A 57,671-nucleotide genomic window follows, 5' to 3' on the forward strand; every position below is an offset into this window, starting at 1 on the left:
GGCGGGTTCGTTTCGCTGAGCGACCGGCGCCTGCGGGTCGGCGCGCCGAGCCGCAGGGCAAAGCCGGCGCGCCCGGCCCTGGAGCCGGCGGAATGATCCGGCGCCTCCTCGTCGTCCTGGCGGTCGTTTTCTCGACAGCCCCGGCCTTTGCCGTCAATCCGGATGAGGTTCTGGCCGATCCTGGGCTCGAGGCGCGGGCCCGGGCGATCTCCGCGGAGCTGCGCTGCATGGTCTGCCAGAACCAGTCCATCGACGATTCCAATGCCGAGCTCGCAAAGGACTTGCGCTTGCTGGTGCGCGAGCGGCTCACCGATGGCGACACCGATGCGCAGGTGATGAACTACATCGTCTCGCGATACGGCGAGTTCGTCTTGCTGAAGCCGCGCTTTGAAACGAAGACGATCCTTCTGTGGGGCGCGCCGCTCCTGCTGGTTGTTGCAGGCGGCCTGTCGCTGATCGTCTTCGCGCGGAAAAGGGCGGGCCGTCCGACCGGCTCCAAGCTGACCGCCGAAGAACAGGCGCGCTTGAGCGAATTGCTCGACGAGTGACCTACGACCGTCTGCGGAGGCGGCCTCGCACGACGGACGCGACAAGCACCGCAGTGAATGCGAGCACCACGCCACCGGCCGCGATCGGTCCTGCCGATGGCGAATAGACGTCCATCACCGCACCCACCGAGGATGAGCCCACCGCGCTGCCGGCGGCGTAGGCACGGGCGAAGGCCGCACTTCCCGCGACAAGCGTATCGCCGGCGTAGCGTTCCCCGAGGATCGTCAAAGCGCAGGTGTATAGCGAAAAGCTCGCCGCGCCCATGATGCCGAACATCACGAGAATTGCCGCCTGCGACTCAAGAAATGGGATCGCAATGAAGCTCAGTCCGGCAAGGAGGCCGGAGCAGATGGCGACGCCGAAACGCGAGGTCTTGTCAAGAAGCCAGCCGACAACCGGCTGGGCAAGCGCCGTCGGTAGCGCGAGCACTGTAACGCTGATGGCGGTGAACGCTTCGGAGTAACCGAGCCGGACGAAATAGACCGGCATCGCCGAGATGGCGGCAATGTCAGCAAATGCAAATGCGACTACCATGCAGATCAGCATCGGCGCGCTTCTGACAAACTTGAAGAGCGCGCCCGATGCGGCTTGCTCGGGAAGCGTCCGTGCTCGCCGGGTAAGGATGACCGTCAGGAAGGCGACGCAGGCGACGTAGACCGCAAGCAACGCGAAGGCAAAGCCTTGCTCGGTGCCGAAGATCGGAATCACGAGCGGGCCAGCGGCAAAGCCACCGCACATACCAGCCCCATAGAGACCGGAGACGCGTCCGCGCAGGCGATCCGGGCACGCGGTATTGAGCCAGGCTTCGCTCAACATGAAGATCAGGCTGACGAAGAAACCGAGGCAAAAGCGGGCGACGCACCACACCCAGAAAATGTCGAACGTCGCGAAGGTGGAAAGGCTGACCGCGCAGCCGATCAACCCGGCAACGATCAGGCGGTCGCCCCGCACTTTGCGTGATAGCCACGTCACAGCGAATGTCGCGACAGCAAGGCCTGCCGCAAAGCAGCCGGCATTGAAGCCGATAAGACTCGGCGAAATATTGCGATGCTCGAGAACGAGAGAAATTAGCGGGTAGGTCAGTCCCTGCGCAACAGCGAAGGCGGTGACACCGAAGATGACGGCGGCAAGCGCTGCAGTATCAGGCGCAAAATCCTCCCCCGTGACCACATGGGCCATTGTCTCATCCTCCTCCGGCGTGAGGAGGAGGATTATCGACTTCTCGCGCTCTAGTCGAGGAGTTTGCTCCTCAGATTGCAGCGGTCGTATCGCACATTACGAATTTTTCATCGCTCGGACAGTTCGCAGTAAGGTGTGCCGTCCTATATCTTCCTTCATCAACCGATCCGGTCATCCTGATCCTGTAGATGTTGAAGTCAAAGAAGGTGCCACTCATGTTCAAGAATATCAAAGCTCCGTCGCTCACTACCGCGCTGAAGGCTTCGACCGTCGCCGGTCTTGCCGCTGCGGTGCTTTCGACCGGTATTCCCCTCGAAATCACGCGTTCCTATGCTGAAGCCGTAAAGGTTCAGGCGCCCTCCGTTCCGAGCTTCGCGAATGTTGTCGATGCCGTTTCGCCGGCAGTCGTTTCCGTGCGTGTTGAAAATCGCGTCAACCCAGTATCCGACGATGAGGGCAATGGTTTTGCCTTCGACTTCAATGGCCGCGGCTTCGACGATCTTCCGGATGCCCTGAAGCCGTTCTTCCGTCAGTTCGGCGAGCAGGGTCCGCAGGGCCGCCGCGGTCCGCAGGGACATCATGGCCCGCAGGATGGCAAGGGTCGTCTGCGTCCGGTTGCACAGGGCTCTGGCTTCTTCATTTCCGAGGACGGCTACATCGTCACCAACAACCACGTCGTTTCCGATGGCGCAGCATTCGTTGCAGTGATGAACGATGGTACCGAACTCGATGCCAAGCTGATCGGCAAGGATCCGCGTACGGACCTCGCTGTCCTCAAGGTCGATGGCAAGGGCCGCAAGTTCGCCTACGTCAACTGGGCCGATGACAACAATGTTCGCGTCGGCGACTGGGTCGTCGCGGTCGGTAACCCCTTCGGTCTCGGTGGTACGGTGACTGCCGGTATCGTCTCGGCTCGTGGTCGCGACATCGGCTCTGGTCCGTATGACGATTATCTGCAGGTTGATGCTGCGGTGAACCGCGGTAACTCCGGTGGTCCGACCTTCAATCTTAATGGCGAAGTCGTTGGCATCAACACCGCGATCTTCTCTCCGTCCGGTGGCAGTGTAGGTATTGCGTTCGCCATCCCGGCGTCCACTGCCAAGGATGTCGTTGCCGACCTGATGAAGGACGGCCAGGTGTCCCGCGGCTACCTGGGTGTCCAGATCCAGCCGGTTACCAAGGACATTGCTGACTCACTTGGCCTTTCCGAGGCAAGCGGCGCGTTGGTCGTCTCCGCTCAGCCGGGAACGCCCGGTGAGAAGGCCGGTATGAAGGCAGGTGATGTCGTGACTGCGGTCAACGGCGAAACCGTCAAGGATGCCCGCGATCTGAGCCGTCGTATCGGCGCCATGACGCCGGGCAAGAAGGTCGAGCTCTCCGTTTGGCGCTCTGGCAAGGCTCAGTCTCTGACGGTCGAACTCGGAACGCTGCCTGCTGAACAGAAGGATGCTTCCGCTGATGACGGCGATCAGGCACCGGAAAGCCAGGCTCCCGCTTCGGAAAAGGCGCTGGCCGATCTCGGCCTGACGGTTGGTCCGGCTGAGGATGGCAAGGGCCTGCAGATCACGGGTATCGACCCGAACTCCGACGCGGCCGACAAGGGCATCAAGGAAGGCGAGAAGATCACCTCGGTCAACAACCAGGAAGTCTCCAATGCCGACGATGTCGTCAAGGTCCTGAACCAGGCGAAGAAGGATGGGCGCACCCGCGCGCTGTTCCAGATCCAGTCGAAGGACGGCAGCCGCTTCGTCGCCCTTCCGATCAACGGCCAGGGCTAATCATCCCGACCCTGACAGGATGGGAGTCGCGCCTTACCGGCGCGGCTCCTTTTCGCCAATATCCATAGGGTGAATGCAATGACCTCTGTGCAGCAGGAAGAAGGTTTAAGCCTTGCCGAAACGCAACCGGCAAGTAATGTCGGCCGCATGAAGATTCTCATCATCGAAGACGATCTGGAAGCAGCGGTCTACCTCACCAAGGCCTTTCGTGAGGCGGGCATCGTGGCGGATCACGCGAGCGACGGCGAAAGCGGCCTCTTCATGGGCTCGGAAAACACCTACGACGTGATCGTTATCGATCGCATGTTGCCGCGCCGCGATGGTCTGTCCGTTATCAGCGAACTGCGCCGCAAGGGAATTCACACGCCCGTGCTCATTCTCTCCGCGCTCGGTCAGGTGGATGATCGCGTAACCGGCCTCAGGGCAGGCGGCGACGACTACCTCCCGAAGCCTTACGCATTCAGTGAGCTTCTTGCCCGCGTCGAGGTGCTGGGTCGCCGCAAGGGCACGCCGGATCAGGACGTCGTTTATCGCGTCGGCGACCTTGAACTCGACAGGCTTGCGCATGAGGTTCGCCGCGGCGGCAAGGAAATACCGCTGCAACCGCGCGAATTCCGCCTCCTCGAATATTTGATGAAGAACGCCGGTCAGGTCGTGACCCGCACGATGCTTCTCGAGAACGTCTGGGATTACCACTTCGATCCGCAGACCAACGTCATCGACGTTCACGTGTCCCGGCTGCGGTCGAAGATCGAGAAGGACTTCAGCCAGCCGCTTCTCAAGACCATTCGCGGCGCGGGGTATATGATCAAGGACGAGGGATGAACCGTTTCTGGTTTCTCTTCAAGTCCACGGCGGTCCGCCTTTCGGCACTTTATATCCTGCTCTTCGCCATCTGCGCCGCGACTCTGGTCTTCTATGTAACGGCGATGTCCGAGCGGCTTCTGACCAACCAGATCCGCGAGGCTGTGCAGCAGGAAGTGGATCAGGTCCAGCGCGCTTACGATACCGGCGGCATGAACCTCCTCCTGCGGACAATGGAACGCCGCGCGCGCCAGCCGGGCGCCAATCTCTACATCATTGCCGGTCCCTCGGGCGATATTCTCGCCGGCAACGTCGCATCCGTGCAGCCTGGTGTACTCGATGAAGAGGGGTGGACCTCCTTGCCCTTCATGTATCAGCGCTATGCGGAAAGCGGCCTCAGCCGCCGGCATATGGCCGTTGCCAATGTCTTCGTCTTGGACAATGGGTTGCGTCTGCTGATCGGCCGCGACCTCGGTGAGCCCGAAGCCTTCCGCGGACTGGTCCGGCAGGCGCTGATGATCGCTCTGGCAATCATGGGTCTCGGGGCGATCATCATCTGGTTCGGTATCGGTCGAAACGCCCTGAAGCGCATCGACCGCATGTCGGATGCCAGCAAGAAGATCATGGCCGGTGATCTATCACAGCGTCTTCCTGTCGGGGGCTCGGGCGACGAGTTCGATCGCCTTTCGGTGTCGCTCAATACGATGCTCGGTCGGATAGAGAAGCTGAACGAGGGCTTGCGGCAGGTTTCCGACAACATTGCGCATGACCTGAAGACGCCGCTGACCCGGTTGCGCAACAAGGCCGCCGATGCACTGGACACCACGGACGGCGAGGTGCGGCGCAGTGCGCTTGAGGGGATCATCTCCGAGTCCGATCAATTGATACGTACGTTCAACGCCCTGCTGATGATTTCGCGGGTAGAGGCGGGATCGGTCGCTGCCGAGATGTCACTGGTGGACCTCTCGGCTATCGTCGCCGACAGCGTGGAACTCTATGAGCCCGTCGCTGACGAAGCGGGGCTGGCCCTTACGTCGTCGATCGAGCCTGACATCGACGTGCAGGGCAACCGCGAACTGATCGGCCAGGCGATTTTCAATCTCATCGACAATGCAATCAAGTATTCCTCGGATGCGGATGGACACGGCGACATAGCACTCACGTTGCTTCGCCGTCCTGACGGCATTTGCCTTTCCGTTGCCGATCGTGGACCGGGTATCCCGGCCGAGAAGCGGGAAGATGTGCTTAAACGTTTCGTGCGGCTGGATGAAAGCCGATCAAAGCCCGGCACTGGCCTTGGCCTCTCCCTAGTCGAGGCGGTGATGGAATTGCACGGTGGGAAGCTGGAGCTTTCCGATACCGATCCGCAAAACCAGGAGAAGCGAGGTCTTATCGTCAGCATGATCTTTCCGGCGAAATAGCGCCTCGCGAGCACGGTTGCTGCGGATCGAATTCGATGTTGGCCATCGCCGCCGTAGACCCTACCTTAGATCGTAGTTGCCGGAAGCTGCTATGATTCTCCCCGGCGGTTCTCGGTTCTGTTCGCCAGGGAGGGTGCATGCTGACGAGTTCGAGGCATAGCCTTGTGGAAGTAACCGAAGGGTTGCTGAAGCCGCTGAACAAGAGCGAGCTGAAGCTTGCCCAAACGGACCTCCAGAAGATCGGCAAAAGCGAGCCGGCCGTGGCGGAGATGCTCAAGGCGGAAGGCGCACTTCGCGACTTCGTCACCGCCGCGCTGACCCTGTCCCCTTTTCTACGTGACATTGCGAACATCGATGCGGCAATACTCGCAACAGCGATTTCAGAGCCGCTGGAGCCGCGCATAGAGGCCCTTATCGCAGAAGCGCGCGCATGCTGGAAACCGGCAGCAGGTGGCGAGGCGCCGCGGAGTGAAGCCGAAGTCATGAGCCATCTGCGCATCATCAAGCGCAAGGTCGCCTTTCTTGTCGCCCTCGCAGATCTCGCCCGCGTGTTCGACGGCCGCGTGACGACCGCCTGGCTGAGCCGGTTGGCGGAAGCGTCTGTCGGGGCGGCGATCGATCACCTCCTGCTCGCGGCTCACGATGGGCGTAAGGTAACGCTGAAGAACGTGGCAGCTCCGAGCGAGGGCTCAGGGCTGATCGTCCTCGGCATGGGCAAGCTTGGTGCCTCCGAGCTCAACTACTCATCGGATATCGATCTTGTCGTGTTCTTCGATGAGCAGGCCGGGATCGTCGCGGATCCCGACAACGCGATCGAGATCTTCCCGCGGGTGATGCGGCGACTCGTACGGATCATGCAGGAGCGGACGGCGGATGGATACGTCTTCCGCACCGACTTGCGGCTGCGACCCGACCCGGGATCAACTCCGCTTGCGATCCCCGTCGACGCGGCGATGATCTACTATGAGGGTAGGGGGCAAAATTGGGAGCGTGCTGCCTTCATCAAGGCGCGTGCGGTCGCTGGCGATATCCAGGCTGGCGAACAGTTCCTGCGCGGGCTCGTTCCTTTCGTTTTCCGCAAGTATCTCGACTACGCGGCCATCGCCGACATTCATTCCATCAAGCGGCAGATCCATGCTCACAAGGGGCATGGCGCGATCGCAGTGAAAGGTCATAACGTAAAGCTTGGCCGCGGCGGCATCCGTGAGATCGAGTTCTTCGCGCAGACGCAGCAGCTGATCGCCGGCGGCCGGATGCCAGCACTTCGTTGCCGCGGCACCGAAGAGACGCTGGGGGAGTTGACAAAGGCGAAATGGATCGACGAGGAGACCCGCGACGAGCTGACCGAGGCTTATTGGTTTCTTCGTGACGTCGAGCATCGCATTCAAATGGTGCACGATGAGCAAACGCATCTTCTTCCGGAGACAGAAACCGACCTGAAGCGCATCGCTTTCATGATGGGCTTCGACGACACACCGAGTTTTGCCACGCGGCTGGTCGAGGTCTTCAAGACGGTCGAGCGGCGCTATGCCCGCCTGTTCGAACAGGAAACCAAGCTCTCGACGGGAACGGGCAATTTGGTTTTCACCGGTCAGGGGGATGATCCCGATACGTTGAACACGCTGCGTAAGCTCGGCTTCGAGCGGCCCTCCGATATCTCGCGCGTCATCCGCACCTGGCACTACGGTCGCTACAAGGCGACGCAGTCGGTGGAGGCACGCGAGCGCCTGACGGAGTTGACGCCGGAATTGCTGCGCGTGTTCGGTGAGAGCAAGCGCGCCGATGAAGCGATTCTGCGCTTCGATAGCTTTCTCTCGGGCCTGCCTGCCGGCATTCAGTTGTTTTCGCTTCTCGGCAGCAACCCCGCGCTCTTATCGCTCATCGTCAACATCATGTCGTCGGCTCCGAAGCTTGCAGAGGTAATTGCCGCCAAACCGCATGTCTTCGACGGCATGCTCGATCCCGGGCTGATGGCGGAATTGCCGACGCGCGCCTATCTCGCCGAGCGCATCCGCGGCTTTCTGGCGCCTGCGCGGTACTATGAGGAGGTGCTCGATCGACTGCGCATCTTCGCCGACGAACAGCGCTTCCTCATTGGCATCCGGCTGTTAACCGGCGCAATCCGGGGCGCCATGGCCGGCCGCGCTTTCACGCATCTGGCCGATCTCGTCATCGACGCAGCGCTCGATGCCGTCATGAAGGAGATCAGGACGGCACATGGCGATTTTCCGGGTGGCCGCGTGGCTGTCGTTGGCATGGGCAAGCTCGGGAGCTTCGAACTCACCGCCGGCTCCGACATCGATATCATCCTGGTTTACGACTACGACGATGAAGCTGCCGAATCCTCGGGCCCCAAGCCTCTCGACGCGACGCGCTATTTCACCCGCATCACGCAGCGACTGATCTCGGCGCTCTCTGCGCCGATGGCCGAGGGTGTGCTCTATGAGGTCGACATGCGCCTCCGGCCGTCTGGAAACAAGGGGCCGGTCGCTACTCGCATCAAGTCCTTCGAAAAATATCAGCGGGAAGAGGCTTGGACCTGGGAGCACATGGCGCTCACGCGTGCCCGCCTCGTGTGTGGCGACAAAGAACTGATCAGGGAGGCCGAGCGAATAATCGCCGACGTGCTCCTTTCGAAGACCGATGCAGAGAAGATCGCCAAGGACGTGTCGGAGATGCGAGCCTTGATCGAGCAAGAAAAGCCGCCGGCCAGTATCTGGGACCTGAAGCTCATTCCGGGCGGGCAGATCGATATCGAATTCATCGCGCAGTATCTGCGGCTAGTGGCCTCCACGAAAGGCCTGTTCATCGAGGAGGACGATTTCAATACGGCGGGGCAGGTGAAGCTCGTCGGCGTGGAATTGATGGACCGCGATGACATGGAACTCTGCCTTGCGGCGCTGTCGCTCTATACTGACATTTCGCAGCTCATCCGGCTCTGCATCGACGGTCTGTTCGATCCGAAGGAAGCGCCGGCGGGCCTGACCGATCTCGTTTCCCGTGCAGGCGACTGCCCTGACATCAAGACGCTTGAGGGAGAGATCAAACGGCTTTCGAAAGCCGTCAGGCAAATATTCCAGACCGTGGTGAGATCTTAGTGGCCGTTGTTCGGGATGTGGAGTGAAATGACGGTGCCGATCGCCTCGCGTGAGCGGATCTTCATTTTGCCCCCGTGAAGCGTCGTCAGCGACCGCGAGATCGCGAGACCGAGGCCAGAACCTCCCTTGCTTTTCGCATACTGGTTTTGCACCTGCTCGAAGGGTTGGCCGATCTTGCCGAGCGCCGCGCGAGGGATACCGATGCCAGTGTCTGCAATCGTCAGCATGACACCGCTGTTGGTGCGGCGCGTGCGAACAGCGATGCGGCCGCCTTCATTGGTGAACTTTACGGCGTTGGAAAGCAGGTTGAGCAGGATTTGCTTAATGGCGCGGCGGTCGGCGGTCAGCCGCATCCCCTCGCAAATGCGCTGCTCGACGAAGATATTCTTCTGTGCGGCCGGGATCGCGGTGAAGCGAAGGCTTTCCTCGATGAGTGGCGCAAGATCGATCGTCTCGCATTCAAGCTTTATGTGGCCTGCTTCGATCTTGGACATGTCGAGAATGTCGCTGATGACGTTCAAGAGGTGCTTGCCGCTGTCATGGATGTCGCGTGCATATTCATTGTACTTCGACGAGCCGAGCGGGCCGAACATCTGATCCTGCAGAATCTCCGAAAAGCCGAGGATCGCGTTGAGCGGCGTGCGGAGTTCGTGAGACATGTTTGCCAGGAACTCGCTCTTTGCCCGGTTGGCGGCTTCCGCGCGTTCCTTTTCGACTAAATAGTTGGAGTTCGCGACAGAGAGCGCGGACTTCTGACTTTCCAGAGTCTGGCGGGAAGCGGAGAGGTCGCCGATCGTTGCCATGAGCCGGCGTTCAGAATCGCGCAGACGCTCCTGGTTGCGCTTCAGCAAGGTGATATCGGTGCCGACCGAAACCATGCCGCCGTCGCGGGTACGGCGCTCGTTGATCTGCAGCCAGCGTTCGTCGGCAAGCTGTACCTCGGTTGTGCGGGAATAGCCGGAGCCATCTGCGTCGGCGATCCGGCGCTCGATGACAGGGCGTGCCGCCGCGGCGTTGACGACGTTGCGCTCGGTGCCAGGGACCAGCACGCTGTCGGGCAGCCCATATGCCTGCTGAAAGTGCGTGTTGCACATGACAAGACGGTCGTTCTTGTCCCAAAGCACGAAGGCCTCGGACGTGCATTCGATGGCGTCAGCCAGGCGTTGGTCGGCCTCGGCGTAGCGCTGGGCGAGGCGATGCTGTTCGGTCACGTCCATCGCGATACCGATCATATGGACGCGGCCTGAGTTGGTGCGGATCACCTGAGCGCGGGCCCGCATCCAGACATAATGACCGCCTGCATGTCGCATGCGGAAGATCTGGTCGACCTGGCCGGCATCGCCGCGGGCAATCGATCGGGCGATTTCATAGACACCGCCATCCTCCGGATGCATCAGACGTGCCGCATCGCTGAAGCACATCGTCCGGTCTGAACCCGGAAGCCCCAGCATCTCGTACATCGAGCGCGACCAGTAGAATTCGCGCCTGTCGAAATCGAAGTCCCAGAGCCCGCAGCGACCGCGCGACAGCGCGGTCTCGACACGAAGGTTCGACTCCAGGAAGATATCATCGGCGTCACGGGCGCGCTTCACCTGCATGTAATAGGCGTAGAGGATGACGAGCAGGATCGAGGAGACGCCGGCGAAGAGGGTCACGTTCAGCGTGACTTCGTCGCGCCAGAGCTTGCCAATCCGCTCCAGCGATGTCGCTGCGATGACATAGCCGCCAGATTCGCCAATCAGAGTGATTTCGGCGTAGTGTGGGCGGCCGCTGATCGTCGTTTCTATGACGCCGGCGCGATCGCCGAAACGGCGGATCGCCGAGACCTCCGAGAAGAAGTCGCCGACGCTGGAGCCAAGATAGGCCGAGCCGGCTGCCGTTGCTGCGAACACCTTGCCACTCGGCTGCACCAATAGCACAAAGGCGTCATTGTCCAGGCGATCTTGCGGAAGGAAGCGCGCCAGCCGAGCCTGCGCCTGCGTGACATCTGCGGTTTCGAATATCTGGTTGGCATCGGAGAAGGCCGCAGCGGCCGTCGCGGCGGCAAGTGCGGTGGAGTGGCGGGCGGCGGCCTCTGTCCTACCATACTCGGAAACCATTCCGAAAAAGTGCGATGCAGCCACAACCGTAAGGAAGGCCACGATCAGGATCGGAATAATTCGCTTCAGGACGATTTCGACCTGGGAGAGGTTGCGCGAGGACGACAAGGAAGCACGGGAGCGCCTGGCTGAAAAGCTATCACGCCAGGCCAGGAGGCCGTCGAAATCGACACGCAGCCGTCCCTCGGCTGCGGTTGCCCGCCGCACGTTCATCATCTCTTCAGCCTTGATCCCTCGTGTGATTCGCAGCGCCGCTCGCCCGAACCTAACTCAATGAATCATTGGTGATTCGCCTTGTCCAGAGGAAAAGGTAAAAATCTGTTAACCGATTCTAGATGCTGAATTTTCTTTGGCGGTCGGATTGCCGCTGCAAGTGTCGCACCAGCAATCGACGGCAAATCACCCTTTCAGAGTGCGTTCGACAATGTCGCGGACGTCGGTCGAAAGCTCGGTGGCCCGTTCGATTTCCAGCAGGGCGGCGCGCGCATGATCCTGCCGAACCGGCTCGAGGGAGCGCCAGGAACGCATTGACGTCAGAATGCGGGCGGCCAACTGAGGGTTGCGCTGATCAATGTCGAGAATCTCATGCGCGAGGAAGCGGTAGCCCTCGCCGTCGGCACGGCCGAAGCCAGTCGGATTTGCAAAAGCGAAGGTCCCGATCAGCGAACGGACCCGGTTGGGATTGGTCCTCTTGAACAGAGGGTTCTCCATCAGTTCTTGCACCCGATCAAGCGTACCTACGCCCGGTATGGTGGCTTGGACGGAAAACCATTTGTCTACGACAAGCGCGTTCTCTGAGAAGCGATCCTTGAAGGCCGACAATGCCGCGGCAGTTTCGGCGCTGTCCGGGAAGCGATGCGCAAGAACCGTCAATGCATGCAACAAGTCAGTCATGTTGTTGGCGGCATCGAAGGCAGCTCTGGCGCGTGCCGGCGAATTCTCGGCGTAAGCGAGGTAGGTCAGCGCAGCATTGCGCAGCGCGCGGCGGCCGGCACTCGTGGCGTCGGGGCTGAAAGCGCCCGGCGTCGTCATGGAGTCGTAGAGTGCAACGAACGTGTCCCGTCCGGCGTCCGCGACTTGTTTCATCACCGCCTGGCGTCCGGTATGGATCGCGTCCGGATCGTTGTTGCCTCCAAGTTCGCGGGCGATATCAGCTTCACTCGGCAGGGCGAGGGCTTGGGCGCGGAAGGCGGGCTCGAGGCTTTCGTCGGCCGCGGCGGCCAAAAGGGTGTCGACGAATGTTGTTTCAGAGCCGACAGTCTTTCCTTCGCGGGCATCGCGCGCCGCGTTCAGGAGGTTCGGGAGCGCAAGCTCGGTCAGGGCCTGCCAGCGGGCGAAATGGTCCGTCTCGTGGCGTGCAAGCAGCGCCAAGTCGGCGGGCGACTGGTCGAAATGGAGATTGATCGGTGCGGAGAAACTGCGATTGATCGAGACCACAGGCCGCGATGGGATGCCTTGAAATGCGACCGTTTGCGTGCGTTCGGTGAGATGCAAAACGTTGCCGGCATATTCCGCACCGTCGACGGAGGCCGGAGCTATGGTGGCCCCATCTTCCGCGAAGAGCTGCAGACTCAGCGGGATGTGCATCGGCTTCTTCTCCACCTGACCGGGCGTCGCAGGGATCATTTGCTCCAGCGAAAGGCTGAAGGTCTTTGCAGCTGCGTCGTAGGAGCCCGATGCAGTGACCAGCGGTGTGCCCGCCTGATGGTACCAGAGCGAGAACTGTGCGAGGTCGCGCCCGCTCGTGTCCTCGAAGCATTTGACGAAGTCCTCGATCGTCACAGCTTGGCCGTCGTGACGATCGAAGTAGAGGTCCATGCCCTTCTTGAAAGTGTCCTTGCCGAGCAGTGTCGCGATCATACGCGTGACTTCGCTGCCCTTCTCGTAGACGGTCGTCGTGTAGAAGTTATTGATCTCGCGATACTTCGTGGGCCGCACCGGATGCGCGAGCGGACCTGCATCCTCCGGGAACTGTTCGGATTTCAGGTGGCGGACCTCAGCGATGCGCTTCACAGGGCGCGAGCGCTGATCGGCCGAGAACTCGTGATCGCGATAGACGGTCAGTCCTTCCTTCAGGCAGAGCTGGAACCAGTCCCGGCAGGTGATGCGGTTGCCGGTCCAGTTATGGAAGTATTCGTGGGCGATGATCGCTTCGATGTTCGCGTAATCGCTATCCGTGGCCGTTTCAGGATCGGCAAGGACGTACTTGTCGTTGAAGACATTGAGCCCTTTGTTCTCCATGGCGCCCATGTTGAAGTCGGAGACGGCGACGATCATGAAGATGTCGAGATCATATTCGCGTCCGAAGACGTCCTCGTCCCACTTCATCGACCGCTTCAGCGCGTCCATCGCATAGGCGGCGCGGGGCTCTTTGCCATGCTCGACATAGATCTTCAGCGCGACCTCGCGACCGGACATGGTCGTGAACGTATCTTCGATGACGCCGAGATCGCCTGCGACCAGCGCGAAGAGATAGCTCGGCTTCGGGTGCGGGTCGAACCAGGCGGCAAAATGCTTACCTTCGCCATAGCCGGCGCCACCGAGGAAATTGCCGTTCGATAGCAGCAGCGGATTGGCCGCCTTGTCTGCAATGATGTTGACACTATACGGCGCCAGGACGTCGGGGCGGTCCGGGAAATAGGTGATGCGCCGGAAGCCTTCGGCTTCGCACTGCGTGCAGTAGATACCGCCGGTGCGGTAGAGGCCCATCAGCTGCGTGTTGGCTTGGGGGTTGATGATCGTCGTGATCGTCAGTTCGAAAGGTTCGGATGCGGGCAGATCGCGGACCGTCAGGCTTTCAGGCGTCGCCGTGTATTGCTCCGCCGACATCTCCATCTGGTCGAACAACAGTCCAGAAAGCACCAGCTCATCGCCGTCGAGCACCAGCGGAGCCTTGGGATCTGAGCCTTCGCGGCGGTGGAAGATCAGTCGTGCTTCGACCCTCGTTGCTGTGGGATCAAGTTCGAAGGTGAGATCCACGCGTTCCAGAACGAATTCGGTGGGCTGGTAGTCTGCCAGATTGATGACCTGGCCGGTATCTGTACGCATGGTGTTCCCTGAAGACCTTGAGCGGATGACTGCGTCGTAAGCGGAGTGGGCACTCCACAACAAATTTTGACGGCATGATTACATTAAAGTCTGAACCAAAGTTAAAGCGAAATGACGGCCGCGGAAGATTTGGAGGTGCCGGGCGCGGCTATATTTGGGCGGATCCGTGAGCAGGATTTGAACCGGAGTCCTGCTGATCCACGTAGCTTGTTCGATCATCAGGAAACTTTCCAATTTTCCATCTGTTCATTCGGCGCGACGGCTGTCACAGTCAGGGTGCGTCGAGTCTGGCGCGTCCTCCTGCCTCCAAACAGCAATACAAGAGTTCAAGACATGCGGCCGGCTACGGGAAACCCGATGAGGGGCATTGCGCTTAAAGTCAGCTCGGTGGTTGTCTTTCTTGCGATGCAGACCTTCATCAAGCTCGCCGGCAGCGACATTCCGCCAGGGCAGGTGACCTTCTGCCGCTCCTTCTTCGCATTGTTTCCGATCATGGCTTACCTCGGCTATCAGGGCCAGTTGCGATCGGCATTCTACACGACCAATCCGGTCGGTCACCTGAAGAGGGGAACGCTCGGCATCATCTCCATGGGACTGGGCTTCTACGGGCTGCTGCATCTGCCGCTGCCAGAGGCGATTGCGCTCGGTTACGCTATGCCGCTTGTCGCCGTGATTTTTGCCGCACTGTTCCTCGGGGAGACCGTGCGCATCTACCGTTGGAGCGCGGTGTTTTTCGGAATGGTGGGTGTCGCCATCATATCCTGGCCGAAGCTCACGCTTTTTCGCGAGGGCGGCGTTCATGCCGAGCAGGCGATTGGTGCGATCTCCGTGCTGATGGCCTCCGTGCTGGGCGGTATGGCGATGATCCAGGTGCGGCGATTGGTAGAGGAAGAGAAGACGGCGACGATCGTCCTCTATTTTTCGATTACGGCGACGGTTTTTTCATTCGTAACGGTGCCGTTCGGCTGGCAGTTCCTTGATCTGGGGCCGCAGTTGTTTCTCATTGCAGCCGGTTTCTGTGGTGGCGTGGCGCAGATCCTGTTGACGGAGAGCTATCGACACGCGGACGTCTCGACGGTCGCTCCGTTCGAGTACACGTCGATCGTAATCGGCGGCGTCATTGCGTATTTTGTGTTTGGCGATGTGCCTGGGCGCAGCACGCTAGTAGGCACTGCGATTGTCGTGGCTGCCGGGATATTCATCATCTACCGCGAACACCAACTCGACCTGGAGCGGCGCGCCGCGCGCCAAGCAGGATCGTGAAAGCCGCGTCAATCTAGACCTTATGTTCCAAGGGTGAAGGTGGCCCGCCCCGGCGCTAAGCTGATTTCGGGGATTGCTCTGGATAGGCCGGAGCCGAGCCCCACGCTTAAGCGAGGGCGAACCATGAAAGAGAATAGCGTAACATTCATCGGCTTGGATACGTCGAAGCTGAATGTGGCGGACATTGTCCACGCCCGACTTTAGACCGAGGTAGCCCCAGACGAACAAACGGAAATGCGGCACCCAACCCGCGCATAAGAGTATGCCAGCCGTCGTCAAAATGCCCCCTGTCTCCTCCTTTGTCCACCAGCTTCACGCATGTGCTTTCGCCGCCAAAGTCGAAAAGGAAAAATCATGCCCAAAGAGCTTGAAAACGAACATAAGAGCTTTCTGATGTCTTGCCGGATTTCTCGCGCACTACGGGAGAAATCCAACGAATAGTGACGACATCCGAACGGTTGTTGCGCTCTATGAACTTGACGAAGTTTCATTTATTCGCGAATGCGCATGTTGAGGAAACCAGACGTTGTTGTACCGGCTGGTTGCTGCAACGGATGAGTGCGCGTCGGGTGAAAAATGCCTTTTAGTGCCGAAGACTTGGTTGCGAATCCGAAATTCATCCTTGCCATTCGTTTCCACGCGGGGCGAATGCGCAGCATGTTCGATGCTGGCCCGCGACTGGCACGGTTGCTTGCTTCCCAGCAACGCTGGCTGCTGACGCAGACTGCCTATGCCCTCGCTATGGAGCGTAATTCCGCTGATCCGACTTCGGGGTTCACGGCCGTTCGGCTGACGGGCGAGATCACATCCCGCAAGGCGGCCAGCCGCAACACCGTGCTGAGCTTCATCGAGGAACTCCTCACCTACCGCTTCATAGCCTACGAGCCAGGGGCGGAGCGCCGTCGTCCCCGCCACTTCGAGCCGGCAGAGACCAGTCATCACGCGATGTTTGGATGGCTCGTCTCGAACCTGGGAGCTCTTGATTTGGTGGACGGTGGAAACCGGGTTGCCCATGTTGAGGCTCACAAGGAATTAATTCGAATCCTTCAACCGCGTATCGCGCGCAATTGTCTTGAAGATCCGCGGTGGCGGGAACCCACAGATCATGTGGCGCTTTTCCTGTGGAACGACGCCGGCGGTCTGATCGTCGATCACCTGGTATCCCGAATGGATTTACAAGGAGATGACCCCAAGCGTGTTGTGGTCGGTCATGTCGACAGCCGCGCTCTTGCGGCGGACTTCATGATATCGCGCACCCACTTGCAGCGGCTTTTTGCAAAGGCAGCGCAGCAAGGATGCATTGGCTGGGATACGACCGACAAGAAGCCCGTACTCTGGATGTCGCGCTCATTCGTCGAACAATACTGCAAGTGGCAAGCGATCAAGTTCGCGTATGTCGACGAAGCGTTCCACTGGGGGACGCGATAGGCCGATCGGCGGGGGATGGCGATTTGTGATCGGCCAAGCAATGAGACAAGAGGCCAGCAAATGCCAGCCTCGACCTCAGTATTGCTGAAAATCCGCAAAGATCGCGGCGGGGCGCGCGATGCGGCCGCCTGCGCCGGTGCCGCGAGCAACCATTTGTTCGTTCGTGGCGAAGCCGATGCGGCTGTAGCTTTGCGTTGTGCGACCCTGCTCATTGGCAAGGCGAAGGGTTTCAAACCCGCAGTGGATAGGACGAAAACGTGCAGTCATTGCCTTGGTTCCTGTTGATTCCTCCCAAGACACACCACAATATTGCACTGCAACATGAGGTTTTCAATGCGTTAGAATAAGGGGCAGATATGCGTAAATCGCATAGATGTTTTCATAAAGCATTTATAATTGCCCATTTTGAGAGCAGATTACAGTGCTGCCAGTTTGGCCTGAAAAGCCAAAAGATCGTTCCAGGCCAGACGCTTGTTGATGGGGGCCGTCAATAGATCTTGTGGATGCAAGGTCGCGATCGCAGGAACGACGCCGTTCCCGACCGCGATCTCCCGCCATTGCCCACGCAGACCGTGAATCGTATCGTTCTCCCCGAAAAAGACCCGGGCAGCAAAATTGCCGAGCACGAGAATTGCCTTGGGCTCGGCAAGCGCGATCTGCCGCTCGATGAAAGGACGGCAGATATCCATCTCGGCGGTCGACGCAATGCGGTTGCCGGGTGGTCGCCAGGGAATGACCTGCGTCAGCAATATGGTATCGCGCTGCAGACCGATTGCCGCGAGCATCTTGTCGAGCAGTTGCCCAGGTCGCCCGGAAAAGGGTTGACCTTCACGGTCATCGTCAGCGCCCGGCGCTGAACCGATCACCATGATCCCGCTTGCCGCATCTCCGCTGGCGAAGATCGTCGAGCGTGCACTGTGCTTGAGATTGCATCCATTGAATGCCTCGATCGCCGTTTTCAGCTCCGGCAGCGAACGGGCGCTCTCAGCCGCGAAGCGCGCCTGCTGAACGGCCTCGCCATCGGGGATCGACGGTTGCGGTCGTTGAGCCGTGCGCTCGGGGGCAGGGGCATTTCTTTGCGTCGCCTGGGCCGCCGGGCGTGGCGAGGTTTCCCGGGCTTCGGTGGCCTGCGGGGAGGAGCCCGCACTCCGTCGCGCCGCCTTCATTGCCTCGAACTCGGCGAAGCGGTCGACGGCTTCCTCCTCGAGCAACCACTCGACGCCGGCTTCCGCATGGAAATGCAAAAGCGCGGCGAGTTCGCCCGGAGAGAGTTCGTTGACGGAGATCATGACGGCGACTTTAGCGAAGCCGGGACGTCAATGAAAGAGCGCTCTGGCCGCTAGCCGACCTATTGCACTGTCCATTGCGTGATGTCCTCGCGTTCGCCGATCAGTGCCAACCCATGGGCGATGGATAGCAGTTCGCCACCGGTCTCGATACAGTCTGCGTCGAAGCGCTCGGTGAAAATGCGGCGCACAGCCGGCACGAACGACGTGCCGCCGGTGAGGAACACCTTATCGATCATACCGGATGTCGTGTTTGTCTTTTCCAGGACGTCATCAAGGGCGCCTTCGATCCGCGCGAGATCATCTGCAATCCAGCTCTCGAAGTCGGCGCGCCTGATGGTCCGGTGACCTCCGCGGCCGAGAGGGGCGAAGTCGAAGGCAGCCTCATCGGCGGCCGAGAGCGCCATCTTCGTTGCCGAAACAGCTTGATAGAGCGGGTAGCCTTCGTCGTGATCGACAAGGTCGATGAAGGCCTCAAGCTTTTCGGGTTCGAGTGCCGTGCGCACGAGCTTCTTGAGATCCTCGAATTCGCGCGATGTCTTGAAGATCGAGAGCTGGTTCCAGCGACCGAAGCTCGAATAGTAGTTTGTCGGAACTTCAAGGATCTTGTCGAAGCTCTTGAAATGACTCCCCTTGCCGATCTGCGGCGCAACGATGTTGTCGATCATGCGATAGTCGAAGTGGTCGCCGGCGATCCCGACACCCGAATGGCCGATCGGAGTTGCAGTCAGCTTTCCGCCAACTGTTTCGAACCGGATCAGCGAATAGTCGGTCGTACCGCCGCCAAAGTCGGCGACCAGCACGGTGGCATCGGACTTCAGGTTTTGCGCAAAGTAGAACGCAGCGGCCACCGGCTCATAGACGTAGTGAACCTCTGGAAAACCGAAGCGGGAAAGTGCCTCGTTATAGCGCTCGGTCGCCAGCGCAGGATCCGGGTTCGCGCCGGCGAAATGCACCGGACGACCGGTAACGATGCGGATAACATCTGACGGCCAGTTGTCGCCGGCATAGTTGCGCAGGCGACGGATGAAGACCTCCATCAGATCCTCGAAGCTGTGGCGCTTTGCGTAGATCAGGGTGCCCTGAAAGAGCCCGCTTGCCGCAAAGGTCTTGATCGACTGCAGGAACCGGCAATCGCCGGGATTGTCGATGAATTGCCGGATTGCGGCGTGTCCTGCCTCGACCTTCAGCGCGGATGCGCCGAGTTGCGAATCCTTCATGAAAGACAAGGCAGTGCGCATGCTATCGGCGTTGCCGGCGGCACTGGTGAAGGCCATTGAATGGGTTGTCTGCCCGTCTGCCGTGGCCAAAACCGTGTTCGTTGTGCCGAAGTCGAATCCCAGCGCCTGAGCCATGCTCGCACCTCACTCTGCCGATTATGTTTTGAGATCGGAGGTCAGCCTCCGCAAAAGGCGCGGAACGACGCGCCCGAATTCAAGGAGGGCGCGTGATGCCACAGGGGCCGCCTTTATTCAAGGCTTGAAGGCGAAAAATGCTGCGGGCGCCAATGGCGCCCGCTCGTTCTTTACTCGGCCGCTATGGCCTGAGGCATTTCCTCACTGTGCGTGGTTTTCTTCTTGCGCCCGAGGCTGAGGAGCCAATCGCTGAGCTTGCCCATCTCGACGAAAATTACCGGGGTGATGAACAACGTTAGCGCTTGCGATACGACAAGACCGCCGACAACGGCAATGCCGAGTGGTTGGCGAAGTTCCGAGCTTGCACCACTCCCGAGAGCGATCGGAAGTGCGCCGAGGAGGGCGCAGAAGGTCGTCATCATGATCGGGCGGAAACGTCGGACGCAGGCTTCGTGGATCGCTTCCGAGGGCGACATGCCGCTGCCTGAGCGCAGGTTCTCCAATGCCACGTCGATCATCATGATCGCGTTCTTCTTGAAGATGCCGATCAGCATCAGCAGGCCGATGAGAGCGATGATCGAAAGATCAAAGCCCATTATCTTCAGTGCCAGCAAGGCGCCGAGTGCCGCGGCCGGCAGGCCTGAAAGAATCGTCAACGGGTGGATGAAGCTTTCGTAGAGAACGCCCAGCACAACATAGATCGTCAGCACAGCCGCCAAGATCAGCAGCGGGGTGTTGCCCTGAGACTGCTGGAATATCTGCGCGGTGCCGCCGTAGGACGTGAAGACGTCCGCGGGCATGTTGATGTCTTTCTTGATCTGGTCCATCGCAGCCGTTGCGTCGCCGAGCGCTTCACCTGCAGGCAGATTGAACGACACCGTTGTTGAGACAAGCTGGCCGGTCTGGTTGATGGTCACTGGCCCTGTCGTGCGCTGGACCGTCGCAAAGTTCGACAAGGGAACCAGGGCGCCGCCACTGTTGGACGCGACGCGGATTTCCTGAAGCTTCTGATCGTCCCATGGCTTGCTGGTGTCATATTCCACAATCACGTCATAGCTGTCGCCGGTCGACTGGATCTGAGCCGCCGTATATCCGCCAAAGGCTTCCTGCAGCGTCGTACGCAACTGTCCGTCGGTGATGCCGAAGGCGGCCGCCTTTTCGGTGTCAACGACGATATTGGCTTGCAATGCGTTGTTCTGCGCATCGGAAGCCACGTCAGTGAAACGGGGGTCGGCGCGCATCGCCTGCTGGATCTTATTTGCCCAGATGTTCGTCTGATCGGCGCTTAGTGCCTGGACGACCAACTGGTATTGGCTTGCTGTCTGGCGGCCGCCGAAGCGAAGGCTCTGCTGCGGCGTTATGTATGCCTGAAGGCCCGGAATCTTGCTGATGCTCGCTCGCAACTCCCTCAAGGTCTGATCAAGCGGCGGACGCTGATCCTTGTCCTTGAGCTCGACGTACATGGTGCCGTTGTTGAGCGGGCTGCGTGCATTGCCGCCGACAATCGACATCACGTGGTTGACAGCGGGGTTTTGCTTCACGAGTGCCGCGGCCTGGTTCTGCAGTGCCTGCATTGCTGGATAGGAAATGTCCTGACGGGCGCGCGTCGTGATGCTCAACCGGCCGATATCCTCGGTGGGGAAGAAGCTCGAGGGCAGCGTCATGAACAGGTAGATGGTCAACCCGACAGACGCCACGAACAGTGCAAGAACCGTCGGGCGGTGCTTCAGGCACCAGCCGACCGATCTCTCGTAGCCTCTGAGCGTCCGCTCGAAACCGGCGTCGAACCAGCGGATGAGGAACGGCGGCCGCTCGTGGGCGCTGCCGAGGCGCGACGCCAACATCGGCGTCACCGTGAGCGAAACGATTGCAGAGGCGACGATCGCAATGGCAACGACCATACCGAACTCGTTGAAGATACGGCCGACGACGCCGCCCATCAGCAGGATCGGGATGAAAACGGCGATCAGCGAAACCGACATCGAGACGATCGTGTAGCTCACTTCGCCTGCACCCTTGATGGCCGCATCGAGAACCGGCATTCCCTCCTCGACATGCCGGAGAATGTTTTCCAGCATGACAATCGCGTCATCGACCACAAGGCCGACGGCAAGCGTCAGTCCGAGCAATGAGATATTATCGATACTGTAGCCGAGCACGTACATCATGCCGAAGGTGGAGATCAGCGATAGCGGTACGGCGAGCCCAGGAATGATTGTCGCCGTCAGATGGCCGGTGAAGAGATAGATAACCAGGACGACGAGGCCAATCGTCAGAAGGAGCGTGAATTTAACGTCCGCTATCGCGTCCTTGATTGGTTGCGCGGAGTCATTCATGACCTTCGTTGAAACGGAGGCCGGAATCTCTGCATGCAGGCCCGGCAACTTCGCTCTGATCGCGTCGACAACCTCAACGGTGTTCGCATCGGGCTGACGTTGAATGGCAAGAATGATGCCGCGGTTGCCATCGTACCAGCTGCCGGTATTCAGATTTTCGACGCTGTCTTGCACGTCGGCAACATCGCCGAGATGGATCGGCGCGCCGTTTGGATTGGCAATAACGAGCGTGCGGAATTCGTCGGCGTTGGTACGCTGGGTGTTGGCATTGATCGTCATGCTCTGGGTGTCGTTCTGCAGAGAGCCGACGGGAACCTGGCTGTTGGCCGCGACCAGCGCCTGGTTAACCGTGTCGATGCCGATGCCGCGGTTGAGAAGCTTGCTTGGATCAACCTCGACGCGGACCGCATAGGTTTGTGCACCGAATACCGAAACCTCGGCGACGCCCGGAAGGGTCGAAAGGGACGGCGAGATAATGTCCTCGGCAATCTCATCGAGCTTGCTACGCGGCATGGTATCGCTCTGCACGGCAAGCAGCATGACCGGCGCATCGGCGGGGTTCGTTTTCCGGTAGCTTGGCGGCGTCGTCATGTTATCGGGTAACTGCCGCGTCGCGTGCGAGATTGCTGCCTGAACGTCCGCCGCCGCCGCGTCGATGTTGCGGTTGAGGTCGAACTGCAGAACAATGCTCGTATTGCCGAGCGAGTTTGTGGCGCTGATTTCGCTGATGCCGGGAATGGTCTGGAACTGCTTAATCAGCGGCGTCGCAACCGAGGTCGCCATCGTCTGCGGCGAGGCGCCTGTCAGCGCCGCCGAAACGTTGATCGTCGGGAAATCGACCTGCGGCAGGGCTGCCACTGGTACCAGCTGATAGCCTGCAAGACCGGCAAGCACGACGCCGATGGCAAGTAGCGTGGTCGCGACAGGACGTCGAATACAGAAATTCGGTATCATTCTTCCGTGCCCGCTGTGATGGTTTCGGTCTTACCCACGGCCTGGTCCGCGGAGGCGACGTTCAAAGCCTTGTCGTCGAACTGTTCCTTCACCGGCTGCTGATCAACCAGCTGCGCCTGTCCCTCGATGATGACGTGATCACCCTCGGAAAGGCCCTGTGAGATGGCGCTGAAGCCGCCGTTCGCGCGGGCCACAGTGACCGGGGTCACCTGAGCCTTGCCATCGCGCACCACAAGCGCGAAGAAGCCGTCGGCGCCCGGGCTGACGGCAACGGTCGGGACCACGACCTGCTGCTCATTGTTGTTGAAGTGGACAACGATGTTGACCGACTGGCCGGGCCATAGCGCGCCCGTCGCGTTCTCAAACTTTGCCTTCGCGAGGATGGTGCCGGACGCTGGGTCGACGGTGTTGTCGTAGAAGCTGATATGGCCTTGATGTGGCTTGCCCTTGTCGGACTGGGGAACCGTGCTGACATCAACCGGCCCTGCGGCGAGGGCAAGCTTCAATTGCCTCAGGTCCCGTTCCTGAAGGTGGAATTTCACATAGATCGGATCGTACTTTGCGATCGTCACGATCGCCGAGCCGGCGTTCACAAAGGCGCCCGGGCTCACCGAGATATCGCCCAGGCGTCCGTCGAAGGGTGCGCGGATATCGGTATGCTCAAGCAGGACCTGATCGGCGGCGAGCGCTGCCTTATCCGCCTGAACCGTGGCCGCCGCTGTGTCGCGCGCCGCCTTCGCCTGATCGTAGCTTTGCTGTGTGCCGGCCTTCGAGCTTAGCAGGTCATTGGCGCGCGCCAGCGCCGTTTCCGCTTCCGCCAGGGTGGCTTGGTCGCGGACGACCATGGCGCTGTCCTTGTCGACCGTTGCCTGTGCCGTGCGTGCATCAAGCTCGGCGATCAGGTCTCCCTGTTTCATGGTGGCGCCGTCCGATGCGAGGATCTTCGTAACGATCCCCTGTTCCTGGGCCGCGATCGTCGTGTTGTCGTCCGCATCAGCCCAGCCGGAAGCCGTGACGTCTCGGGGCAGGGTAGTCTTCACCGCTGCAACAGTCTTGACCAGTGTTGGTCCGCCGTTGCGGTTGCGACCCTTGCCGCCGCCCTTCTGGTCACCGGACTGCGATGCACTGCCCGCCGTCTGGTGGCCGCTATCGGCGGCATCTGCCTGCTGCTGTGCCTTGGGTAGAAATTGCGAAAGGTAAGGGACGCGTTCCCTGTATTGCCATACGCCAACGGCGGCGGCAGCGACGATGCAGACTGTGACAAATAATTTTTTCATATGCAGGACCGGTTTGGGGCAAGTTGCGCGGAAATCCAGGCTCTATTGAACCACGTTTATTACGGCGCAAAAAAGACACAATTATCGGACCGACCATCACTAAGTGGTTATAATGGCTTAAATTTTTGTAATGAAAGAATATGCTTAAATGATATTTCTTGAGCATCGGCAATGTGGGGTAGCCCACACTTTTGGGAATTTTCCTTTTCAATCAGACGGATCGCGCCGCTCCGCCATCGCAGCGCACAAGACTGCCGGTAATGTAGCTCGCCGGCTGGCTGCAAAGAAAGGCGGCGGTCGCAGCGAACTCCTCGACCGTTCCGTAGCGGCCCATCGGAATCGCGGCTTGCTTTGCGGACCGGATTTCATCGAGGCTCTTACCGGTCCGCTTGGCAGCGGCGCCGTCGAGATCGTCAAGGCGATCCGTCAGGATGCTACCGGGAAGTAGCAGGTTTGAGGTGATTCCAAAGCGCCCGATCTCCGTTGCCAGCGTCTTGCTCCAACCGGCGAGGGCGGGGCGCAGCGTGTTCGAAAGCGCGAGGTTGGCGATCGGTTCGATGACGCCCGACGATGCGACGGTGAGAATGCGCCCCCAGCCTTGTTCCTTCATAGATGGCAGCAGAGCATTGGTGAGCGTAATCACACGCAGGACCATGGAGAAGAAATAGGTTTCCAGCTTCTCGGGCGTCATATCCTGCGTCGTCCCCGGTGTCGGGCCGCCGGTGTTGTTGACGAGGATATCGACGCCGCCAAGCTTGTCGTACGCGGCGGCGGTTACGGTCTCCACGAAGTTCTCATCGGAGAGATTGGCCCAGATCCAATCCGCCTTGCCATGTCCTTCGGCATTGATGGCGCGGCAGTTTGCCTCCAGCGTCTCGCCACTGCGCCCGCAAAGCAGAACATTCGCACCCTCACGCGCCAAAGCTACGGCGATGCCATGCCCCAATCCGCGCGACGATGCCAGAACGAGTGCGCGCTTGCCTTTGATGCCGAGATCCATGCCAAATTCCTCCAGTCGTCGGTCTCTCTATACGGCGCGCCGACCGGAGACGAAAGCGGCGTGCGCCATTTGTTTATTGTTTGACGTTTACGTAAGATGAATATAATTATTTGGCCCTAGGAATGCTGTTGCGCGAATTGGGGGATTCGCTGTCGTTTCCCGGCTCGACAATAGCCCTCTGTTTTGACAAGACATAACCCGATCACGGGGAATATGGCCGCAATGTCGGCCGAGCGGAGATGGATGCATGACCGATACGACTGAACTGCCCGAACGCGAGAGCATGGAATTCGACGTTGTGATCGTCGGTGGCGGTCCTGCGGGATTGTCGGCTGCGATCCGTCTGAAGCAGGTCAATCCGGAACTGTCGGTCGTCGTGCTCGAGAAGGGGGCTGAAGTCGGCGCCCATATCCTGTCGGGTGCCGTCGTCGATCCTGTTGGTATCGACCGTCTGCTGCCTGGCTGGCGCGAAGAGGCCGATCATCCGTTCAAGACCGAGGTGACCGACGACCACTTCCTGGTGCTCGGCCCGGCCGGCTCGGTCCGTCTGCCGAATGCCCTGATGCCGCCGCTGATGAGCAACCACGGCAACTATATCGTGTCGCTTGGTAACGTCTGTCGGTGGCTGGCCACCAAGGCGGAAGAACTCGGCGTCGAGATCTATCCGGGCTTTGCCGCGACCGAAGTGCTCTACAACGACGAAGGGGCGGTCATCGGTGTCGCCACCGGCGACATGGGCATCGAGAAGAGCGGCGAGCCCGGCCCGAACTACACGCGCGGCATGGCGCTAACAGGCAAATATGTGCTGATCGGCGAGGGTGTCCGCGGCTCGCTCGCCAAGCAGCTGATCGCCAAGTTCGATCTCTCCAGGGATCGCGAGCCGCAGAAATTCGGTATCGGTATCAAGGAGCTCTGGCAGGTCAAGCCAGAGCACCACCGCCGAGGCCTCGTGCAGCACTCCTTCGGCTGGCCGCTTGGCATGAAGACCGGCGGTGGCTCCTTCCTCTATCACCTCGAGGACAACCTCGTGGCCGTCGGCTTCGTCGTCCACCTGAACTACAAGAACCCGTATCTCTATCCCTTCGAGGAGTTTCAGCGCTTCAAGACGCATCCGGCCATTCGCACCACCTTCGAGGGCGGCAAGCGGCTGTCTTACGGTGCGCGTGCGATCACCGAGGGCGGCTGGCAGTCGGTGCCGAAGCTCTCCTTCCCGGGCGGGGCGCTGATCGGCTGCTCGGCCGGCTTCGTCAACGTGCCGCGCATCAAGGGCAGCCACAATGCCGTGCTGTCGGGGATGATGGCGGCAGACCGCATCGCGGCTGCGATCGCCGCCGGCCGCGCTAACGATGAAGTGGTCGAGATCGAGAACGACTGGCGTTCGAGCGACATCGGCAAGGATCTGAAGAAGGTGCGCAACGTCAAGCCGCTGTGGTCGAAGTTTGGCACGGCGATCGGCGTGGCGCTTGGCGGTCTCGACATGTGGACGAACCAGCTCTTCGGCCTTTCGCTCTTCGGTACGCTGAAGCACGGCAAGACCGATGCCGCCTCGCTGGAACCGGCTTCGAAGCACAAGCCGATCGCCTATCCGAAGCCCGACGGGGTTCTCACCTTCGACCGTCTCTCCTCGGTGTTTTTGTCGAACACCAATCACGAGGAAGACCAGCCGGTGCACCTCAAGGTGAAGGACTTAGGCCTGCAGCTATCGTCGGAGCACGACATCTATGCCGGTCCCTCGACCCGCTACTGTCCGGCCGGCGTTTATGAATGGGTGGAGAAGGATGGCAAGGAGACCTATGTCATCAACGCCCAGAACTGCGTCCACTGCAAGACCTGCGACATCAAGGATCCCAACCAGAACATCAACTGGGTGCCGCCGCAGGGCGGCGAGGGGCCGGTCTATCCGAATATGTAAGAGGCAGGCATGAGTAGTGCCTGCATCATACGGCAGGCGCGTCTCAATGAACTGCCGCGCCTGACTGAGATCGAAATCGACGCCTTCGCGACGCTTGCGGAGGCGCTCGGTGTTGCCAGGGAAGCGCACGCGCTATCGCAGGACGTATTGCGAGGATCGCTCGACGCGAGCCTGCTGCTCGTTGCCGCTGATGACGACGATCGTCCGGTTGGCTTTCTCGCGGCGGACGAGATCGAGGGCACGCTCTATGTGATCGAACTGGACGTCTGCCGGAATTGCCAGCGCAGAGGTGTAGGGCGGCATCTGATGTCGGCTGCGATCGACATGGCCCGGCGACGCCAACTATCGTCTCTGACGCTGACCACTGATCGCCACGTTCCATTCAACGCGCCTTTCTATGCTTCCCTCGGCTTTGTGCTACCGAGCGCCGAAGTCTTACCTCAGTTCCTACGGAAAAAACTGGATCACGAAGTCGCTGTCGGGATGGACGCGGAACGGCGCGTCGCGATGATTCGCACCCTTTGAGATTATAGCGACGCCTGACTGACAATAGAATGAACCGGCGGATTGGCGCCGGCTCAAACCGCGGGGGGGTACTGCTATCGGCGCGACGCAATACCGGTTGAGAGCGCTACGCCGAGTCCGGTGATAATGGCCGCGGCAATCTCTGCGATGCCGATTTCCTCACCCAGCAGCATGCCGCCGCCGATCGTTGCCAGGACCGGCGTGATCGCGGTGAAGGCCGCTGCCTGTGTGCCGCCAAGCGCGTGAACAGCGAGACCATAGGCGACGGTCGCGGCAAGACCGGAAAGAACGCCCTGGCTCAACACCTGCAGCCCGATTTCGCCTAATGGCGCGCTAGCGATCGACGTGCCGAAGACGATGGCCAGAGCGATATGTATCAGGAAGGACCAGACCGCGATGAGTGCGCTGGCCTGCACGGCAGTCAGGCCGGAGCGGTGGAAGGCATGTGTGTAGCTTGCCCAGAGAATTGCTCCCATCGGCAGCAGCACGAAGCCGCTCCACGGCAGGGTCGCGCCGGCAAGGCCGCGAACCAGCAGGATGGCGACGCCCGCGACGATTGCGGCCAGGCCGAACACGCGCATGACATCAGGCCGTTCCCGGAAGACAATGACGCCAATCAAAGCAGTTGCCAGCGGCATGGAGCCGCCGAGCAGAATGCCGGCCGCAGATGCCGGGGTGGAGTGAATGGCCGACGTGGTCAGCTGGAAGAATACGGCGCCCGCGCCAGCGACCATCGTAGCTAGCAGTCCAAGCGGCACACCCTTCGGCAGCAGTCCGGTCTTCAGCCAGACGGGTGCCAGAACGAGCGCCGGAATGCCGTAGCGAATCAGGCCGATGTCGATCGTCCCAAGCTGTGTCGCCACGCTGTGGCGGGTCGCCAGGATCCACGTCGCCCAGATCAGGACTGTGACAACGGCGCCCGCATATCCGACTGACGTCGAGGTGGGTTTTTCATTGGTGAAGGCAACGACGCTCATCGATCTCTCCTCTTGTGATCGTGCGGACTGCTATCCGGTTGAGAGAAGAGTAGGCGGAAACGGCGAGGCATGTCCTTGCTATTTGTGCCGCCAGAATACTAGTGTGAGCAACTATATGCCAAAAGACCAGGGAGATTTTTTCGATCATGCCAAATCTTGATAAATTCGATCTGGCGATATTGAAGTGCCTGCAGGAGGATGCGCGGGCAACGAACGTGGAGATTGCCGAAAAGGTCAACCTGTCGCCGTCGCCCTGCCTGCGTCGAATCCGCAACCTCGAAAAGACCGGTGTCATTCGCGGTTACCGCGCCGACATCGACCGCAAGGAAGTCGGTCTTGGCCTGACGGTTTTCGTCGAGCTCAAGGTCGCCCATCACAGCCGCGAGAATGCGCAGGCGCAGGAAGCGGCATTGCTCGCCATTCCCGAAGTGGTCTCGTGCTTCCTGATCTCAGGAACGGCGGACTTCCTGGCCGAGGTCGTGGTCGAGGACCTCACGGCCTATGAGCGGTTGCTGACAGACACGCTGCTGACCTTGCCGAATGTCAGTGACATCCGCTCGAACTTCGCCATTCGCAGCATGAAAACCCATGGAGCGTTGAAGCTGCCCGAGCCGAAATGAAGACGGGGCGGATCAGGCCCCGTTTCCTGCTTAGAGAAGCGTGCCGCTGAGGATCAGCAGCGCGACCGAGAAGTAGATTACCAGCCCGCTCACATCAACGAGCGTCGCGACGAACGGGGCGGAGGCGCTTGCCGGATCGAGCCGCAGCCTCTGCAGGATGAAGGGCAGCATGGAGCCCGCCAGCGAGCCAAAGGTGACGATGCCGATCAGGGCGGCAAAGATCGTAGCACCGACCAGAACCCAGTGCTCGCCGTAGTCATATAGCCCGATGTTCTGCCAGAGCACGATGCGGGCGAAGCCGACCAGTCCGAGAATCGTACCAAGCACGATGCCGGTCGGCAGTTCGCGCAGCAGTACGCGCCACCAATCGGAAAGCTTCAGCTCGCCAAGCGCCAGCGCCCGAATGATCAGCGACGTCGCCTGCGAACCGCTGTTACCGCCGGAGCTCATGATTAGCGGCACGAACAGTGTCAGCACGATCGCCCTCTCCAACTCGCCTTCGAAATGCTGCATCGCGCTTGCCGTCAGCATTTCACCGAGGAAGAGGGCGCAGAGCCAGCCCGCACGCTTGCGGATCATGCCGGCAAAGCCGATCTTCATATAAGGCTTGCCGAGTGCTTCCATACCGCCGAACTTCTGGGCGTCTTCCGTCTGGTCGGCGATCATCGTGTCGATCACGTCATCGACCGTGACGATGCCGAGCATGTGGCCGTCCTCGCTGGCGACGGGCAGGGCGAGCAGATTATGCTTGCGGATCAGCCGGGCGACATCTTCCTGCGTCATCAGCGGATCGGCACGCACAACCCCTTCCTTCTGCGCAACCGTCAGAACGGAATCACTGGGATCGCCTGTGATGAGACGGCGCAACGTGACGACGCTCGTCAGCTCGCGGCTGACGGCGTCAAGGACGTAGATGGCATAGACCGTCTCGCGCGAACGCTCGACCTTGCGCACATGCTCCAGCGTCTGTTCGACCGTCCAGGTGTCGGGCACGCTGACGAATTCCGTCGTCATGATGCTGCCGGCCGTGTGGGGCGGATAACCCATCAGATGCTGGACGGCGAGACAGGTCGTGCGATCCAGCCGTGAGAAGAGGTGGGCGCGGCCCCCCTCGTTCATCTCCTGAAAGAGGTCGGCAACGCGGTCGTTCGCTAAGGCATTAAGCAGCCGTGCGGCATGCTCGGTCGGCATGTCAGCAAGGATCGCGGCTGCGTGATGCAACTCGGGGCGTCCGAGAATGCGCACGGCCTTCTGTTGCGGCAGCGTAACCAGAATCGCTGCGGCTTCGGAAATTTCAAGTGCGTTCAGCTGCTCGACGCGCTCAGCCGTGGTGATCGGGCCGAGGTGGTCGCTGCTGAAGAAACGAGCAGCATGGCCCGCCCGCAGTGGGAAGCGATTGATGTTCATAGGCTCGCCTTTCCGTCGATCCGCCGTAGCGACCGACGGGCGAGCCCGACAGGAGTCAGGTCAGCACGAGGGCCGCGTACGGCAAAGGCAATCGACTGCTACTGTCGCTTGGCATCGTGATGATGGCTCCGTTGATATCCGCGGAAAACAGACGCGATCCGCGTAAGGTTGTAGGTGGTCTCAATTGGCAAAAAAGTCAAGCGCTTGAGGTGCTTGGTGCCAGAATGCCGCACCCTCGGCGCGGCATGCCGGATGTTTCAGCGGCATCAGCGGTTGTGGCGGTCGAGGCTTAGAGACGCTGCGAACACAAAGATGCCGATAAACGACAGGATCGCGCCGACATAGCCGGTGGCGGCGAAACCATAGCCCTCTGCGATGACCAGGCCACCGAGCCATGCGCCGAGCGCATTCGCGATGTTGAATGCGGAGTGGTGAGATGCCGCAGCGAGCGTCTGCGCATCCGCTGCGACATCCATCAGTCGGGTCTGGACAGCGGGACCAGCAGCAAAGCCGCAACCGATGCAGAACACGCAAAGCGCCAGCATGAAGGGATCGGTGGCCGTCATGGAGAACAGGCTCAGCACGACGATGTTGAATACAAGGCTGCCGCCGATCGTGCCCATCAGCGATTTGTCGGCAAGCCAGGAGCCGACGACATTGCCGACATTCATGCCGATGCCGAAGATGATGAGCATCACGGCGACCATGCTTTCCGGCAGCATCGCCACCTGCGTCGTCGTAGGCGCGATGTAGCTGAACATGGCAAACATCCCGCCGAAGCCAACAGATGCCGTAGCGAGGGTCAGCAGAACCTGCGGTCGCTTGAAGGCGCCGAGCTCTCGCTTGAAGCTTGCACCCTCGGCGACGCGGTCGCGCGGCACGTAGTACCAGATCAGCGCTACCGTCAGCAGGCCGATGATTCCAACGATCGTAAAGGCAAGCCGCCAGTTGAGAGACTGCCCGAACACAGTGGCGAGTGGCGTTCCCAGCAGTGTCGCGACCGTCAACCCGAGCATGACGCGACCGACGGCGCGAGCACGCTTGTGCGTGGGCACCATGGATGCGGCGACGATCGCGGCAACGCCGAAGTAGGCTCCGTGCGGCAGGCCTGTTACGAAACGCATCACCGTGAAGCTATCGAAGGTTGGGGCCATCGCGCTCAAGATGTTGCCGATCGCAAAGATGCCCATGACGAGCAGGAGCAATGAGCGTCGCGCCATTTTCGCAGCAAGAACCGCAATGACGGGGGCGCCCACAACGACACCAAGCGCATAGGCGCTGATCACATAGCCTGCCTGCGGCGTCGTCACGGAGAAGGTGTCGGCGACGTTAGGCAAAAGACCCATGATCGCGAATTCGCCGGTGCCAATGCCAAAGCCGCCGCAGGCGAGCGCCAGTTGCACGAGCGCGATGGCCATCGGCGATGGGGCTTCGACCACAGAGCTCGTGTCAATGGAATCGTTTACGGCGACCTGGCTCAAGACGCGCTCCTTGGCATTCGATAGGCGACATACGGGGCGGGGCGCGATGCAGCCGTGACCGGTAGGCCGGAGATGAAGGGAGATGGGGACAAAGCTCCACTATCCCATCTATCAATGATAGACTCCTGTAGGTCGAGTGCGTTTTCTGCAGTGCAGCGTCCCCTGATATGCATACGTCCCTTGCAAATTTGCTGGCTCTATCTCCTCTCCCGCGGGGCCGCGCGGTGCGCCTCAGCTTGAAATCGCCGCTGCAGGAACCATCTCTAGCAGCGCCGGCAGGCTTTGCCTGTCGCCAAGGACTAACGGGAACCTGATGAAACTAATTGGCTTTTTCAATCGAGACGGTGGGACGTTTAGGACCACCGATATGGAAGCCTATGAAAGACGGGCCGAAGCAATCTTCCGAGAGGCTGGTCACGATTTCGATGCAATCGTCTTCTCCGGCAAGGAGATCGTGCCCGCCATGGAGCGCGCGGCGCGCCGCGACGACATCGATGGCATCGTTGCCGGCGGTGGTGACGGGACGATATCGGCAGCTGCGTCGATCGCCTGGAAGAATGGTGTCGCGCTCGGCGTCGTGCCGGCGGGCACAATGAACCTTTTCGCCCGTTCCTTGCGTGTTCCCCTCGATATATGGCAGGCGCTTGAGACACTTGCATTTGGCGAAGTCGATCACGTCGATATAGCCAGCGCCAACGGTCGACCGTTCATTCATCAGTTCTCGGCCGGGCTCCATGCGCGCATGGTACGCTATCGAGATTCTTACACGTATCGCTCGCGGTTCGGAAAGATGAGGGCAAGCTTACGGGCCGCCTGCGGCGTCATACTAAATCCGCCCGAGTTCGAGGTCGATTTTGAAGCCGGGGGCGTTCGCGAGCGCCGCCGGGTTTCCGCAATCTCGGTCTCAAACAACCCTTTCGGCCAGAACGCTTTGCTTTATGCCGACAGCCTTACCAGCGGTGAACTGGGCTTCTATACCGCCAAGCCGCTGAAGCCGCTCGGCGTCGCCCGCTTGGCGATTGATCTGCTGAGAGGCAAGGTGAGGGAAAATGCCGACGTGATGATCATGCATCCGGCCGAAGTTCACCTCCATTTCCCCAAGCTTCGTGCCAAGGCAAACTGCGTGATGGACGGCGAATTACTGCCGCTTGCGCGTGACGTGGCGCTGAAGCTGCATCCTGGCGAGTTGAAGGTGCTGGTGAAACAGGGGCTCGCCGCGCAGGTGGAGCAATCCGAGCGCCGCGAATCTGCAAACTAGAGGCGCGGCAGGTAGGTGCGGTAGTCGAAGTCCGAGACGGTGCGCAGGTAGGTGATGGCCTCTTTGCGTTTCGTGTCGCCGTAGAGCTTCTGGTAGCGCTCACCGAATATGTCGGCGATGAACGGCGAGACGCGGAAGGCGTCGACCGCCGTCAGAAAATCGTGGGTTAGTTGCGTCGTGTGTCGAGGCATATGCGACGGCGTAGTTTCCTCGCCGGGATCGAGTTCGGAATCGATGCCGAGCAACATGCTGCCCAGAATCGCGGCTAGCAGCAGATAGGGGTTGGCATCGGCGCCAGCCACACGGTGTTCGATGCGAGCAGCCGGGCCATTCAGATCCGGGATGCGGACAGCTGTGCCACGGTGACCGTATCCCCAGGTCAGGTCGACGGGCGCAAACGATCCAGGCTGGAAACGGCGATAGGAGTTAGCGAACGGTGCGAAGACGAGTTGCGCATCCCGCATGGTTTGAAGCAGCCCGGCACAGAGGGATTTCAGCCTCCGCGGGTCGTCGCCTTTGGCATCGAGAATATTCCTCCCATCCTTGTCGATGACGCTGGCATGCACATGAAGTCCAGAGCCGGCATGGTCCGAGTAGGGCTTCGCCATGCAGGTGGATTTCAGTCCGTGCTTACGCGCCGCCTGCTCCACAATACGCTTCAGATAGATGCAGTCGTCGGCCGCGGCGAGAGCATCGGGCCGGTGCAGCAAGTTGATCTCGAACTGCCCGGGGCCGAACTCCGCCGTTGTCGCATCAGCCGGCAATCCCTGCGCCCTGGCATAGGCGCGCACGGTCTGCAGATAGTCGTCGAGCGCATCGACGGCGGTCATGTCGTAAAGCTGGAAGCCGTTCGGTTCGCCGCGATAGGTGAGATTGGCGGGTGGTGAAGGTCGGCCTGTCTCACGCCAATTCGGCTCGACGACATAGAATTCGAGTTCGGTAGCGACAACAGGCGTCAGGCCGCGTTCTTCATACCGCTTCAACACGGATGCAAGGATAGCGCGGGGGTCCATGAAGCTCGGCGTGCCGTCGAATTCATGCATTGTAGCAAGGACCTGCATCGAACCTTCGGGCGCCCATGGCATCGGCGCCAGGCTGCGCTTGTCCGGAATGCAACTGCCATCCGGATCGCCGACGGAAAGCGAGAGCCCGGTGATGTCGTCGTTGTCATCGCCCCAGACATCGAGGGATTGCGTCGAAGAGGGAAGGCGGACTTCCCCTGCCCAGATTTTCTTTTGGGCATCGAGCGGAATCTGCTTCCCGCGCAGATCACCGTTCATGCCGACGAGCAGGAGTTCGATGCGCGGGTTGCCGCCGGCTGCCGTGTCATGAATCTTGTCGTCTGCCATGATCTTGAAAATCCTTTCGGAGAAGGCCAAGGTCGTAACCTATTGGAAAGAGGCTTTCAATCTCCGAAGGTGATTTGCAAATCATGTCCGATACTTACACACGTTCCAACCTCGCTGCTATCGATGCGGCCCATCATCTGCATCCTTTCTCGGACATGGGGAAGCTGAATGCCGACGGTACTCGCATCATCCAACGCGGCGAGGGCGTCTACATCTGGGATAGCCACGGCAAGCGCTATCTGGATGGCTTCGCAGGGTTGTGGTGCGTCAATGTCGGTTATGGGCGGAAGGAGATTACCGACGCCGTTGCCCGCCAGATGAACGAACTGCCCTATTACAACACCTTCTTCGGCACGACGACGACACCGACGACGTTGCTCGGCGAAAAGGTCACCTCCCACGCTGGACCGCACTTCAATCATGTTTTCTTCACGGGCTCGGGTTCCGAGGCGAACGACACGTGGTTCCGGATGGCACGGGTCTATTGGAGCGCGGTCGGCAAGCCTTCGAAGAAGATCGTCATCGCCCGCAAGAATGGCTATCACGGCTCAACGGTTGCCGGCGCCAGTCTCGGCGGCATGAAATACATGCACGAGCAGGGCGACCTGCCGATACCGGGCATCGTGCATATCGGACAGCCTTACTGGTACGGTGAGGGCGGAGAATTGTCTCCGGCTGAGTTCGGCCTGGAAGTTGCACGGGAGTTGGAATCCAAGATCGATGAACTCGGCGAGGAGACTGTAGCGGCCTTTGTGGCTGAGCCGATCCAGGGTGCTGCGGGTGTCATCGTCCCGCCTGACACCTACTGGCCGGAGATCGCCCGGATCTGCAAGGCGCGCAACATCCTTTTGGTCTGCGATGAGGTGATCTGCGGTTTCGGACGCCTCGGGGAATGGTTCGGCCACCAGTACTACGGTGTCGAGCCTGATCTAGCGCCAATCGCCAAGGGACTTTCATCGGGCTACCTCCCGATTGGCGGCGTGCTCGTCGGCGACCGTATCGCTGACGTTTTGATCGGTGAGGTCGGGGATTTCAATCACGGCTTTACCTATTCCGGTCATCCGGTTTGTGCCACCGCGGCTCTGGAAAATCTCCGCATTATCGAGGACGAAAGGCTGGTCGAGCGCGTTCGTCAGGACATAGGCCCTTACTTTGGCAAGGTCTGGAGCGCGCTTGGCGATCACGATCTCATCGGCGAGGCAGTAAATGTCGGCCTCATGGGCGCGCTGCAACTGACTGCCGACAAGGCAAGCCGCGCCCGTTTCCAGAAGCCGGATGCCGCTGGCGCCCTCGTACGTAACCACGCGCTCGCAAACGGACTTGTTCTGCGCGCAACCGGGGACAGGATGCTGGCTTCACCGCCACTCGTCATCACGCATGACGAGGTGGATGAGATGGCGCGTATCACGAAGATCGCGCTTGATGCCGCATGGAAAGAACTGCGGAATTAGGCGGCGCGACGAGTTACCGCGGATAGATCCAGGCGTAACCGAAGAGACGCTGGTCTTCCGGTCGCGCGCGAATATACCCGACGCTCATGTGCTTCACCGCCACGTCCGAGTATTGGGGGCCAAGGTTTGTCTGCACCCATGCATCCAATTCCGGTTGCAAGGCCGCTTCCTCTTCGGAGGTGAGCCAGACGGCCAGGATTGGCTTCTCGGCCGTCCACTCGTAGTCGACCTCCAGATTGCCGAAAAACGTGCACAGCGTCGGGACGTCGGGCAGTTGCAGACGCAGGTTGCCGGATGCGAGCCAGCCATCGGTTAACACTAGCCCTGGGCGCTTACCTTCCTCGGCAAGAATCCTGCCGACGAATTCCTCGTAAGGCGCATTGTAGGCCTCAGGTCGGCCGAAAAGCGTCGGTACGTTCGCACGGACGAAAACCAGCGCCGGCACGACTATCATCACGGCGAGCGGCACGACAAGGAAGCGCTTCGCGATATCGTTCGCTCGAATTCCGCGCGCCTGCATCTTCAGGCAGAACGCGATCGGCATCAGGAACAGGAAGGGTAGCACCCATCGGTCGCGCATGGAGGTTATGCCGATGGCGAAAACCAGCAACAAAACTTGCAGACCAATCGCCAGGAATAGGGTGTCGAAAAAGTGAGCCCAGACAGTCGTCGGACGCAAATTCAGGAGAAACTTCTTACCGAAGATGATCGCATAAACCGCGACGAGAGGCGCCATGATCACGAGGATCTGCCCGAAGAATTCGGTTGGACCCTTGATGAGCTTCGCCAATGAACCGCTCGGCGCTTCCTGCCCCATAGTATGCAGTGTGCGGGTTGCTGCGAGGCTAAGATTATCGAGTAGCCAAAGGCCGTGTGGCAGAAAGATCAGAACCGCAATAGCCAGCGACAGCAGGAAGCGTCGGTCGAGCAGCCGCTTCAGGCCTTCCGGATGCAGGAGAACCGCAATAAGGGCTCCAGATACGACGAGCGTGAAGTTGTACTTCGTCAACATGCCGAGTCCGAGCGCGATACCGATCATCACATAGGAAAGCAGCGAAGGCGCCTTCAGCGTCTTGATGATGCTGTAAAGAAGCAGGTTGATCATCAGCATCTGGGCGACCGTATGGGTCAGGTCCCTTTGTGCTTGCCAGAAAATCTGCGGAATCGTGAACAGTGAAAGCGTCGCGATGGCGGCAAACAAGCGGTCGCCAAGAACCAGCTTTGCGAGCTTGTAGTAGCTTAGGAAAAGAAGAAACAGGACCAGGTTCTTGGCCGCGGCAATCGTTACGACCGACAATCCGAACACGGACACGACCACTGCCTGGACCCAATTGTAGAGTGGCGGCTGGGTGTCGTAGCCGGCCACAAGCCACTGTGAGAAGAAAGCTTGCTGGGATTCATCCACTCGCAGGCCGTTTGGGACCAGCAGACGGACGACGAAGCTGACAACGAAATATGCGGCCAGCAGAAGAACGACGGTGTCCGGCTTGCGGGTCAGCAGATTACGCATTCTCACTTCCGTCGAAGACCTGTCGGACGATGTAGTTCGGTGAGGCGTCGTCACGATAGTAGGTGCGAGCGATCATCTCGGCGAGAATGCCGGTCGTGATAAGTTGGACCGAGGAAAGCATGAAGACGACGCCGACCATCAGCATCGGGCGGGTGCCGATATCGTTGCCGAGGATGAATTTGTCGACGAACAGATACAGCATGATCAGCGCCGAGATTGCACCAAGGCCAAGGCCCAAAGAGCCGAAGAAGTGGCCTGGCCGTGCCTTGTAGCGCATGAAGAACATGACCGAGAGCAGGTCGAGGATAACGCGGAACGTGCGCGAGATGCCGTACTTGGACTGTCCGTGCTGACGGGCATGGTGGGTCACGACCATCTCGCCGATGCGCGAGCTCGGCACGACGCCAGCGACCCAAGCGGGGATGAAGCGATGCATTTCGCCCATCAGCTTCACCTGCTTGATGATCGAGGCACGGTAGATTTTCAGGCTGCAGCCGTAGTCGTGCAATTTCACGCCGGTAATGCGTCCGATCAGGTAGTTGGCGCACCAGGACGGGATCTTGCGCAGCAGCAGACCATCCTGACGGTTCTTGCGCCAGCCAACCAGAAGATCGAGCTGGCGGCGCTCGAGTTCGGCAACCATCGACGGAATGTCCTTCGGGTCGTTCTGAAGGTCGCCGTCCATGGTGGCGATCAACCGCCCTGTGGCGGCGTCGATGCCTGCCTGCATAGCGGCGGTCTGGCCGAAGTTGCGCTGCAATTCGACGATCCGCAGGACAAGCCCCTCGCGGCCGATATGCTTGCGGGCATTTGCTAGCGTCGCATCCGTGCTGCCATCGTCCACCAGGATAAGCTCCCAGCGGTCGGGATAATTTGCCATGGCCACGCAGATACGATCGATAAGGGGGCCGACGCTCTCTTCTTCGTTGAAGACAGGCACAACCAACGACAATTCGACCGGCCGCAACGCTTCCACGAGGCCTTGACGCGAGTCTACCGTTGTCTGCACGTTTGATTTCTCCTACAAGGCGCACGGCCGCAGGCGGCTTTCGCCGCGATAGTCAGGAAAGCCTACTATATGAAGTTTCCGGTTGTAGCCAGCCGACAATCCTGGTTTATCCGCAATCGGATGACGCTGCTCACGGTGACAGTCGTGGCGGCTTATGCGCTTTTCATCCAGTGGTTCTGGGGCTGGCCGGTCATTCTCGGTCAATGGGCAGAAGTGGGCGCAATCCCGGTTGTCAGCGCCCTGATTTTGCTCACCAGCACCTACTTCCTCAGGACCTGGCGCATCTACGATTATTTCCCGCGGGAGACGGCCGGTCGCTTCAAGGTGCTTTTCCGCGTTACGCAGATTCACAACCTTCTGAACATCATGCTCCCGTTTCGAACGGGCGAGACGAGCTTTCCGGTCTTGATGCGTACCGAGTTCGGTATCCCGCTGGCGCGTGGTACCTCCGCGCTCTTGGTCATGCGTTTGCTCGATCTGCACGCCTTGCTGGCTGCCGCCGGCATAGGCTTTGCAATCGCGTCACCGCACCAGATCATCGCATGGCTTGTTTGGACCATTTTTCTGGCGCTTCCAGTAGCTGCTTTCGCATTCAGGCAACCGTTGTTGCGGCTTTCGAGTCGGCTGCTGCCAATCAAGGCGCAGAAGCTCGTGGTCGAAATCGAGAGGGGACTTCCAGTGGATGCAGCGGCCTTCACCCGTGCCTGGGCGATGACCGTCATCAACTGGCTCGTCAAGGTGCTGGTCCTTGCTTGGGCTCTAAACCTCATGGGTGTTTTGCCGATGGCCGCAAGCTTCGGCGGGGCATTGGGCGGCGAACTCTCTTCAGTGCTCCCGGTGCACGCTCCGGGTGGCGTCGGAACTTATCCTGCCGGGATAACCGCCGGCGCCATCGCCCTCGGGGCGTCCAGTGAAAAGACCGCCCTCGCTGCCTTGGCGCAGGCAAGCATCAATGCGCATCTGCTGATCATCGTCTCGGCCCTGACAGGGACGGCAATATCACTGCCGCTCGGTCGCAGCCGAAAGCTCTGAGATTCGCTTCTTCAGGAATGCCCGCTCGGGCATCTGCTGACATAGCCTCAGGGCTGCCTCGTATGCAGCAACCGCATCCGCCTTCAGTCCCAGTTGCCTTAGAAAATCGGCACGAGCCGAATGCGCCAGGTGGTAGCCCTCCAGCTCACCTGCCTGCAGGATCGCGTCAACGAGTTGCAGACCTCTTTCGGCTCCCTCCACCATGGCCACTGCGACTGCCCTGTTGAGTTCGGCAATCGGCGACGGCTGAGCCGACAGCAAAAGATCGTAGTAGCTGACGATGCGCCGCCAGTCCGTCTTCTCAGGCGTTTCGGCCTGCGCGTGCTCTGCGGCGATGGCTGCCTGTAGCGTGTAGACGCCAACCTCGCCGTTCCGCATCGCTCCCTCGAGGCGTGCGAGACCCTCGCGAATCTTCTCTCGGTCCCAAAGCTTGCGATCCTGATCGGCCAGAAGAATGAGAGTTCCCGCCGAGCCTCGCCTGGCGGCGCGGCGCGAATCCTGGAGAAGGAGAAGAGCAAGCAATCCCGAAACGTCGGGATGCGGCAGGAGGCGCGCCAGCAACCGTGTCAGGCGGATGGCCTCTGAGGTCAGGTCGGCCCGGACGACTTCGTTGCCGGACGATGCGGAATACCCCTCGTTGAAAACCAGATAGATGACATGCAGCACCCGGTCGAGCCGCTCGGGCAATTCGTCGCGCTCGGGGACTTCGTAAGGAATTTTCGCCGTGCGAATCTTGTTCTTCGCCCGCACGATACGCTGTGCCACGGTGGGGGCGGGGACGAGAAACGCGTGTGCGATCTCTTCGGTCGTCAGTCCGCATATTTCCCTGAGAGCCATCGCCATTTGCGCCTCAGCCGGTATGACTGGATGGCAGCACGTGAAGATCAGGCGGAGCATGTCGTCTTCGATAAGGTCCATGTTGCCGATCTCCGTTTCGTCGAAAGATCCGTACAAACTCTCCTCGATATCTTTTACAGACATATCGAAACGGGACCGGCGCCTGATATGGTCGATCGCGCGAAACCGTCCGGCGGAAACAAGCCAGCCGAAGGGGTTTGCCGGAATCCCATCGCGAGGCCATGCGCGCGCAGCGGCCGCGAACGCGTCGTGCAAGGCCTCCTCGGCCCTGTCGAAGTCGCCAAGGAGACGGATGAGCGTCGCTAGCACGCGGCGAGACTGCGATCGGTAGATATCCTCGATCAGACGTTCCAAGGTCTACTCCGGCAATGTCAACAACCGCACGGGGCGGACTTCCACGGCACCAATTCGTGCGCAGGGAATTCCAGCGGCGATTGCGGTGGCCTCATCCATATCCGAGGCATCGATAACATAGACGCCAGCCAGATGCTCCTTCGTTTCGACGTAAGGACCGTCCGTCATGCTGATCTCGTTCGTACGCACCCGCAATACGACTGCCTTGTCGGGCGTTTCGAGCGCATCGGCATGGATCAGCGCACCGCGATCGCGCAGGTCTCCATCAAAGCTGAAATGGGCGCGAACGACGGCCTCGGTTTCGTCCGCCGTCTGGCGGCCGTCGATGTCAGCCGAATTGTAGATTAGGCAAACATAACGCATGACATCACCTTCCGTCTTTGATGGAATAGCCGGGGCGAATCTCGATCGAGGCATACTTCAGTATCGGGAGCGTCGAGGCGATCGCCTTGGCTTCCTCCATATCCGCGGCTTCGATCAGCACGAAGCCGCCGAGGTGTTCCTTGATTTCGGCAAAGGGGCCGTCGGTTGCCGTTGTGACGCCTTGCTTCAGACGCAGGGTTACGGCCGTTTCGGGCGCGTGTAGGGCAAGCGCGACCTGCATGACGCCGCGGTCTCGCCAATCGTCATCGCTTGCGATGCACTCTTGCGTCAGCGCATCCCACTCTTCCTGCGGTACGAGCTTGCTCTTCTCGGTATCGAACCAGATCTGGCAGAGATATTTCATGACGTCTCCCTCAATTTGTGGACCGGAATATCGTAGATCGGTCGAACCTCGATTGATCCCAGCTTTGCGAGTGGGATGCCGGCCGCAACGCGAATGGCGTCGTTCAGATCTTTCGCGTCGATCAGAATGAAGCCGCCGAGCTGCTCTTTCGTTTCCGCGTAAGGTCCGTCAGTCACAGACATCTCGTCGTTGCGGACGCGGACAGTTACGGCATTCTTCGGTGATTGCAGCGCGTGCGCGGTAAGCATATGCCCGCTGGCGACTAGGTCGTCGTCATAGGCAACGGACGCCCTGTCGAGGTTCCTCTTCTCCTCATCGGCCATGGTTTCAAGCGTCGCGGGCTCGAACCATACCTGGCAGAGATATTTCATCGTTCGTTCTCCCTGGCTGTCACAATCATTGGACGATCAGCCTAGGGCGATTTCGACAGGAAGCGAAAAAATCTTTTTGCGGAAGTTCAGGTCGAAACGCGCATGCCGGCTTCGACCAAGTGTCGTCAACAATGTGGAGTGACGACGATGGGTCTTTTCGAGATTGTGTTGGCGAACTGCATCCGAGCAGGTCGCCAACAGAGCAAAACACGTCATCGGACCGATACGGAATTGCCGATGACGAAGGCCGTGATCACCCGGTTTGCCGCGGCTGCAGCCTTTCTGGCGGTTGCTACCCTCGTGCTTGATACTGCCGGTGAGCGTTATGAGCGTCAACTCGCTACCAATGCGGTTGCCGCCACACGCCAGTAACGAAACGGCCTATTGAAAGGCCGTTTCGAAGAAGCTTCTGAGCTTGCGCGAATGCAGCGCTTCCGGCGGCATTGCGGCAAGCTTCTGGATCGCACGGATGCCGATCTGCAAATGCTGGTTGACCTGTGTCCGATAGAACGCGGTGGCCATACCCGGCAGCTTCAGTTCGCCGTGCAGCGGTTTGTCCGATACGCAGAGCAGGGTGCCGTAGGGCACGCGGAAGCGGAAGCCGTTCGCAGCAATCGTCGCGGATTCCATATCGAGCGCGATAGCGCGAGCCTGGGACAGACGCTTCACGGGGCCGCGCTGGTCGCGCAACTCCCAGTTCCGATTGTCGATCGTGCCGACGGTTCCGGTGCGCATGATGCGCTTCAGTTCAAAGCCCTCGTAACCCGTGATTTCTGCAACGGCGCCCTCGAGCGCGACCTGCACTTCCGCCAGCGCCGGGATCGGCACCCAGACGGGCAGATCGTCGTCCAGGACATGGTCTTCGCGCATATAGGCGTGTGCCAGCACGTAGTCGCCCAGGCGCTGGCTGTTGCGCAGGCCCGCGCAGTGGCCGAGCATCAGCCAAGCATGCGGGCGAAGCACTGCCACGTGGTCGGTGATCGTCTTGGCGTTGGATGGGCCGACGCCGATGTTGATCATGGTGATGCCGGCATGCCCCTTCTTTTTCAGATGGTAGGCAGGCATCTGTGGCAGGCGTGAAAGCGTAACGTCGGTCTCGGGCTGATTGGAACCCGCATGCGTGACGATGTTGCCCGGTTCGACGAAAGCCGTGTAGCCGTCGCCCCCCTCCGCCATCAGCTTCCGTGCCCACGCGCAGAACTCGTCGATGTAGAACTGGTAGTTCGTGAACAGCACGAAATTCTGGAAGTGCTGGGCGCTGGTCGCGGTGTAGTGCGAAAGGCGGGCAAGCGAATAGTCGATGCGCTGCGCCGTAAAGGCAGCAAGCGGCGAAGGTTCCCCCGGCGGCGGAATGTATTCGCCGTTGGCGATTTCGTCGTCGGTCGTGTTCAGGTCCGGCGTGTCGAACAAATCGCGCATCGGAATGTCCATGAAGGCCGCCGCGGATGCCTCGACATGCGCGCCCTCTCCGAAAGCAAAGTGCAGCGGAATTGGCGTTGTCGATTCAGAGACGATGACGGGCACGTTGTGATTTTTCATCAGCAGGCCAAGCTGCTGCTTCAGATAGTGCCGGAAGAGCTGTGGTCGCGTGATCGTCGTCGTGTAGATTCCGGGCGCGGTGACATGGCCATAGGACAGTCGGGTATCGATGTGGCCGTAACTGGTCGTCTCGATGCTGACCTGCGGATAGTAGGCGCGATAGCGCGATGTTATCGGCGCGCCTTTGGCGAGCTTGGCAAAGCTTTCGATCAGGAAGGTAGTGTTGCGCTCGTAGAGTTCAGTCAGCACGTCGACAGCGTTGACCGGGTCGTCGAACGTTTGCGGAATGAAAGGAGAGGGGGACGAAATGTCCAGGGGGGAAGAGATTCGTTTGCTCATGCGCCATTATAGGGTGTTGTTTTTAACAAGCAAACGACGCGGCGGAGGAGATTGCATGGATTTCTCTGCGGCGCCGCTCGGCGCCGCAGAGGGGCGGTATTAGCGGATTGTTCTGCAGAACGGGCTGCTTGTGTCGACGCAGGTATAGTTGGCTCCGAAGTGAGACTGCACACCGCCGCCCGCATTGCGGTTGACGACCGCCGAAAAGCTGACGGCGAAGACCGCCGCAAACAGCGTGATGATGGTGAAGCGTCTTGCCAAAATGAGCATATCCATGACTTTGCCCCGGTATCGCCTTAGCGTTGAGACAGTTTTGCCACGTTGTGGCTGAACCGGTGCTGAGATCACAATTCATCAGGCGTTCAGGAAATCGGGCGCTTGAAGCGTGGTCGAGGCTGCTTATGTCAGGAGTCCCGCAATGGAGACTTTCATGACCGCACCGATTGAACTTTATTATTGGCCGACGCCGAATGGCTGGAAAATCAGCATCATGCTCGAGGAGCTCGGCGTTCCCTACGAGGTCAAGTACGTCAATATCGGCCGAGGAGAGCAATTCGCCCCTGAATTCCTGAAGATCGCGCCAAACAACCGCATGCCGGCGATTATCGATCCCGATGGCCCGGGCGGAGAGCCGATCTCCGTTTTCGAATCGGGCGCTATCCTCCAATATCTCGGTCGCAAGTTCGGGAAATTCTATTCGGCAGACGAGCGTATACGCGTCCAGATCGAGGAGTGGCTTTTCTGGCAGGTGGGCGGATTGGGTCCGATGGCTGGGCAGGCGCATCACTTCCGCGGCTATGCGCCAGAGAAGATCGAGTACGGCATCAATCGCTATACCAACGAAGTGAACCGCCTATACGGGGTCATGAATAAACGGCTAGCCGAGCGCGAATATCTCGCCGGCGAGTATTCGATCGCCGACATGGCGAGCATCGGTTGGGTAATCCCCTACGAAAGGCAGGGGCAGGATCTCAACGAGTTTCCCAATCTCAAGCGCTGGTTCGACGCAGTGACGGCGCGTCCAGCAGTCATCCGCGGTACGGCGATCGGCAAGGAGGAGCGCGAGCGCAGCAATCTCGCCGATGACAAGGAAGCGCAAAAGATCCTTTTCAATCAGCGCGCTCGCTGACAACGGATAAGACAAAGCGCCCGGCTAGTCCGGGCGCTGCTTCTTGATGTTTGTCCTTTTATAGGCGGGTCCAGGTCTGCGATTTGCAGAGCACGTTGAGGACGCACCCTTTCATCTTCAGCGAATTTCCGAGAACGTTGCCCGATCCGCTATAGGTCTTGTCATTGGCCGGATCCGTGATCTGGCCGGTATAAGTGACGCCGCTTCCCGCGAACGTTCCAATCTTCTTGCCGGCGTACTTGCCGGACTTGAGTACGATGCAGTAGCTGCCGCCACAGGATGCAATGTGGGCGGTATCGCCCGAAGCCGTCTTCCAATTACCGACGATCGGTTCGTCTGCGAGTGCTGCTCCGGCGGCAAACACCACTGCGCCAGCGAGAATAAGTGTGCGGATCATTCGTTCCTCCCTAATGTCCCGGCGGGAAAGTATATGACGCGAACGTAAACGTAAATGCGTTTCTGCCGCTAAAAACGAGTGTTTTTGGTGACCGCAAGGCGGTGAAATCTTCCGTTTCAGCTATTTGAAGCTGATTTCGTGGTGAACGGAAGGTTAATTTTCAGATCTGAATATTCCGTAAAATTGTGTCGAAAATCCTTAATCGGCAGGGAATCCGATGTTTAACAAAAATCCAATTTTACCAAGCATTTGCACTTTGTTTGTCTCAAAATTAATCATGCATTTTAGGCGTTTTTTGAAGGCGCGTTGGCATAGTGGAGCCATCAAACGAGCGGGGCAAACTCGCCGAACCGAAGGGTACCAAAGCCGCGATAGACGGCGGGCCCCGAAGGTAAAACAGGGTAAGTCGACAACAGGCTAAACAGGGACAAAACCGATGGCACGCTTTGAAATGCACAATGCTGAAATGGCCACCATGGGTGGCGAGAACAACGCCGACATCTTCTGCGAAATGGGTCTGATGTATGCGACCGGCCGCGGCTGTGCCGTGGATCTGGTCGCCGCTCACAAGTGGTTGAACATCGCGGCGATCAAAGGCAACGACCGCGCCGCCGAGCTTCGCGCTGATGTCGCTGCGGGCATGGACAAGATGCAGATCGTAGAGGCACTACGGGCTGCTCGCGAATGGATGACGGTCCACTAAGGACCGTTCCCCGCCAACGCGGGGCGCGAAACCAATAACAACCTCAAAAGAGAGGGGCTGGCGGGCTTTAGACAAGGCCTATGCCACGAACAGTAACCGTGACCGGCAGGAACAAGGCCGGCGCGGTTCTTTGCGTTAGCCCAGCGTCTTCAGCACTTGCGGTAGTGCTTCCTCGAAAAGCGCCATGTCGGCATCCGGTCCGACACTGACGCGAATGCAGCGGTTGAGCGGAGCAACACCTGGCATGCGAATGAATACGCCGTGCTGCATCAGGCCGTCGACGATCGCACGGGCATAGGTGCCGTCGCGTCCGGCGTCGATCGCAACGAAATTTGTTGCAGAGGCAAGCGGAAGCAGGTTGTTGGCCTTGGCGATACCAGCGATCCGGTCGCGGGCACGGTGAATATTTCCCACCACCTCGGCGAGATATTCCTGATCCCTAAGCGCCGCAAGCGCTGCGGCCGTCGCCAGCCGGTTCATACCGAAATGATTGCGAATCTTGTCGAACGCGCGGGCGGTGCCGGGTGTCGAAATCACGTAGCCGACCCTCGCGCCGGCCAGACCATAGGCCTTCGAGAAGGTGCGCGTGCGCACGATGTTGGGTAGATCGATGAGCGCGTCGATCGAAGGCAGAGATCCGGCCGGACCGGTTTCGCTGTAGGCCTCGTCGAGGATCAGCATCGTGGTTTCCGGTAGTGTGCGAGCAAAGGCGACGATGCTTTCTGCATCCCACCAGCTTCCCATCGGATTGTCCGGATTGGCGAAATAGACCAGAGGCGCGCTCTCGCGCTTGACGGCTTCCAGAAGGCCGTTGAGATCTTCGCGATCCCTGGCATAGGGCACGGTGACGAGCCGTCCGCCGAAGCCCGCAACGTGGAAATTGAAGGTCGGATAGCCACCGAGCGACGTCACGACAGGCGCCCCCGGCTCGACAACGAGGCGTACGATCTGGCCGAGCAGTTCGTCGATGCCGCCACCTATCGCGATGGTGTCGATTCCGACGCCAAGATAGTTGGCAAGTGCCTCCCTAAGCGCATAGTTTTCCGGGTCGTTGTACTTCCAGATATCGCCAGCTTGATCGCGCATGGCCGCAAGCACCGACGGGGCAGGGCCGAAGCCATTCTCGTTGGCCCCGATGCGCGCCTTGACCTGAAGACCGCGCTGGCGCTCGATCGCTTCTGGGCCGACGAAAGGAACAGTGGAGGGAAGGGCGCTAGCAAGCGGCGTGAAGCGCGAGAAGGCGGACATGCTGGAGCGATTTCCTGAGTGATGTGAAAAATCGAACCGACAATAGGACCTGCGGCTGCCAAGGCAAGAAACATTATTCCCGAGTGTAGGCGATTTTATATGCGAACGGATCCGCGGGCTTCGAGCGCTTCCACGTTGCCAGCCATAAAGTCGGCGCGCACCACCCGGCGGAGGATTTCTGGGTCGATCGTATTGATGAACCGCACGCCGATGCGTTCGTTGTTGCGATAAACTTCCGCGCAACCGATTCGATAGGCGAGGCCAAGGATATTGAGGTAGTAGTGCTTTGGCAGGCCGGCGGTCGAAGCAACGACAAACGTGGCGCCACCGCGTGAGATGTCGACGATCTCGGCACTGCGGATGGAAATGCCAGTGAGGCAGGGGCGAACCGCAACGATCCGCGCGGGCCGTCTTACGTTGAATTGTTCCCAGCGCGTCTCGTAGACCGCGGATTTCACGGTCGCAAGGTGGGTGGCGCGAAGCATCGACATCCCGCGTGTCTCCGTTGAACCTGGCTCATCTAGGTCCTCTTCCATGGGAGCCTCACACGAATGCTTTGCGCAATTGTCAAAGAAGAAAATACAATTTTAACGAAACAGCCTTTTTGCGCCTGTTGCGCGCCCTAACTGATTGTTCGAGCGGTCACGCGGAAAGCGGTGAGAAATATGCTTTAGCAGAGATCCAGCTTGGTCATCGCCGCGGTCGTCTCCTGGCGCCACAAGATTGGCTTTGCGCGCGGGATGATGATGATTGGATCGCCAAGTGCCGCAATTGTCGCGAAGTGTTCATCGAACTCTTTGCGAGTTTGCACGTTTGCCTAGTTGTCGGCGGCGCGTCCCATGCTCCAGAACTGCAGAGCGAGGAAATCAAAATGACAGATGTCAGAGTCCCGTCAAAATCGTGGGTGGTCGTTTGCGATGGTGCGAAGGCATTGATCCTGCGAAATGCGGGCGATGTGGAATATCTGAACCTCAAGGTGGAGGAAACCTTGTCTCAGCCGAATGAACCGGATCGGGACATCGGCTCGGACAAGCCCGGTCGAACTCATGCCTCAGATGGTTTGAGTGGCAGTGCCATGCAGCAGACAAATTGGCACGAGCAGGCCGAAACGGAGTTTCTGAAACAAGTGGCTGCAAAGATGGACTTGCTGGTGCGCGAGAAACAGGCGCGTCGCATCGTCCTGGTCGCGCCACCGCGGGCACTCGGCGCGCTGCGCGGCAATCTGACCCCAGATGTTCAGGCTGCAATTTCGGCGGAGGTCCCCAAAGACTATATCAATTTGCCCGTCGAGCAGATCGAACGACATCTGGTGGCCTAGTCAGACTTCAAGCGGTTGATGTGGATACGGCCTTCGCCGTTCGTACCCGCTTTTCAGCTCTCGAAATTCAGCCTTAGGACGTGATGCAGGAACTCCGGATTGATCAGCATGTTGAAGCTGATCGTTACCAGATCTCCCTCACGCTTGACCACCGTCGCGCCGATCTCGTCGTGAATACCCAAAATCTCAAGGAAGAAGTGGTTAGGGACCTCGAGGCTCGGGTTGACCTCCAGCACGGCGCCGGCCAGCGTGATCGTTCGGATCAGGCAGCGGACCTGCGTTCCGGTGCTGAGGTGGTGGCCGACGAAGATGATCTTGCCGGGGCGATCAAGTGAAAATTCCCGGTAAGCCTGCTCTGGCTGCGGGTGCTCTGCGTCGAGGTGCATCTGAAAGGCCATGGTAGCCTCCGCTTGTTATACGCTTCGAGACTAGCGCAAGATTGCTGACAATTTCTGAACAATCCCTCTGCAATTCGAATCGTATGTCCGTCTGGAAAGCAGAATGGCTCATTATTGGGCAGGGAAGGACAGATCGGTCCGGCTTGACACGCCGCCGCCCCTGAAGCATATCGAAGGTGGCTCGAGGCGCCGGCCGCTCGCGGACGAAGTCCATGGTGAAGTCCTCGGCAAAATTCAGTCACCGCCATTTGGTGCATGCTGACTGCAGGCAACGCGAGCTCCTTGTAACGGTCGAAATGGCATGCCTTCCGAAAGGCTGAATCCGTGACCACCGCATATCCGACAATTGAAGAACTCAAATCGCAGGCCAAGCGTCTTCGCCAGGCGATGGAAGTGCGCCGCACTGCGATCTCTCACAGCGCTGCCCTCGAACTCGTTGCCCACCAGCATGGCGTTCGTGACTGGAACACACTTTCCGCGCTTGCGACGCGGCCGAACTGGGAGCCGATCGCGGCGCTTTCCGTCGGCTCGCAGGTGTGTGGCCGCTACCTCGGTCAGCCGTTCAGCGGCAAGATCCTGGCGTTCGCTGGTCAGCCGGGAGGCGGGTTTTACAAGATCACCATTCATTTCGACGAGCCGGTGGACGTCGTGACATTCGAGAGCTTTTCCGCTTTCCGTCAGCGTATTAATGCGCAGGTCGATGGCAGCGGCGTATCGCCGCGCAAGACGTCGAACGGTGTTCCCCACCTCGTTCTTGATATTTGAGCCATCTTGTCGCTTTGGCGCAGATCGCCCGTGCAACCCGCGCGGGTGATTGTCATTTTGCAACATCTCTTCGGCGAGATTGGCATGTGCATGCCGCCGGTGTTTGCGGAATTGTGCACGTTTCGCTAGGGGGCCGGGTGCTTCTGCGCCCCGCCAGAAGAAGCAGGGTAGCGCTACGGCCTGCTGCCCGCTTGAGAGCCGAAAGCTGCGCCTGATAGGGGTGGCTTTCGCGTTCAGTCCTTGCTGGTGGCAACGGCGGCGGTTGCCGCGTTCTGCGCTTCCTTCAGCGCCTCGGGGCATTCCTCGCAGCATATTTCGACCATCTTGCCGCCGAGCTTGACGCTGATCGCATCCGGTCCGAGTCCGCAGTCGCATGCAGCGCACTTCGTCTTCTTCATGGTGGTGATCCTCCGAGTTAGGCGTCCCATTTGGGACAGGATCGTAACGGGGAATGGCTCAAGCCTTAGTCCGGGCTGGCGCAATCACACCGGTACCAGACGGTGTAGGACCAATGACGATCACGAGCCCTATGCATAATGCCCTCGTTGCGGCTTTCACGAGAAGAGGTATGGAGGTTCCGCAGCTTTGGTAAATGTGACACCCTTGCGAGGCTGACATGGCTTCACGCGCGCAGCGTTCTATACGCGAAGCGTAAGTCGAGCGCGGGTAAGCAAATTTTAAATTCGTCCAGTAAGTAGAAGGAACAGCACGTGGCAGCATTTCCGGAAAAGGCAAAGGTCGTCATAATCGGGCTCGGCGGTATCGTCGGCGCCTCCATCGCGCATCATCTCGTCGAGCGGGGATGGGACGATATCGTCGGCATCGATAAATCGGGCATCCCGACCGATATCGGCTCGACAGCCCATGCCTCGGACTTCTGTTATACCACGAGCCACGACTATCTGTCGGTTTGGACCACGCAATATTCGATCGATTTCTACGAGAAGATGGGCCATTACGCCCGCATCGGCGGCCTCGAAGTGGCGCGGACCGGCGACCATGCCTGGATGGAAGAAATCAAGCGCAAGCTGTCTTCGGCACGCGCCTTCGGCACTCGCGCCCACTATATGAGCCCTTCCGAGATCAAGGAGAAGTTCCCGTTGATCCAGGAAGATCAGGTGATGGGCGGCCTCTATGATCCGGATGCCGGCCTGGTCATCCCGCGCTCGCAGACTGTTGCTGGCAAGTTGGTCGACGCCGCCGAGAAAGCTGGCAAGCTGCAGGTCTTCGGCAATACGCCGGCCAAGTCGCTGATTGTCGAGAACGGACGCATCAAAGGGGTTGTCACCCATCGCGGCACGATCATGGCCGATCACGTCATCGTCTGCGCCGGCCTTTGGGGACGGTTGATCGCCGAGATGGTCGGCGAAGACCTGCCGGTTATGCCGGTCGACCACCCGCTCACCTTCTTCGGTCCCTATACCGAGTTTGAAGGCACCGGCAAGGAAATTGGCTTCCCGCTGCTGCGCGACCAGGGCAACTCCGCCTATATGCGTGACACCGGCGATCCGGCGACGACGGAGGGCGGTCAGATCGAGTGGGGCTATTACGAAACCACCAATCCGCGCATGTGCCATCCGCGCGATCTTCTCGAAAAACACGAAGCGCGCCTTTCGCCCTCGCAGCGCGATCTCGAGATGGAACAGATCATCGAGCCGCTCGAGCGCGCCATGGAGCTGACGCCGATCCTCGGCGAACTCGGCTATAACGAAGGTCACTCCTTCAATGGCCTGCTGCAGGTTTCCGCCGCCGGCGGCGCATCCTGTGGCGAGAGCCAGAAGGTGCGCGGTCTCTGGTATTGCGTTGCCATCTGGGTCAAGGACGGCCCGGGCTACGGCAAGCTAATCGCCGACTGGATGACCGACGGCCGTACTGAAATCGATCACAACAGCATCGATTACGCCCGCTTCTATCCGCACCAGTTGACGGAAGAGTTCATTGAAGGCCGCTGCTACGAAGCCGCCCAGAAGATCTATTTCCCGGCTGTTCACACCCGCGAACCCTATGCATCCGGCCGTAACGTCAAGCGCTCGCCCTTCTACGAACGCGAAAAGGAGCTTGGCGGATACTTTATGGAACTTGGCGGCTGGGAGCGCGCGCACGGCTACGCCGCCAACGAGCACCTTCTGGAGAAATACGCCGACCGCGTCCCGGTTCGAGAGAACGAATGGGACAGCCGCCATTTCTGGCGCGTGTCGAATGCCGAGCATCTGGCGATGAGCGAGGATTGCGGTATCGTCAATCTCAGCCATTTCCACATGGTTGATATCGAGGGACCTGACCATGTCGAGCTGATGGAATGGCTGTGCGCCGCCAAGGTCGGCGGCGATGCAAATATTGGCAAGGGCATTTACACCCACTTCCTCGACGACGAAGGCATGGTGCGCGCTGACTTCACCGTCTTCCGCATGGCCGACCGGTGCCGTCTCGTCAACGGCGCCGATGCCGGCCCACGCGACCTGCACTATATGAAGCGCGTCGCCGAAGACCGTGGCCTTGACGTTATCATCACGGACGTCTCGGAAAAATTCGTGACGATCGGCATTTGGGGTCCGAACGCGCGCGACACGCTGAAGAAGGCTGTGGCCGATCCGACCGGGCTCGAACAGGAAAACTTCGCCTTTGCGGCGATCAAGCCGATCGAAATCGCAGGCAAGTCTGTCACCGCCTTCCGCATCTCATACGTCGGTGAGCAGGGCTGGGAATTGCATATGAAATACGAAGACGGCCTTGTCGTCTGGGATGCGCTGCGCTCGACCGGCGTGATGGCCTTCGGCGTAGAGACCTATGCAAACTCACGCCGCATGGAAAAGAGCCTACGTCTGCAGAACGCCGACCTCCTGACCCAGTACAACCTAATCGAAAGCGATCTCGCCCGTCCGAAGGTCAAGGAAGCCGATTTCCGCGGCAAGGCTAAGCATTTGCAATACAAGGCGCGTGAGCACCAGCCGGCTGTGCTTTGTACGCTTGTGATGACGGAGAATACCGACAAATTGGGCGTGAAGCGTTATCCCGTCGGCAACCTGCCGGTCGTCGATCCGGCCACGGGAGAGGTTCTGGTCGACGAGCTTGGCCGTCGGTCCTACACGACCTCGATCGCCTACGGCCCGACGGTCGGAAAGAATATTGCTTTGGCCTACTTACCCTGGTCGCATTGCCAAGTCGGACGCAAGCTGAATGTCGAGTATTTTGCCGAGAGTTATCCAGTGGAGGTGGTCGGCGTCGGGTACAAGCCGATCTATGACCCGGAAAATCTGAAGCCGCGCACGTAAGCGCTCAAATACTCGTGGCGCTCCAAGGACGGGGCGCCACGACCATGAGATTGAGCCGCTTGGCTGAAAACAACGGGGTAGGTTCCGGCTGGCGGTGAAATCGCACTCTAAGCGCTTGCGCAGTTTGGCCAGATATATTCGCCGGCGGCAAATCACTCTGGCGACCGATGCAACGTGATGAGCCTCGCCCTTATTGAGGCGATCTGGGCACGCCGCTGCACGGGACAAGTCGATATCCGAGCATGCCACTGGTCCCGAACAGGTGATCGACCACTTAGGGTATTGCCATCGCTGTCGAATTCTTTAGCGGTCTCTGCTCATTACCGCCGAAGCCGCGCTACGCGCCGGAATTCCGCCCGGGTCTGACCATCGGCCCGCCGGGACGAAGAAGTGAAGTGGCTGTGAATGGTGCTTGAGCCGTGCATGGTAGTCCTCCATCGGTTCGGTCTCGGTGGAGGCAACGAACCATCTGCACGGCTCGCCCGCTGTCACATAGTTAGCGATTCTACATCGACTTATTTCAGCAGCCATTCATGCTCTGGCTGGTTGTGGAATTTCCACACCCGCTTCGGGCCGGCCATGACGTTGAGATAATAGAGGTCGTAACCGTGGACGGTGGCGCAGGGGTGATAACCCTTCGGCACCAGCGTCACGTCACCATTTTCCACCGCCATTGCCTCATCGAGCGACCGATCGTCGGTGTAGACGCGCTGGAAGGCGAAGCCTTGCGGCGGGTTCATACGGTGGTAGTAGGTTTCCTCCAGCAGGCTCTCATTCGGCAAATTGTCCTGGTCGTGCTTATGAGAAGGGTAGGAGGAGGTGTTGCCGTTCGGCGTGATGACCTCCACCACCAGCAGCGAGTGGGCGGAGTTGTCGTCCTCGGGCATGATATTGGTCACGAGACGCACGTTCGAGCCCTTGCCGCGCTGGAATTGCGGATGCACGCCGGGCGGGATGAGCTTCGCCTTGTAGTCACCGCCACCGGGCGCCGAGCAGACGGCAAGTTCAAGATCGGTTTCCGCCGTCACCGACCAGCTGGAGCCGGCCGGCACGTAGAGCGAATGCGGCGCACCCTCGAACGGGCTCATGCGCCCGCCGACCGAGCCGAAATCCTCTCCTGCGGCGGTTGCTTTGCCCTTGCCGGCCACCCATACGAGACAGGCCTCGCGGTCGCCGGCCTCGCTCGACACGGTCTCGCCCGGCTTCAGGCGATGCAAGTCGAAGCCGACATAGGTCCACCCGGCGGTTTCCGGCGTTACATGGGTGACTCGGCCGCGGTCACCCCTTGGTTTTACGAGAAGGTTCGGCATGAACTGATTTCCTTCAATCGATATCAATGCTCTTACGCAGGCAGAACGTTATCCCTTCGGGAAGCCTACCGTTTCCACGGTATAGCCCGCGGCGGTCATGACACGCATCAGTTCGGCATGGCCGATCTCTGCCATCTTCTGCGGGGGCGCCTTTCGCGGATCCTGCTCGGCCTCGACGACGAACCAGCCTTCGTAGCCATAATCGGCCAGTCTCTGGACGATTGCGCCGAAATCGAGCGAACCGTCACCCGGCACGGTAAACGCGCCGAGCGCCACCGCGTCGAGGAAGGACTGCTTGCTGCGGTCGAGCCCGTCAACGACGGCCTTGCGGATATCCTTGACGTGCACGTGGTTGATGCGAGCGTGGTGGCTGTCGATGGCGCGCAAAACGTCGCCGCCGGCAAAGGCCAGATGACCGGCATCGAGCAGAAGCGGAATGCCTTCGCCCGAGTTGCGCATGAAGGCGTCGAGTTCCGGCTCGGTCTCGACGACGGCTGCCATGTGGTGGTGATAGGATAGCGGCATGCCCTGCTCGGCGCACCATTCGCCGAACTGCGTGACCTTGCGCGCATAGGCCTTCATCTCGTCATCCGACAGGCGCGGCTTGGTCGCGAGCGGCTTGGAACGATCGCCCTGGATCGAACGGCCGACCTCGCCATAGACGATGCAAGGCGCGTTGACGGCCTTGAACAGCTCGATCATCGGCGCGATGCGGTCCTTATTGGCGGAAAGATCCTCGTCAACGAGCGTGCCGGAGAACCAGCCACCGCAGAGCGTCACATCGGCGGCGCGCAGGATCGGCAGCATCTCGGCCGGATTGTTCGGAAAGCGGCGGCCCTGTTCCATGCCGGTGAAGCCGGCGCTGCGCGACTGGCGCAGGCATTCTTCCAGGGATACGTCGTCGCTGAGCTCAGGAAGATCGTCGTTCCACCAGGCGATCGGCGACATGCCAAGTTTGGCCTTCATCAATAGTCTCCTCAAAGGCATTGTTGGAAGAGCGGGGCCGCTCTTCCCGTGAAATCAGTCGATCAGCCGATGCGCTGGGCGGCGCGCGCCTTGACGTAAGCCGCGTGCGCCTTGTTGACCTGCTCGCGCGGGCTGACTTCGGGAACCGCAACGTCCCACCAGTAGCCGCCGGCTTCCGTCGTGATCAGCGGATCGGTGTCGATTACGAAGACGGAGGTGCGATCGTTCTTCTTTGAGTCGGCAATCGCCTTCTCGAGTTCGGCGATCGACGCGACCTTGACCGCGATCGCGCCCATGCTCTCGGCATGGGCCCTGAAATCGATCTCAGGCATGACTTCGTAATGCGCGTCCTTCAGCAGGTTGTTGAAGTTCGCGCCACCGGTCGCCATCTGCAGCCGGTTGATGCAGCCATAGCCACGGTTGTCGAGCAGGACGATATTGAGCTTCAGGCCGAGCATGACCGATGTCGCGAGCTCGGAGTTCAGCATCATGTAGGACCCGTCACCGACGAGGACGAAAACTTCCTTCTCTGGATGCGCCATCTTGGCGCCAAGGCCGCCCGCAATCTCGTAGCCCATGCAGGAGAAGCCGTATTCCATATGGTAGCTACCCGGAGCGGTCGCCGGCCAAAGCTTGTGCATCTCTCCCGGGAGGCCGCCTGCAGCGCAAAGGCCGATTGCCTTTTCAAGGTCGATCGAACGGGTAACGGCGCCGATCACCTGGGCGTCGGAGGGCAGGGCGGCATTGGTGCTAGCCATCGCCTTCGCGGCGGCGTCCATCCAGACCTTCTTTTCCCGCTCGGCCCTCTCCGCCAGCGCGGCCGGTGCTTTCCAGCCGGCGAGCCCGCTCGAGATAGCCTTCAACCCTTCGCGGGCATCGGCCACCAATGTCTGGCCGTCGTGCTTGGCCGCGTCGTATGCGGCAATGTTGAGGCCGAGAATTTTCAGCTGCTCGTTCTGGAAGAGCGCCCAGGAACCTGTCGTGAAATCCTGGCAGCGCGTACCGACGGCGATGATCAGGTCCGTTTCCGTTGCGATGGCATTGGCAGCCGATGTTCCGGTAACGCCGACGGAGCCGAGCGCCAGCGGATGTCGCTCGTCGATCGCCGACTTGCCAGCCTGCGTGACGACGACGGGGATCCGGTGTTCTTCGGCAAACGCCGTCAGTTCCTTCGTGGCCTGTGAGTAGAGGACACCGCCGCCGGCGACGATGACCGGCCTTTCGGATTTCTTGATGAGAGCGATGGCGTTTGTCAGCTCGTCGGCATCCGGGCGCGGACGACGCGTGGTCCAGACGCGCTCCTCGAAGAAGCTCTCGGGATAATCGAAGGCTTCAGCCTGCACGTCCTGGCACAATGACAGCGTGACCGGGCCGCAATCATAGGGATCGGTGAGCACCTGCATGGCGCGCTTCAGCGCAGAGATGATCTGCTCCGGCCGCGTGATGCGGTCGAAATAGCGGGACACCGAACGGAAGGCGTCGTTCGCCGAAACCGTACCGTCGCCGAAATCTTCGATCTGCTGCAGCACCGGATCCGGTGCACGGTTGGCGAAAACGTCGCCAGGCAGGAAGAGTACCGGGATGCGGTTGACGTGGGCGACACCAGCGGCCGTCACCATATTGAGCGCGCCGGGGCCGATGGAGGTCGTGCACGCCATGAAACGCTGGCGGAAGTTCGCCTTCGCATAGGCGATGGCCGCATGCGCCATGCCCTGCTCGTTATGGGCGCGATAGGTCGGCAGTTCGCCACGCACCTGGTAGAGCGCCTCGCCGATGCCGGCCACATTGCCATGCCCGAAGATCGCCCAGACGCCGCCGAAGATCGGTATCTTCTTGCCATCGACGACCGTCACCTGCTTCTTGAGGAAATGCGTAACGGCCTGAGCCATCGTCAAACGTACAGTCTTGCCCATGAGGCACCTCCCAAATGCTTTAATTAATGTAGACCGCGCGTTTTCAACCAGGCCTCGGTCAATTGGCGGAAGCGTCCGGCCATGTCTGATATCGCTTCTTCATCATTCAACTTGCCGGAAAGCCAACCGCGGGCAGCCTCGGCAAAAATCGTGCGGCCGACGGCAAAGCCCTTGACGGAAGGAGCAGCCAATGTCGCCTCGAAGCCTTTCACCAGCTCGTCGGCCGGAGCCTCGAGACCGAGCAGTACTATCCCGCGGCACCATGGGTCGTTCTTGACGATCACGGCTTCAATCTTTTTCCAGGCAGCCGTCGAAGCCTGCGGCTCGAGCTTCCACCAGTCGGGTTTGATGCCGAGCGCGTAAAGCTCTTCCATAGCCGTCGAGATCGTATCGTCGGCCAACGGCCCGTTCTTGCTCGCGATGATTTCGACGAGCAATTCGCGGCCAACCTTGCGGGCGGCTTCAAAGAGCGTGCGCAGTTTCTCCTGCTGCTCGGTCTTCAGTTCTGCCGGATCATCTGGATGGTAGAAGCACAGGCACTTGATGCAATGATCGAGCGGCCATTCGACGAGCTGCGATCCGATATCCTGGCTGAACTCGAAACGCAGCGGCTTGGACCCCGGCAGTTCCACCGGCCGGCCGATCCAGGCGAAGTTCT

50 protein-coding genes (1 of these 50 running past the window's edge) are annotated in these 57,671 nt (G+C 59.9%); 20 read left to right on the top strand and 30 right to left on the bottom strand.

The genetic code is table 11. The features are described from left to right. Positions 1–92 precede the first annotated feature (92 nt). On the top strand, positions 93–548 hold the full coding sequence (locus ATY80_RS16990; RefSeq protein ID WP_088693547.1) for a cytochrome c-type biogenesis protein: 456 nt from the start codon (positions 93–95) through the stop codon (positions 546–548). A gap of 1 nt (position 549) precedes the next feature. On the opposite strand, the gene ATY80_RS16995 is transcribed toward ATY80_RS16990, so the two are convergent. Further along, on the bottom strand, positions 550–1,728 hold the full coding sequence (locus tag ATY80_RS16995; RefSeq protein ID WP_088693548.1) for an MFS transporter: 1,179 nt from the start codon (positions 1,726–1,728) through the stop codon (positions 550–552). A 215-nt stretch (positions 1,729–1,943) separates the two neighbouring features. Here ATY80_RS16995 and ATY80_RS17000 point away from each other — a divergent pair, with 215 nt between their 5' ends. The 4 genes from ATY80_RS17000 (at position 1,944) to ATY80_RS17015 (ending at position 8,829) form a co-directional block, all read left to right on the top strand. Beyond that, positions 1,944–3,506: a Do family serine endopeptidase gene (locus tag ATY80_RS17000; RefSeq protein WP_088693549.1), complete on the top strand. Its 1,563-nt coding sequence runs from the start codon at positions 1,944–1,946 to the stop codon at positions 3,504–3,506. A gap of 78 nt (positions 3,507–3,584) precedes the next feature. Next, complete coding sequence (locus tag ATY80_RS17005; RefSeq protein ID WP_088693550.1) at positions 3,585–4,331, top strand: response regulator transcription factor; 747 nt, start codon at positions 3,585–3,587, stop codon at positions 4,329–4,331. Next, positions 4,328–5,731 (top strand): ATP-binding protein, encoded by a 1,404-nt coding sequence (locus ATY80_RS17010; RefSeq protein WP_088693551.1) that lies wholly within the window; start codon positions 4,328–4,330, stop codon positions 5,729–5,731. Before ATY80_RS17005 ends, ATY80_RS17010 begins: the two co-directional genes overlap by 4 nt. 137 nt (positions 5,732–5,868) lie before the next feature. Then, positions 5,869–8,829 (top strand): bifunctional [glutamine synthetase] adenylyltransferase/[glutamine synthetase]-adenylyl-L-tyrosine phosphorylase, encoded by a 2,961-nt coding sequence (locus ATY80_RS17015; RefSeq protein WP_088693552.1) that lies wholly within the window; start codon positions 5,869–5,871, stop codon positions 8,827–8,829. On the opposite strand, the gene ATY80_RS17020 is transcribed toward ATY80_RS17015, so the two are convergent. Beyond that, positions 8,826–11,144, bottom strand: a complete 2,319-nt coding sequence (locus tag ATY80_RS17020; RefSeq protein ID WP_088693553.1) for a PAS domain-containing sensor histidine kinase — start codon at positions 11,142–11,144, stop codon at positions 8,826–8,828. The two genes, ATY80_RS17015 and ATY80_RS17020, sit on opposite strands and share 4 nt — an antisense overlap. A gap of 183 nt (positions 11,145–11,327) precedes the next feature. After that, on the bottom strand, positions 11,328–13,976 hold the full coding sequence (gene pepN, locus ATY80_RS17025) for an aminopeptidase N (RefSeq protein ID WP_088693554.1): 2,649 nt from the start codon (positions 13,974–13,976) through the stop codon (positions 11,328–11,330). A gap of 333 nt (positions 13,977–14,309) precedes the next feature. Between pepN and ATY80_RS17030 the strand changes: the two genes are divergently transcribed. Continuing rightward, entirely contained in the window at positions 14,310–15,239 is a 930-nt protein-coding gene (locus ATY80_RS17030) for a DMT family transporter (RefSeq protein ID WP_088693555.1), read from the top strand. 576 nt (positions 15,240–15,815) lie between these two features. Then, positions 15,816–16,667 carry a hypothetical protein gene (locus tag ATY80_RS17035; protein ID WP_088693556.1) on the top strand — a complete coding sequence of 284 codons (852 nt, stop codon included), beginning with the start codon at positions 15,816–15,818 and terminating at the stop codon, positions 16,665–16,667. A 75-nt stretch (positions 16,668–16,742) separates the two neighbouring features. On the opposite strand, the gene ATY80_RS17040 is transcribed toward ATY80_RS17035, so the two are convergent. From ATY80_RS17040 to ATY80_RS17065, 6 genes are all read right to left on the bottom strand, one after another. After that, positions 16,743–16,934, bottom strand: coding sequence for a hypothetical protein (locus ATY80_RS17040; RefSeq protein WP_088693557.1), 192 nt, complete (start codon positions 16,932–16,934; stop codon positions 16,743–16,745). Between the two features lie 149 nt (positions 16,935–17,083). Continuing rightward, positions 17,084–17,956, bottom strand: a complete 873-nt coding sequence (locus ATY80_RS17045; protein WP_088693558.1) for a uracil-DNA glycosylase — start codon at positions 17,954–17,956, stop codon at positions 17,084–17,086. 59 nt (positions 17,957–18,015) lie between these two features. Next, on the bottom strand, positions 18,016–19,308 hold the full coding sequence (locus tag ATY80_RS17050; protein ID WP_088693559.1) for an Hsp70 family protein: 1,293 nt from the start codon (positions 19,306–19,308) through the stop codon (positions 18,016–18,018). Between the two features lie 170 nt (positions 19,309–19,478). Next, complete coding sequence (locus tag ATY80_RS17055) at positions 19,479–22,598, bottom strand: efflux RND transporter permease subunit (RefSeq protein ID WP_088693560.1); 3,120 nt, start codon at positions 22,596–22,598, stop codon at positions 19,479–19,481. Next, on the bottom strand, positions 22,595–23,875 hold the full coding sequence (locus tag ATY80_RS17060; RefSeq protein WP_088693561.1) for an efflux RND transporter periplasmic adaptor subunit: 1,281 nt from the start codon (positions 23,873–23,875) through the stop codon (positions 22,595–22,597). Before ATY80_RS17060 ends, ATY80_RS17055 begins: the two co-directional genes overlap by 4 nt. A gap of 211 nt (positions 23,876–24,086) precedes the next feature. After that, positions 24,087–24,875: an SDR family oxidoreductase gene (locus ATY80_RS17065; protein ID WP_088693562.1), complete on the bottom strand. Its 789-nt coding sequence runs from the start codon at positions 24,873–24,875 to the stop codon at positions 24,087–24,089. Positions 24,876–25,122: 247 nt separating this feature from the next. On the opposite strand from ATY80_RS17065, the gene ATY80_RS17070 reads away from it, so the two are divergent. Then, a complete protein-coding gene (locus ATY80_RS17070; RefSeq protein WP_088693563.1) occupies positions 25,123–26,787 on the top strand; it encodes an electron transfer flavoprotein-ubiquinone oxidoreductase in 1,665 nt (554 codons plus the stop codon). A gap of 9 nt (positions 26,788–26,796) precedes the next feature. After that, positions 26,797–27,312: a GNAT family N-acetyltransferase gene (locus ATY80_RS17075; RefSeq protein ID WP_088693564.1), complete on the top strand. Its 516-nt coding sequence runs from the start codon at positions 26,797–26,799 to the stop codon at positions 27,310–27,312. Between the two features lie 74 nt (positions 27,313–27,386). Here ATY80_RS17075 and ATY80_RS17080 read toward each other — a convergent pair whose 3' ends face one another. Continuing rightward, entirely contained in the window at positions 27,387–28,289 is a 903-nt protein-coding gene (locus tag ATY80_RS17080) for a DMT family transporter (RefSeq protein ID WP_088693565.1), read from the bottom strand. 146 nt (positions 28,290–28,435) lie between these two features. Here ATY80_RS17080 and ATY80_RS17085 point away from each other — a divergent pair, with 146 nt between their 5' ends. Further along, entirely contained in the window at positions 28,436–28,909 is a 474-nt protein-coding gene (locus tag ATY80_RS17085; protein WP_088693566.1) for an Lrp/AsnC family transcriptional regulator, read from the top strand. Between the two features lie 30 nt (positions 28,910–28,939). Here the strand turns inward: ATY80_RS17085 and mgtE are convergent, their stop codons facing one another. Together mgtE and ATY80_RS17095 are read right to left on the bottom strand one after the other, a co-directional pair. Continuing rightward, positions 28,940–30,316 carry a magnesium transporter gene (gene mgtE / locus ATY80_RS17090; protein ID WP_088693567.1) on the bottom strand — a complete coding sequence of 459 codons (1,377 nt, stop codon included), beginning with the start codon at positions 30,314–30,316 and terminating at the stop codon, positions 28,940–28,942. 266 nt (positions 30,317–30,582) lie between these two features. After that, on the bottom strand, positions 30,583–31,797 hold the full coding sequence (locus tag ATY80_RS17095; RefSeq protein ID WP_088693568.1) for an MFS transporter: 1,215 nt from the start codon (positions 31,795–31,797) through the stop codon (positions 30,583–30,585). A 313-nt stretch (positions 31,798–32,110) separates the two neighbouring features. On the opposite strand from ATY80_RS17095, the gene ATY80_RS17100 reads away from it, so the two are divergent. Continuing rightward, on the top strand, positions 32,111–33,055 hold the full coding sequence (locus ATY80_RS17100) for a diacylglycerol kinase family protein (protein ID WP_088693569.1): 945 nt from the start codon (positions 32,111–32,113) through the stop codon (positions 33,053–33,055). On the opposite strand, the gene ATY80_RS17105 is transcribed toward ATY80_RS17100, so the two are convergent. Further along, a complete protein-coding gene (locus tag ATY80_RS17105; protein WP_088693596.1) occupies positions 33,052–34,404 on the bottom strand; it encodes a glutamine synthetase family protein in 1,353 nt (450 codons plus the stop codon). The genes ATY80_RS17100 and ATY80_RS17105 overlap by 4 nt on opposite strands. Positions 34,405–34,487: 83 nt before the next feature. Here ATY80_RS17105 and ATY80_RS17110 point away from each other — a divergent pair, with 83 nt between their 5' ends. After that, positions 34,488–35,855 carry an aspartate aminotransferase family protein gene (locus ATY80_RS17110; protein ID WP_088693570.1) on the top strand — a complete coding sequence of 456 codons (1,368 nt, stop codon included), beginning with the start codon at positions 34,488–34,490 and terminating at the stop codon, positions 35,853–35,855. 13 nt (positions 35,856–35,868) lie between these two features. Here ATY80_RS17110 and ATY80_RS17115 read toward each other — a convergent pair whose 3' ends face one another. Together ATY80_RS17115 and ATY80_RS17120 are read right to left on the bottom strand one after the other, a co-directional pair. Further along, positions 35,869–37,365, bottom strand: coding sequence for a glycosyltransferase family 39 protein (locus tag ATY80_RS17115; RefSeq protein ID WP_088693571.1), 1,497 nt, complete (start codon positions 37,363–37,365; stop codon positions 35,869–35,871). Beyond that, positions 37,358–38,374: a glycosyltransferase family 2 protein gene (locus ATY80_RS17120; protein WP_088693572.1), complete on the bottom strand. Its 1,017-nt coding sequence runs from the start codon at positions 38,372–38,374 to the stop codon at positions 37,358–37,360. Before ATY80_RS17120 ends, ATY80_RS17115 begins: the two co-directional genes overlap by 8 nt. Positions 38,375–38,443: 69 nt before the next feature. Here ATY80_RS17120 and ATY80_RS17125 point away from each other — a divergent pair, with 69 nt between their 5' ends. After that, on the top strand, positions 38,444–39,406 hold the full coding sequence (locus ATY80_RS17125; RefSeq protein WP_088693573.1) for a lysylphosphatidylglycerol synthase domain-containing protein: 963 nt from the start codon (positions 38,444–38,446) through the stop codon (positions 39,404–39,406). Here the strand turns inward: ATY80_RS17125 and ATY80_RS17130 are convergent. The 4 genes from ATY80_RS17130 to ATY80_RS17145 are packed head-to-tail and all read right to left on the bottom strand — an operon-like array spanning position 39,374 to position 41,716. Further along, positions 39,374–40,618, bottom strand: a complete 1,245-nt coding sequence (locus tag ATY80_RS17130) for an RNA polymerase sigma factor (RefSeq protein ID WP_088693574.1) — start codon at positions 40,616–40,618, stop codon at positions 39,374–39,376. The two genes, ATY80_RS17125 and ATY80_RS17130, sit on opposite strands and share 33 nt — an antisense overlap. 3 nt (positions 40,619–40,621) lie before the next feature. Beyond that, the gene (locus tag ATY80_RS17135) at positions 40,622–40,981 is read right to left on the bottom strand and encodes a YciI family protein (RefSeq protein WP_088693575.1); all 360 of its coding nucleotides are present in this window, start codon (positions 40,979–40,981) and stop codon (positions 40,622–40,624) included. Positions 40,982–40,985: 4 nt separating this feature from the next. Further along, positions 40,986–41,345, bottom strand: a complete 360-nt coding sequence (locus ATY80_RS17140; protein ID WP_088693576.1) for a YciI family protein — start codon at positions 41,343–41,345, stop codon at positions 40,986–40,988. Beyond that, positions 41,342–41,716: a YciI family protein gene (locus ATY80_RS17145; RefSeq protein WP_088693577.1), complete on the bottom strand. Its 375-nt coding sequence runs from the start codon at positions 41,714–41,716 to the stop codon at positions 41,342–41,344. Before ATY80_RS17145 ends, ATY80_RS17140 begins: the two co-directional genes overlap by 4 nt. Positions 41,717–41,953: 237 nt before the next feature. Between ATY80_RS17145 and ATY80_RS30045 the strand changes: the two genes are divergently transcribed. Further along, a complete protein-coding gene (locus tag ATY80_RS30045; protein ID WP_280950692.1) occupies positions 41,954–42,088 on the top strand; it encodes a hypothetical protein in 135 nt (44 codons plus the stop codon). 9 nt (positions 42,089–42,097) lie between these two features. Here the strand turns inward: ATY80_RS30045 and amn are convergent, their stop codons facing one another. Together amn and ATY80_RS29005 are read right to left on the bottom strand one after the other, a co-directional pair. Then, complete coding sequence (gene amn / locus ATY80_RS17155) at positions 42,098–43,594, bottom strand: AMP nucleosidase (protein ID WP_088693579.1); 1,497 nt, start codon at positions 43,592–43,594, stop codon at positions 42,098–42,100. Between the two features lie 99 nt (positions 43,595–43,693). Next, entirely contained in the window at positions 43,694–43,870 is a 177-nt protein-coding gene (locus ATY80_RS29005) for a hypothetical protein (RefSeq protein ID WP_189637183.1), read from the bottom strand. Positions 43,871–44,024: 154 nt separating this feature from the next. Here ATY80_RS29005 and ATY80_RS17160 point away from each other — a divergent pair, with 154 nt between their 5' ends. Continuing rightward, a complete protein-coding gene (locus tag ATY80_RS17160; protein ID WP_088693597.1) occupies positions 44,025–44,723 on the top strand; it encodes a glutathione S-transferase N-terminal domain-containing protein in 699 nt (232 codons plus the stop codon). Between the two features lie 58 nt (positions 44,724–44,781). Here ATY80_RS17160 and ATY80_RS17165 read toward each other — a convergent pair whose 3' ends face one another. Next, positions 44,782–45,120: a DUF2147 domain-containing protein gene (locus ATY80_RS17165; RefSeq protein ID WP_088693580.1), complete on the bottom strand. Its 339-nt coding sequence runs from the start codon at positions 45,118–45,120 to the stop codon at positions 44,782–44,784. 436 nt (positions 45,121–45,556) lie between these two features. Between ATY80_RS17165 and ATY80_RS17170 the strand changes: the two genes are divergently transcribed. Then, positions 45,557–45,823 (top strand): sel1 repeat family protein, encoded by a 267-nt coding sequence (locus tag ATY80_RS17170; RefSeq protein WP_088693581.1) that lies wholly within the window; start codon positions 45,557–45,559, stop codon positions 45,821–45,823. Between the two features lie 135 nt (positions 45,824–45,958). Here the strand turns inward: ATY80_RS17170 and ATY80_RS17175 are convergent, their stop codons facing one another. Next, positions 45,959–47,071, bottom strand: a complete 1,113-nt coding sequence (locus ATY80_RS17175; RefSeq protein ID WP_088693582.1) for a pyridoxal phosphate-dependent aminotransferase — start codon at positions 47,069–47,071, stop codon at positions 45,959–45,961. A gap of 95 nt (positions 47,072–47,166) precedes the next feature. After that, a complete protein-coding gene (locus ATY80_RS17180; RefSeq protein WP_088693583.1) occupies positions 47,167–47,562 on the bottom strand; it encodes a pilus assembly protein PilZ in 396 nt (131 codons plus the stop codon). A gap of 380 nt (positions 47,563–47,942) precedes the next feature. On the opposite strand from ATY80_RS17180, the gene ATY80_RS17185 reads away from it, so the two are divergent. Continuing rightward, entirely contained in the window at positions 47,943–48,389 is a 447-nt protein-coding gene (locus tag ATY80_RS17185; protein ID WP_088693584.1) for a host attachment family protein, read from the top strand. 53 nt (positions 48,390–48,442) lie between these two features. On the opposite strand, the gene ATY80_RS17190 is transcribed toward ATY80_RS17185, so the two are convergent. Beyond that, on the bottom strand, positions 48,443–48,775 hold the full coding sequence (locus ATY80_RS17190; RefSeq protein ID WP_088693598.1) for a hypothetical protein: 333 nt from the start codon (positions 48,773–48,775) through the stop codon (positions 48,443–48,445). 336 nt (positions 48,776–49,111) lie between these two features. On the opposite strand from ATY80_RS17190, the gene ATY80_RS17195 reads away from it, so the two are divergent. Continuing rightward, complete coding sequence (locus ATY80_RS17195; RefSeq protein ID WP_088693585.1) at positions 49,112–49,552, top strand: glyoxalase superfamily protein; 441 nt, start codon at positions 49,112–49,114, stop codon at positions 49,550–49,552. Positions 49,553–49,785: 233 nt separating this feature from the next. Here the strand turns inward: ATY80_RS17195 and ATY80_RS29010 are convergent, their stop codons facing one another. Then, complete coding sequence (locus ATY80_RS29010) at positions 49,786–49,950, bottom strand: hypothetical protein (RefSeq protein WP_189637184.1); 165 nt, start codon at positions 49,948–49,950, stop codon at positions 49,786–49,788. Between the two features lie 53 nt (positions 49,951–50,003). Between ATY80_RS29010 and ATY80_RS17200 the strand changes: the two genes are divergently transcribed. Beyond that, positions 50,004–50,144: a hypothetical protein gene (locus tag ATY80_RS17200; protein ID WP_088693586.1), complete on the top strand. Its 141-nt coding sequence runs from the start codon at positions 50,004–50,006 to the stop codon at positions 50,142–50,144. Positions 50,145–50,262: 118 nt separating this feature from the next. After that, on the top strand, positions 50,263–52,824 hold the full coding sequence (locus tag ATY80_RS17205) for an FAD-dependent oxidoreductase (RefSeq protein WP_088693587.1): 2,562 nt from the start codon (positions 50,263–50,265) through the stop codon (positions 52,822–52,824). A 515-nt stretch (positions 52,825–53,339) separates the two neighbouring features. Here ATY80_RS17205 and iolB read toward each other — a convergent pair. The 4 genes from iolB to iolC form a co-directional block, all read right to left on the bottom strand. Further along, positions 53,340–54,134, bottom strand: a complete 795-nt coding sequence (gene iolB, locus ATY80_RS17210; RefSeq protein WP_088693588.1) for a 5-deoxy-glucuronate isomerase — start codon at positions 54,132–54,134, stop codon at positions 53,340–53,342. Between the two features lie 48 nt (positions 54,135–54,182). Beyond that, complete coding sequence (gene iolE, locus ATY80_RS17215) at positions 54,183–55,100, bottom strand: myo-inosose-2 dehydratase (protein WP_088693589.1); 918 nt, start codon at positions 55,098–55,100, stop codon at positions 54,183–54,185. Positions 55,101–55,162: 62 nt separating this feature from the next. After that, positions 55,163–57,013: a 3D-(3,5/4)-trihydroxycyclohexane-1,2-dione acylhydrolase (decyclizing) gene (gene iolD / locus ATY80_RS17220; protein ID WP_088693590.1), complete on the bottom strand. Its 1,851-nt coding sequence runs from the start codon at positions 57,011–57,013 to the stop codon at positions 55,163–55,165. A gap of 23 nt (positions 57,014–57,036) precedes the next feature. After that, a protein-coding gene (gene iolC / locus ATY80_RS17225; RefSeq protein WP_088693591.1) for a 5-dehydro-2-deoxygluconokinase crosses the window boundary here: on the bottom strand, positions 57,037–57,671 show its end. 1,300 nt of this gene lie beyond the right edge of the window; 635 of the gene's 1,935 nt are visible here — the last part of the coding sequence; its start codon lies off the right edge, out of view — the gene reads right to left on this strand; the stop codon is at positions 57,037–57,039.

It is taken from the genome of Rhizobium sp. R711 (assembly GCF_002211365.1).
GTDB lineage: Bacteria > Pseudomonadota > Alphaproteobacteria > Rhizobiales > Rhizobiaceae > Rhizobium.

Coding starts and splice junctions, on each gene's coding strand:
- ATY80_RS16990 (WP_088693547.1), top strand. CDS start 93: ATGATCCGGCGCCTCCTCGTCGTCCTGGCGGTCGTTTTCTCGACAGCC.
- ATY80_RS16995 (WP_088693548.1), bottom strand. CDS start 1,728: ATGGCCCATGTGGTCACGGGGGAGGATTTTGCGCCTGATACTGCAGCG.
- ATY80_RS17000 (WP_088693549.1), top strand. CDS start 1,944: ATGTTCAAGAATATCAAAGCTCCGTCGCTCACTACCGCGCTGAAGGCT.
- ATY80_RS17005 (WP_088693550.1), top strand. CDS start 3,585: ATGACCTCTGTGCAGCAGGAAGAAGGTTTAAGCCTTGCCGAAACGCAA.
- ATY80_RS17010 (WP_088693551.1), top strand. CDS start 4,328: ATGAACCGTTTCTGGTTTCTCTTCAAGTCCACGGCGGTCCGCCTTTCG.
- ATY80_RS17015 (WP_088693552.1), top strand. CDS start 5,869: ATGCTGACGAGTTCGAGGCATAGCCTTGTGGAAGTAACCGAAGGGTTG.
- ATY80_RS17020 (WP_088693553.1), bottom strand. CDS start 11,144: ATGATGAACGTGCGGCGGGCAACCGCAGCCGAGGGACGGCTGCGTGTC.
- pepN (WP_088693554.1), bottom strand. CDS start 13,976: ATGCGTACAGATACCGGCCAGGTCATCAATCTGGCAGACTACCAGCCC.
- ATY80_RS17030 (WP_088693555.1), top strand. CDS start 14,310: ATGCGGCCGGCTACGGGAAACCCGATGAGGGGCATTGCGCTTAAAGTC.
- ATY80_RS17035 (WP_088693556.1), top strand. CDS start 15,816: ATGCCTTTTAGTGCCGAAGACTTGGTTGCGAATCCGAAATTCATCCTT.
- ATY80_RS17040 (WP_088693557.1), bottom strand. CDS start 16,934: ATGACTGCACGTTTTCGTCCTATCCACTGCGGGTTTGAAACCCTTCGC.
- ATY80_RS17045 (WP_088693558.1), bottom strand. CDS start 17,956: ATGATCTCCGTCAACGAACTCTCTCCGGGCGAACTCGCCGCGCTTTTG.
- ATY80_RS17050 (WP_088693559.1), bottom strand. CDS start 19,308: ATGGCTCAGGCGCTGGGATTCGACTTCGGCACAACGAACACGGTTTTG.
- ATY80_RS17055 (WP_088693560.1), bottom strand. CDS start 22,598: ATGATACCGAATTTCTGTATTCGACGTCCTGTCGCGACCACGCTACTT.
- ATY80_RS17060 (WP_088693561.1), bottom strand. CDS start 23,875: ATGAAAAAATTATTTGTCACAGTCTGCATCGTCGCTGCCGCCGCCGTT.
- ATY80_RS17065 (WP_088693562.1), bottom strand. CDS start 24,875: ATGGATCTCGGCATCAAAGGCAAGCGCGCACTCGTTCTGGCATCGTCG.
- ATY80_RS17070 (WP_088693563.1), top strand. CDS start 25,123: ATGACCGATACGACTGAACTGCCCGAACGCGAGAGCATGGAATTCGAC.
- ATY80_RS17075 (WP_088693564.1), top strand. CDS start 26,797: ATGAGTAGTGCCTGCATCATACGGCAGGCGCGTCTCAATGAACTGCCG.
- ATY80_RS17080 (WP_088693565.1), bottom strand. CDS start 28,289: ATGAGCGTCGTTGCCTTCACCAATGAAAAACCCACCTCGACGTCAGTC.
- ATY80_RS17085 (WP_088693566.1), top strand. CDS start 28,436: ATGCCAAATCTTGATAAATTCGATCTGGCGATATTGAAGTGCCTGCAG.
- mgtE (WP_088693567.1), bottom strand. CDS start 30,316: ATGAACATCAATCGCTTCCCACTGCGGGCGGGCCATGCTGCTCGTTTC.
- ATY80_RS17100 (WP_088693569.1), top strand. CDS start 32,111: ATGAAACTAATTGGCTTTTTCAATCGAGACGGTGGGACGTTTAGGACC.
- ATY80_RS17105 (WP_088693596.1), bottom strand. CDS start 34,404: ATGGCAGACGACAAGATTCATGACACGGCAGCCGGCGGCAACCCGCGC.
- ATY80_RS17110 (WP_088693570.1), top strand. CDS start 34,488: ATGTCCGATACTTACACACGTTCCAACCTCGCTGCTATCGATGCGGCC.
- ATY80_RS17115 (WP_088693571.1), bottom strand. CDS start 37,365: ATGCGTAATCTGCTGACCCGCAAGCCGGACACCGTCGTTCTTCTGCTG.
- ATY80_RS17125 (WP_088693573.1), top strand. CDS start 38,444: ATGAAGTTTCCGGTTGTAGCCAGCCGACAATCCTGGTTTATCCGCAAT.
- ATY80_RS17135 (WP_088693575.1), bottom strand. CDS start 40,981: ATGCGTTATGTTTGCCTAATCTACAATTCGGCTGACATCGACGGCCGC.
- ATY80_RS17140 (WP_088693576.1), bottom strand. CDS start 41,345: ATGAAATATCTCTGCCAGATCTGGTTCGATACCGAGAAGAGCAAGCTC.
- ATY80_RS17145 (WP_088693577.1), bottom strand. CDS start 41,716: ATGAAATATCTCTGCCAGGTATGGTTCGAGCCCGCGACGCTTGAAACC.
- ATY80_RS30045 (WP_280950692.1), top strand. CDS start 41,954: ATGACGAAGGCCGTGATCACCCGGTTTGCCGCGGCTGCAGCCTTTCTG.
- amn (WP_088693579.1), bottom strand. CDS start 43,594: ATGAGCAAACGAATCTCTTCCCCCCTGGACATTTCGTCCCCCTCTCCT.
- ATY80_RS29005 (WP_189637183.1), bottom strand. CDS start 43,870: ATGGATATGCTCATTTTGGCAAGACGCTTCACCATCATCACGCTGTTT.
- ATY80_RS17160 (WP_088693597.1), top strand. CDS start 44,025: ATGACCGCACCGATTGAACTTTATTATTGGCCGACGCCGAATGGCTGG.
- ATY80_RS17165 (WP_088693580.1), bottom strand. CDS start 45,120: ATGATCCGCACACTTATTCTCGCTGGCGCAGTGGTGTTTGCCGCCGGA.
- ATY80_RS17170 (WP_088693581.1), top strand. CDS start 45,557: ATGGCACGCTTTGAAATGCACAATGCTGAAATGGCCACCATGGGTGGC.
- ATY80_RS17175 (WP_088693582.1), bottom strand. CDS start 47,071: ATGTCCGCCTTCTCGCGCTTCACGCCGCTTGCTAGCGCCCTTCCCTCC.
- ATY80_RS17180 (WP_088693583.1), bottom strand. CDS start 47,562: ATGTCGATGCTTCGCGCCACCCACCTTGCGACCGTGAAATCCGCGGTC.
- ATY80_RS17185 (WP_088693584.1), top strand. CDS start 47,943: ATGACAGATGTCAGAGTCCCGTCAAAATCGTGGGTGGTCGTTTGCGAT.
- ATY80_RS17190 (WP_088693598.1), bottom strand. CDS start 48,775: ATGCACCTCGACGCAGAGCACCCGCAGCCAGAGCAGGCTTACCGGGAA.
- ATY80_RS29010 (WP_189637184.1), bottom strand. CDS start 49,950: ATGAAGAAGACGAAGTGCGCTGCATGCGACTGCGGACTCGGACCGGAT.
- ATY80_RS17200 (WP_088693586.1), top strand. CDS start 50,004: ATGGCTCAAGCCTTAGTCCGGGCTGGCGCAATCACACCGGTACCAGAC.
- iolB (WP_088693588.1), bottom strand. CDS start 54,134: ATGCCGAACCTTCTCGTAAAACCAAGGGGTGACCGCGGCCGAGTCACC.
- iolE (WP_088693589.1), bottom strand. CDS start 55,100: ATGAAGGCCAAACTTGGCATGTCGCCGATCGCCTGGTGGAACGACGAT.
- iolD (WP_088693590.1), bottom strand. CDS start 57,013: ATGGGCAAGACTGTACGTTTGACGATGGCTCAGGCCGTTACGCATTTC.